Source organism: Prosthecobacter sp. (assembly GCF_044227185.1).
Lineage (GTDB): Bacteria > Verrucomicrobiota > Verrucomicrobiia > Verrucomicrobiales > Verrucomicrobiaceae > Prosthecobacter.
This window is the reverse complement of sequence record NZ_JBGAFO010000010.1, coordinates 115343-171671: the sequence shown is the minus strand read 5'-3', so window position 1 is coordinate 171671 and position 56329 is coordinate 115343. Positions and strand designations below refer to the sequence as shown.

Annotated in this window: 52 protein-coding genes and 1 tRNA gene (2 of these 53 cut by a window edge); 21 read left to right on the top strand and 32 right to left on the bottom strand. The window is 62.0% G+C overall.

Annotation, left to right across the window (positions count from 1 at the left end):
• Together ACILSQ_RS22450 and mscL are read left to right on the top strand one after the other, a co-directional pair.
• Window positions 1-1852 carry the 3' portion of an acyl-CoA dehydrogenase family protein gene (locus tag ACILSQ_RS22450; protein WP_395745908.1) on the top strand. It extends 5 nt beyond the left edge of the window, so only the last 1852 of its 1857 coding nucleotides appear in the window; the start codon falls outside the window, past its left edge; it ends in the stop codon at window positions 1850-1852.
• Between the two features lie 69 nt (window positions 1853-1921).
• Window positions 1922-2416 (top strand): large conductance mechanosensitive channel protein MscL, encoded by a 495-nt coding sequence (mscL, locus tag ACILSQ_RS22445; RefSeq protein ID WP_395745907.1) that lies wholly within the window; start codon window positions 1922-1924, stop codon window positions 2414-2416.
• Here mscL and dnaB read toward each other — a convergent pair.
• Complete coding sequence (dnaB, locus tag ACILSQ_RS22440; RefSeq protein WP_395745906.1) at window positions 2413-3924, bottom strand: replicative DNA helicase; 1512 nt, start codon at window positions 3922-3924, stop codon at window positions 2413-2415. The two genes, mscL and dnaB, sit on opposite strands and share 4 nt — an antisense overlap.
• 323 nt (window positions 3925-4247) lie before the next feature.
• On the opposite strand from dnaB, the gene ACILSQ_RS22435 reads away from it, so the two are divergent.
• From ACILSQ_RS22435 to ACILSQ_RS22400, 8 genes are all read left to right on the top strand, one after another.
• Complete coding sequence (locus ACILSQ_RS22435; protein WP_395745905.1) at window positions 4248-5900, top strand: tetratricopeptide repeat protein; 1653 nt, start codon at window positions 4248-4250, stop codon at window positions 5898-5900.
• A 70-nt stretch (window positions 5901-5970) separates the two neighbouring features.
• A tRNA-Ala gene (locus ACILSQ_RS22430) sits at window positions 5971-6046 on the top strand.
• 265 nt (window positions 6047-6311) lie between these two features.
• Window positions 6312-7409, top strand: coding sequence for a DNA polymerase III subunit beta (gene dnaN / locus ACILSQ_RS22425; RefSeq protein WP_395745904.1), 1098 nt, complete (start codon window positions 6312-6314; stop codon window positions 7407-7409).
• 29 nt (window positions 7410-7438) lie between these two features.
• The gene (locus ACILSQ_RS22420; protein ID WP_395745903.1) at window positions 7439-7948 is read left to right on the top strand and encodes a hypothetical protein; all 510 of its coding nucleotides are present in this window, start codon (window positions 7439-7441) and stop codon (window positions 7946-7948) included.
• 120 nt (window positions 7949-8068) lie between these two features.
• Window positions 8069-8932 (top strand): prephenate dehydrogenase, encoded by an 864-nt coding sequence (locus ACILSQ_RS22415; RefSeq protein WP_395745902.1) that lies wholly within the window; start codon window positions 8069-8071, stop codon window positions 8930-8932.
• A gap of 5 nt (window positions 8933-8937) precedes the next feature.
• Window positions 8938-10320: a 3-phosphoshikimate 1-carboxyvinyltransferase gene (gene aroA / locus ACILSQ_RS22410; protein WP_395745901.1), complete on the top strand. Its 1383-nt coding sequence runs from the start codon at window positions 8938-8940 to the stop codon at window positions 10318-10320.
• Window positions 10317-10958, top strand: a complete 642-nt coding sequence (gene cmk / locus ACILSQ_RS22405) for a (d)CMP kinase (RefSeq protein ID WP_395745900.1) — start codon at window positions 10317-10319, stop codon at window positions 10956-10958. Before aroA ends, cmk begins: the two co-directional genes overlap by 4 nt.
• A 16-nt stretch (window positions 10959-10974) precedes the next feature.
• Window positions 10975-11586, top strand: coding sequence for a lysophospholipid acyltransferase family protein (locus tag ACILSQ_RS22400; RefSeq protein ID WP_395745899.1), 612 nt, complete (start codon window positions 10975-10977; stop codon window positions 11584-11586).
• A gap of 27 nt (window positions 11587-11613) precedes the next feature.
• Here ACILSQ_RS22400 and ACILSQ_RS22395 read toward each other — a convergent pair whose 3' ends face one another.
• From ACILSQ_RS22395 to ACILSQ_RS22370, 6 genes are all read right to left on the bottom strand, one after another.
• Window positions 11614-12021, bottom strand: coding sequence for a DUF2721 domain-containing protein (locus tag ACILSQ_RS22395; protein WP_395745898.1), 408 nt, complete (start codon window positions 12019-12021; stop codon window positions 11614-11616).
• A gap of 19 nt (window positions 12022-12040) precedes the next feature.
• A complete protein-coding gene (locus ACILSQ_RS22390) occupies window positions 12041-14008 on the bottom strand; it encodes a bifunctional aldolase/short-chain dehydrogenase (RefSeq protein WP_395745897.1) in 1968 nt (655 codons plus the stop codon).
• 63 nt (window positions 14009-14071) lie between these two features.
• Window positions 14072-15250, bottom strand: a complete 1179-nt coding sequence (gene eboE, locus ACILSQ_RS22385) for a metabolite traffic protein EboE (protein ID WP_395745896.1) — start codon at window positions 15248-15250, stop codon at window positions 14072-14074.
• 143 nt (window positions 15251-15393) lie between these two features.
• Window positions 15394-16086, bottom strand: a complete 693-nt coding sequence (locus ACILSQ_RS22380) for a DUF1080 domain-containing protein (RefSeq protein ID WP_395745895.1) — start codon at window positions 16084-16086, stop codon at window positions 15394-15396.
• 98 nt (window positions 16087-16184) lie between these two features.
• A complete protein-coding gene (locus ACILSQ_RS22375) occupies window positions 16185-17660 on the bottom strand; it encodes a sigma-54-dependent transcriptional regulator (RefSeq protein ID WP_395745894.1) in 1476 nt (491 codons plus the stop codon).
• A gap of 62 nt (window positions 17661-17722) precedes the next feature.
• Window positions 17723-18445 carry an isoprenyl transferase gene (locus ACILSQ_RS22370; protein WP_395745893.1) on the bottom strand — a complete coding sequence of 241 codons (723 nt, stop codon included), beginning with the start codon at window positions 18443-18445 and terminating at the stop codon, window positions 17723-17725.
• 126 nt (window positions 18446-18571) lie between these two features.
• On the opposite strand from ACILSQ_RS22370, the gene ACILSQ_RS22365 reads away from it, so the two are divergent.
• Window positions 18572-19825 (top strand): hypothetical protein, encoded by a 1254-nt coding sequence (locus tag ACILSQ_RS22365; protein ID WP_395745892.1) that lies wholly within the window; start codon window positions 18572-18574, stop codon window positions 19823-19825.
• Window positions 19826-19886: 61 nt separating this feature from the next.
• On the opposite strand, the gene tatC is transcribed toward ACILSQ_RS22365, so the two are convergent.
• From tatC to argH, 3 genes are read right to left on the bottom strand one after another with little or no spacing between them, the layout of a single operon-like run.
• Complete coding sequence (tatC, locus tag ACILSQ_RS22360) at window positions 19887-21026, bottom strand: twin-arginine translocase subunit TatC (protein WP_395745891.1); 1140 nt, start codon at window positions 21024-21026, stop codon at window positions 19887-19889.
• A gap of 39 nt (window positions 21027-21065) precedes the next feature.
• Window positions 21066-21668 carry an NUDIX hydrolase gene (locus tag ACILSQ_RS22355; RefSeq protein ID WP_395745890.1) on the bottom strand — a complete coding sequence of 201 codons (603 nt, stop codon included), beginning with the start codon at window positions 21666-21668 and terminating at the stop codon, window positions 21066-21068.
• Between the two features lie 5 nt (window positions 21669-21673).
• Window positions 21674-23044: an argininosuccinate lyase gene (gene argH, locus ACILSQ_RS22350; RefSeq protein WP_395745889.1), complete on the bottom strand. Its 1371-nt coding sequence runs from the start codon at window positions 23042-23044 to the stop codon at window positions 21674-21676.
• A gap of 189 nt (window positions 23045-23233) precedes the next feature.
• On the opposite strand from argH, the gene ACILSQ_RS22345 reads away from it, so the two are divergent.
• The 5 genes from ACILSQ_RS22345 to ACILSQ_RS22325 all read left to right on the top strand — a co-directional run bounded on the left by ACILSQ_RS22345 (window position 23234) and on the right by ACILSQ_RS22325 (window position 26857).
• The gene (locus ACILSQ_RS22345; protein WP_395745888.1) at window positions 23234-23401 is read left to right on the top strand and encodes a hypothetical protein; all 168 of its coding nucleotides are present in this window, start codon (window positions 23234-23236) and stop codon (window positions 23399-23401) included.
• A gap of 118 nt (window positions 23402-23519) precedes the next feature.
• Window positions 23520-23759, top strand: a complete 240-nt coding sequence (locus tag ACILSQ_RS22340) for a ferrous iron transport protein A (protein ID WP_395745887.1) — start codon at window positions 23520-23522, stop codon at window positions 23757-23759.
• Window positions 23756-25840: a ferrous iron transport protein B gene (gene feoB / locus ACILSQ_RS22335; protein WP_395745886.1), complete on the top strand. Its 2085-nt coding sequence runs from the start codon at window positions 23756-23758 to the stop codon at window positions 25838-25840. Before ACILSQ_RS22340 ends, feoB begins: the two co-directional genes overlap by 4 nt.
• A 15-nt stretch (window positions 25841-25855) precedes the next feature.
• The gene (locus ACILSQ_RS22330) at window positions 25856-25984 is read left to right on the top strand and encodes a FeoB-associated Cys-rich membrane protein (protein WP_395745885.1); all 129 of its coding nucleotides are present in this window, start codon (window positions 25856-25858) and stop codon (window positions 25982-25984) included.
• Window positions 25985-26005: 21 nt separating this feature from the next.
• Window positions 26006-26857, top strand: coding sequence for a nitrilase-related carbon-nitrogen hydrolase (locus ACILSQ_RS22325; RefSeq protein WP_395745884.1), 852 nt, complete (start codon window positions 26006-26008; stop codon window positions 26855-26857).
• Window positions 26858-26880: 23 nt separating this feature from the next.
• Here ACILSQ_RS22325 and ACILSQ_RS22320 read toward each other — a convergent pair whose 3' ends face one another.
• On the bottom strand, window positions 26881-27678 hold the full coding sequence (locus ACILSQ_RS22320) for a L,D-transpeptidase family protein (RefSeq protein WP_395745883.1): 798 nt from the start codon (window positions 27676-27678) through the stop codon (window positions 26881-26883).
• Between the two features lie 219 nt (window positions 27679-27897).
• Here ACILSQ_RS22320 and ACILSQ_RS22315 point away from each other — a divergent pair, with 219 nt between their 5' ends.
• Together ACILSQ_RS22315 and ACILSQ_RS22310 are read left to right on the top strand one after the other, a co-directional pair.
• Window positions 27898-28383, top strand: coding sequence for a GNAT family N-acetyltransferase (locus ACILSQ_RS22315; protein WP_395745882.1), 486 nt, complete (start codon window positions 27898-27900; stop codon window positions 28381-28383).
• Window positions 28384-28512: 129 nt separating this feature from the next.
• Window positions 28513-30084, top strand: coding sequence for a DEAD/DEAH box helicase (locus ACILSQ_RS22310; RefSeq protein ID WP_395745881.1), 1572 nt, complete (start codon window positions 28513-28515; stop codon window positions 30082-30084).
• Here the strand turns inward: ACILSQ_RS22310 and ACILSQ_RS22305 are convergent.
• A complete protein-coding gene (locus ACILSQ_RS22305) occupies window positions 30053-30859 on the bottom strand; it encodes a glycosyltransferase family 2 protein (RefSeq protein WP_395745880.1) in 807 nt (268 codons plus the stop codon). The genes ACILSQ_RS22310 and ACILSQ_RS22305 overlap by 32 nt on opposite strands.
• Before the next feature lie 134 nt (window positions 30860-30993).
• Here ACILSQ_RS22305 and ACILSQ_RS22300 point away from each other — a divergent pair, with 134 nt between their 5' ends.
• Entirely contained in the window at window positions 30994-31230 is a 237-nt protein-coding gene (locus ACILSQ_RS22300; RefSeq protein ID WP_395745879.1) for a hypothetical protein, read from the top strand.
• 18 nt (window positions 31231-31248) lie between these two features.
• Window positions 31249-31383: a hypothetical protein gene (locus tag ACILSQ_RS22295; RefSeq protein WP_395745878.1), complete on the top strand. Its 135-nt coding sequence runs from the start codon at window positions 31249-31251 to the stop codon at window positions 31381-31383.
• A 63-nt stretch (window positions 31384-31446) separates the two neighbouring features.
• On the opposite strand, the gene ACILSQ_RS22290 is transcribed toward ACILSQ_RS22295, so the two are convergent.
• From ACILSQ_RS22290 to ACILSQ_RS22195, 20 genes are all read right to left on the bottom strand, one after another.
• Window positions 31447-32112 (bottom strand): response regulator, encoded by a 666-nt coding sequence (locus ACILSQ_RS22290; protein WP_395745877.1) that lies wholly within the window; start codon window positions 32110-32112, stop codon window positions 31447-31449.
• Between the two features lie 130 nt (window positions 32113-32242).
• Entirely contained in the window at window positions 32243-33409 is a 1167-nt protein-coding gene (locus tag ACILSQ_RS22285) for an acyltransferase family protein (protein ID WP_395745876.1), read from the bottom strand.
• The gene (locus ACILSQ_RS22280; protein WP_395745875.1) at window positions 33399-34787 is read right to left on the bottom strand and encodes a glycosyltransferase family 4 protein; all 1389 of its coding nucleotides are present in this window, start codon (window positions 34785-34787) and stop codon (window positions 33399-33401) included. Before ACILSQ_RS22280 ends, ACILSQ_RS22285 begins: the two co-directional genes overlap by 11 nt.
• Window positions 34788-34880: 93 nt before the next feature.
• A complete protein-coding gene (locus ACILSQ_RS22275; protein ID WP_395745874.1) occupies window positions 34881-36038 on the bottom strand; it encodes a glycosyltransferase family 4 protein in 1158 nt (385 codons plus the stop codon).
• Complete coding sequence (locus ACILSQ_RS22270; protein WP_395745873.1) at window positions 36035-37513, bottom strand: WecB/TagA/CpsF family glycosyltransferase; 1479 nt, start codon at window positions 37511-37513, stop codon at window positions 36035-36037. The genes ACILSQ_RS22275 and ACILSQ_RS22270 overlap by 4 nt, the downstream gene beginning before the upstream one ends.
• Window positions 37500-38765, bottom strand: coding sequence for a glycosyltransferase (locus tag ACILSQ_RS22265; protein WP_395745872.1), 1266 nt, complete (start codon window positions 38763-38765; stop codon window positions 37500-37502). Before ACILSQ_RS22265 ends, ACILSQ_RS22270 begins: the two co-directional genes overlap by 14 nt.
• Before the next feature lie 38 nt (window positions 38766-38803).
• Window positions 38804-39868, bottom strand: a complete 1065-nt coding sequence (locus ACILSQ_RS22260) for a hypothetical protein (RefSeq protein ID WP_395745871.1) — start codon at window positions 39866-39868, stop codon at window positions 38804-38806.
• Entirely contained in the window at window positions 39865-41088 is a 1224-nt protein-coding gene (locus tag ACILSQ_RS22255) for a glycosyltransferase family 4 protein (protein ID WP_395745870.1), read from the bottom strand. Before ACILSQ_RS22255 ends, ACILSQ_RS22260 begins: the two co-directional genes overlap by 4 nt.
• Window positions 41085-41960 (bottom strand): glycosyltransferase family 2 protein, encoded by an 876-nt coding sequence (locus ACILSQ_RS22250; RefSeq protein WP_395745869.1) that lies wholly within the window; start codon window positions 41958-41960, stop codon window positions 41085-41087. The genes ACILSQ_RS22255 and ACILSQ_RS22250 overlap by 4 nt, the downstream gene beginning before the upstream one ends.
• Window positions 41957-43255 (bottom strand): glycosyltransferase family 4 protein, encoded by a 1299-nt coding sequence (locus ACILSQ_RS22245; protein WP_395745868.1) that lies wholly within the window; start codon window positions 43253-43255, stop codon window positions 41957-41959. Before ACILSQ_RS22245 ends, ACILSQ_RS22250 begins: the two co-directional genes overlap by 4 nt.
• 6 nt (window positions 43256-43261) lie before the next feature.
• The gene (locus ACILSQ_RS22240) at window positions 43262-44830 is read right to left on the bottom strand and encodes a lipopolysaccharide biosynthesis protein (RefSeq protein WP_395745867.1); all 1569 of its coding nucleotides are present in this window, start codon (window positions 44828-44830) and stop codon (window positions 43262-43264) included.
• Window positions 44831-44929: 99 nt separating this feature from the next.
• The gene (locus ACILSQ_RS22235) at window positions 44930-46123 is read right to left on the bottom strand and encodes an alkaline phosphatase family protein (RefSeq protein WP_395745866.1); all 1194 of its coding nucleotides are present in this window, start codon (window positions 46121-46123) and stop codon (window positions 44930-44932) included.
• A complete protein-coding gene (locus ACILSQ_RS22230) occupies window positions 46120-46527 on the bottom strand; it encodes a response regulator (protein WP_395745865.1) in 408 nt (135 codons plus the stop codon). The genes ACILSQ_RS22235 and ACILSQ_RS22230 overlap by 4 nt, the downstream gene beginning before the upstream one ends.
• Window positions 46514-48286, bottom strand: coding sequence for a SpoIIE family protein phosphatase (locus ACILSQ_RS22225; RefSeq protein ID WP_395745864.1), 1773 nt, complete (start codon window positions 48284-48286; stop codon window positions 46514-46516). The genes ACILSQ_RS22230 and ACILSQ_RS22225 overlap by 14 nt, the downstream gene beginning before the upstream one ends.
• A gap of 6 nt (window positions 48287-48292) precedes the next feature.
• On the bottom strand, window positions 48293-48586 hold the full coding sequence (locus tag ACILSQ_RS22220) for an STAS domain-containing protein (RefSeq protein ID WP_395745863.1): 294 nt from the start codon (window positions 48584-48586) through the stop codon (window positions 48293-48295).
• Window positions 48583-49896, bottom strand: coding sequence for a sugar transferase (locus ACILSQ_RS22215; RefSeq protein ID WP_395745862.1), 1314 nt, complete (start codon window positions 49894-49896; stop codon window positions 48583-48585). The genes ACILSQ_RS22220 and ACILSQ_RS22215 overlap by 4 nt, the downstream gene beginning before the upstream one ends.
• A 2-nt stretch (window positions 49897-49898) precedes the next feature.
• Window positions 49899-50654: a sugar transferase gene (locus tag ACILSQ_RS22210; protein WP_395745861.1), complete on the bottom strand. Its 756-nt coding sequence runs from the start codon at window positions 50652-50654 to the stop codon at window positions 49899-49901.
• Entirely contained in the window at window positions 50654-51907 is a 1254-nt protein-coding gene (locus ACILSQ_RS22205) for a glycosyltransferase family 4 protein (RefSeq protein ID WP_395745860.1), read from the bottom strand. The genes ACILSQ_RS22210 and ACILSQ_RS22205 overlap by 1 nt, the downstream gene beginning before the upstream one ends.
• Complete coding sequence (locus ACILSQ_RS22200) at window positions 51904-54891, bottom strand: ATP-binding protein (protein WP_395745859.1); 2988 nt, start codon at window positions 54889-54891, stop codon at window positions 51904-51906. Before ACILSQ_RS22200 ends, ACILSQ_RS22205 begins: the two co-directional genes overlap by 4 nt.
• Entirely contained in the window at window positions 54888-55103 is a 216-nt protein-coding gene (locus ACILSQ_RS22195) for a hypothetical protein (RefSeq protein ID WP_395745858.1), read from the bottom strand. The genes ACILSQ_RS22200 and ACILSQ_RS22195 overlap by 4 nt, the downstream gene beginning before the upstream one ends.
• 138 nt (window positions 55104-55241) lie before the next feature.
• On the opposite strand from ACILSQ_RS22195, the gene ACILSQ_RS22190 reads away from it, so the two are divergent.
• A protein-coding gene (locus tag ACILSQ_RS22190; protein ID WP_395745857.1) for a YifB family Mg chelatase-like AAA ATPase crosses the window boundary here: on the top strand, window positions 55242-56329 show its 5' portion. 448 nt of this gene lie beyond the right edge of the window; 1088 of the gene's 1536 nt are visible here — the first part of the coding sequence; its start codon is at window positions 55242-55244; its stop codon lies beyond the right edge, outside the window.

The window sequence follows — 56329 nt, the reverse complement described above, 5'->3', positions numbered from 1 at the left end:
AACGACTCTGGAAGAATCCAACACTGAAGCAAAGACGCTCATAGACACCTCCCGCATGAACGCGGGACAACGCGCCGCCCTCGAAATGGCGGAAGCCGCCCGTGATGAACGGCGCAACACCGGACTGGCCGCCGGCATCTTTTTCGGCGAGCCCGACTTCAACAAGCTGCTGCCGTTTCCCAAGCAGAGCGTGGAGGACCGTGACCAAGGCGACGCCTTCCTGCACCGCCTGGAGGCGGTGCTCGACAAGCACGCAGATCCTGACGAGATCGACGCCACCGGCGAGATCCCGGACGTGCTACTGAACGAGCTGGCACGGATCGGCGCCTTCGGCATCAAGATCCCCGTCAGATACGGCGGCCTGGGCCTCTCGCAGACGAACTACTCGCGCGCGGCCATGCTGCTGGGCAGCCGCTGCGGCAATCTGGCCGCGCTGCTGTCCGCGCATCAGTCCATCGGCGCGCCGCAGCCGCTGATCCTGTTTGGCACCGAAGAGCAGAAGGCCAAATACCTGCCGCGCTGCGCCAAGGGCGAGATCAGCGCCTTTGCCCTGACGGAAAACGAAGTGGGCTCCGACCCGGCGCGGATGAAGACCGAGGCCAGGCTGGATGCGGACGGAGAGCACTACATCCTCAATGGTGAAAAGCTCTGGTGCACCAACGGCACCAAGGCCGGCATGATCGTGGTGATGGCGAAAACGCCCACGCAGGCAAAGCCCAATGCCACGACCGCCTTCATTGTGGAAACAAACTGGCCGGGCGTGGAGATCATGCACCGCTGCCGCTTCATGGGGCTGAAGGCGCTCTACAACGGAGTCATTCATTTCGACAACGTGCGTGTGCCCGCGGCCAATGTGCTGGGCGGCGTGGGGCGCGGCCTGAAGGTGGCGCTGACGACTTTGAACACGGGCCGCATCACGCTGCCCGCCGCGTGCACCGGGCTGGCGCAGCGCTGCCTGGACATCAGCCGCCGCTGGGCGCGTTCGCGTGAGCAGTGGGGGCAGCCGATCGGCCGCCATGCCGCCATCGCGGACAAGCTCAGCCGCATGGCCGCGGACACCTTCGCCATGGAAAGCATCGTGCGCTATGTCTCGGCCATGGTGGACCGTGACAAGCATGCCGACGTCCGCCTCGAAGCGGCCATCGGCAAGCTGTGGGGCAGCGAAAAATCCTGGCGCATCATGGACGACACGATGCAGATGCGCGGCGGCCGCGGCTTTGAAACCGCCGCCTCGCTGAAAGCCCGCGGAGATGCGGCCGAACCCGTGGAGCGCCTGTTCCGCGACGCCCGCATCAACACCATCTTTGAGGGCAGCAGCGAGATCATGCGGCTGTTCATTGCGCGGGAGGCTCTGGAGCCGCACCTCAATCTCGGAGCCGAGGCGGTGAACCCGACCCTGCCGTGGAAGGTGCGCGCCAAGGCCGCCTTCCGCGCCGCGCGCTTCTATGCCACCTGGTATCCGCTGAAATGGCTGCCTCTGGGGGCGGGAGACGCGAAGGATCTGATGCATCCCTCACTGCAGGGCGAGCTGGATGCCGTGGCCCGGCTGAGCCGCGTGCTGGCGCGGAGGCTGTTTTTTGCGATGGCGATGAACGGCCCGAAGCTGGAAAAACGGCAGGTCGTGCTCGGTCACTTTGTGGACGTGGGCGCGGAGCTGTTTGTCTGGGGCTGCGCGCTGGCCCATGCCCAGAGCCGGGTGAACGACTCCTCCATGCCGGAGGCGGAAATCGACAAGCTGGTGCGGCTGGTGCGCTTCTTTGGCAGGATGACGCGCGAGCGCGTCGCCACGAGCTTCCGCCGTCTCAAGGAGAACATGGATGGCGAGAGCTGGCGGGTCGCCCAGGAAGTGTGAACCCGCATTTTACGCTGGCCTGGAAGAGGCTGATGGAGTTAGTGGGGGCAGGTTCAACACACCGCTCCCATGAAGCTTCATCTCCCCACCAGCATGCTCAAAGAATTCAAGGCCTTCATCCTTAAAGGCAACGTGGTCGATCTCTCCACCGGTGTCATCATCGGCGCCGCATTCACCGGAATCGTCACCGCTTTCACCAAGGGCATCGTGGAGCCGCTGCTGGCGCTGTTTGGCGGGGGACCGAGCCCGAAACTGACGATCCCGATCAGGCATGTGACCCTGGAGGTGGCAAAGATGGGTGCTGACGGCAAGCCGGTGATGGAAAATGACAAGGCGGTGATGGAGACGATACACAAAGTCATCGAACTCGACATTGGCGGCATCATAGGTGCGATCGTCAGTTTCCTCATCACGGCGGCCGTGGTGTTTTTTGTGATCGTCAAACCGATCAACAAACTGATGGCGATGACGATGAAGAAAGAAGCCGAGGCGCCGCCCGCTCCGCTGCCGCCGGATGTCGTGCTGCTCACGGAAATCCGCGATCTGCTGAAAAGCAAAAGTTAAGGCGACTCAGGCTCTTCGAAACGTTCAACGAAGCGCATGGCGTGGTCGATGAAGCGGAGGAGCACGTCGTCGGTGGGGCCGTTGCGGTTTTTGGCGAGGATGAGCATGGCCTCCCCCTTCTTCTTTTCCTCGGCCTCCTCGTCCTCGACCTCCATCTTCGCGCCGGCGTAGTCGGAGCGGGTGAGCAGGCCCACCATGTCCGCATCCTGCTCGATGGAGCCGGACTCACGCAGGTCAGAAAGCACGGGACGCTGGCCTTTGCGGGACTCCACCGCACGGTTGAGCTGGGCCAGGACGATGACGGGAACGTTCAGCTCCTTGGCCAGGCCCTTGATGCCCGCGGAGATTTCGGCGATCTCGATCTGACGGTTGTCCTTGGCGCGCCGGCTCTGGGAGGTGACGAGCTGAAGATAATCGATCATGATCATCTGGATGCCGTGCTGCTTTTTGAGGCGGCGTGATTTGGCGCGCATCTCCATGATGTCGAGGCCGGGCGTTTCATCGATGAAGATCTGCGCCTTCTGCAGATCACGCGTGGCCTTGGCCAGGGCATCCTGCTGGGCGCGGGAGAGCAGGCCGCGTGAGAGATCCTGCATGCTCAGGCGGGCACGGGAGACGAGGAGACGGCGCACCAGCATGGTGGCGCTCATTTCCAGGCTGAAGACGGCGCAGGGCGTGTTGCAGTCCACCGCGATGTGCTCGACGATGTTCATCGCGAAGGAGGTTTTACCCATCGAAGGACGGGCGGCGATGACGAACATTTCACCGCCCTGCAGGCCGGAGCTCATGCTGTCGAGCTTGCTGTATCCCGTGGAAAGCCCGCGGAGCTGGCCGGGGTGCTCCAGCATGTACTGAATGCTGTCGATGGCATCCATGACGTGCGTGGAGAGAGACTTGATGCCCTCCTTGGCCCCGACGGACTCACGCACCGCGAGGATGCGCTGCTCGGCGTGGTCGATGAGCGTGTCGATGTTCTCATCCATCTGGTCTTTGCCATGCTCATACGAGTGATGGATGTTGAGCGAGCTGGCGTGGATGAGCTCGCGCAGGATGTGCTTGTCCAGAACGATCTTCTTATAGTACGGGAAGTGCGAAGGGATCGGGACGAAAGCAAAGAGTTCGGAGATCGCAGCGGCGCCGCCGACTTTGTCGAGCAGGTTTTGCTCACGCAATGCGTGGGTGAGAGTGACGGGATCGACGGGCAGGTTTTTGTCGTAAAACTCCAGCAGCTTTTCGTAGATGGTGCGGTTCGCGTCGTGATAAAAGGCGAGGGCGGGGAGATTGACGCGGCAATCGCTGAGGCGCTCGACGGGGTCCTGCAGCAGGCAGGAAAGAACGCCTTTTTCCGCCTCGTCGCTGAAAGGCAGCGCACGGTTAAACGAGGCAAGCAATTCCTCAGCGGAGGGGATTTCGTTGCGTTTTTTGAAATTCTCCCGGCTTTGCGCGGGTGCGGCGCCGCCATTTTGCGGTGGAGCTGAGGGGGCGCTGGGAGTGGAAGTTTCGGCCATGGAGGGCGTTCAAAATGGCGGGGCGAGGAAATGCGTCAATGCCTCACTGAACCATGATTTGGGCCGCTTTTCGTATTTTTCAGGAGGGGCCGGGCGATTCGAGTTAACGCCGAATTGTTTGAAATTTGTGTGGGAGAATTTGGGGAGGTTAACAAAAATCTTTCAGCAAAAGCTTGATTTATATGGGGTTTCTCCTGAAAAATGAACGCTTCCGGAACTGCCGGGTCAAAACGCCCCTCCCACAAACAACCAATATGTTACTTACAGCCCTTAAACTGAAACTCGCGGCTCTTGTCGCGGTCGCTGGCATCGATACTGCCGACATGCCTGATGCGTCTAAAGAATTCGTTGACGTTCTGACGGCGCTCAAAGCTGACACCGACAAAGTCAAGCAGGACCCAGGAGCTGGTCCGGATGTCAACAAGTCCTTCAATGAAGCTGTCGCCAAAGTGCGCGAACTTGCGCAGAAGGATGACAAGGACGCCATCTATGCGCTGGCCCACTGGGGAGTGCTGAGCGGAGCGAACATCAATGAAGTCGCCGCTCTCTTCCGCAAGGCCGCCGACAAAGGCCAGGTCATGGCCAAGTCCGAACTCGCCCAGGTGCTGATGCAGGCTGGCGCGCAGAACGCGGATGCGGTGAAGGAGGCGATCAAGCTGATCAAGGAAGCTGAAGCCGCCGGCAACAAGGTCTCCCGCCGCATGCTGGCCCAGCTCCATCTGCAGGGTGTCACTGAAGGTGACAAAGGACAGGTGATTGTGGAAAAGAGCCCGATGAAAGCCAAGGAGCTTCTGGAAAAAGGTGAAAAGGCAGGCGACGGCGAAGCCACGCTGGGCCTGGCGCAGCTTTATTCCGCAGGCGTGGAAGGCATCCCGCAGGATCAGCAGAAGGCGCTCGATTATCTGATCGAAGCCGGCAAGCAGGGCAGCGCAGTGGCCCTCAGCACCTATGGCGCCCGTCTTTTGAACGGTGACCCGGACACCAAGGAAAGCCCGAAGCTGGTGAAGAAAGACGTGCCCGCCGCGCTGAAGATGTTCCAGGAAGCCGCTGACAAGGGCCTTGCCGCCGCGAACCGCATTCTCGGCCAGATCTATGAAAACGGCGTGGGCCCTAACGGCGCCGACGTGAAGCAGGACGTGACCAAGGCTTTTGAGTACTACACCAAGGCCGCCAACGGCAACGACCCGCAGGCGCTTTTCCGCCTCGGCAACGCCTTCGAAACCGGCATCATCAAGGACCCCAAGAAGCCCCGTGACGACAAGGAGAACATCCTGATCCAGCCGAATCCGAAGAGCGCCCTCGACCTCTACCGTCTGGCCGCCCAGAACAACCTCGCCGAAGCCTTCTACAACGTCGGCGTGTACTATGAAACCGGCACCGTGGTGGACAAAGACCCCGCCAAGGCATTCACCTTCCTGATGAAGGCCGCCACGGCCAACATCGCGCAGGCCATGAACCGCGTCGCGGGTCTCTATGCCAACGGCACCGGCGTGGCGCAGGACCTTGTGGCTGCCGCCGGCTGGTACCAGCGCGCTGCTGACATGGGCTTTGCCCCTGCGCAGATCGCTCTCGGCATCCTCTATGAACAGGGTGCGGGAGTGCGTCAGAGCCGCATGGTGGCCTCCAGCCTCTACGCCGATGCCGCCCAGCAGGGCGTCGCCCTGGCGATGCTGCGTCTGGCCAACCTGTATGCGGTGGGCGTGACCCCCGGCCAGCCGGAACTTCCCCGTGCCTGGGCCTATGCCATGCAGGCCGATGAAGTGGCCAAGAAGAGCGGCAACAAGGCTGACATCGACGTGACCGCCAACGTGCTCAAGCAGCTGGAAGGCAAGATGAGCGACGCGGACAAGGCGGAAGCGAAAAAGATCTTCGACAAGATGCCGAAGCCCCAGGCTGGCGGCGCACCGGCCGCAGCACCTGCTCCTGAAGCGGCTCCTGCAGCCCCGAAAGGTGGCGACGGAAAGAAGAAGAAATAGCACTTGTCAAAGCAGAGCTCTTTGCTAGTCTCCGGCTCCCCAAAACCAGGGGAGCCGGTTTTTTATTTCCGGGGCATTAGCTCAGTTGGTAGAGCGCCTGCATGGCATGCAGGAGGTCAGCGGTTCGAACCCGCTATGCTCCACCAAACCCCGTGCAGCATCAGCGGACAAAGGTTTGGTCAAGCAAGGCGTCTTTAGGAAAGTGAAGGCGTACGCCACCTCCGCGGCAGTGTCCTCAACAGGCAAATTGAGTGACAAACCGGGCCCAATTAAGGCTCTCACGCGGAAAATGCCGCGTGGCACGAAAGTGAATGAACGCAGATTGCAGTTAGACACCCGGATTTTTCCGCTCAATATCCTTGCCGTTTCATCGGGGTTTGTTAACAAATCGCCCCCAAGCCGGCATTTTATATGAAGTTCACCATCAGCAAGGAATCCTTTCTGGACGCCATCAACCAGGTTCAGCATGTGGTCAGTTCGCGCACCACGCTCGCCATCCTCTCCAATGTGCTGCTCAAGGCCAAGGACGGAAGGCTGGAACTCACCACCACCGACCTGGATGTGGGCGTGACGTGCTCGGTCCCCGCCGAGGTGGACGAGCCCGGCGCGACCACGCTGCCGGCGCGCCGCCTGGCCACCATCGTCCGCGAACTGCCTGCGGAGGAGATCGAAGTGAAGGTCGATGAAAAGAACGTGGCCTCCATCCGCAGCGGCCCCAGCTTCTTCAAGGTGCTGGGCCTCACCAGCGAGGAGTTCCCGGCGCTGCCGCGGTTTGACGATGCGCGTGAGTTCCGCATCGAGCAGCAGGTGCTGCGCGACTGCCTGCGCAAGACCAGCTACGCCATCTCCACGGACGAAACCCGCTATGTGCTCAACGGCATCCTCTTTGCCTTCAAGGACAATGCGCTGACCATGGTGGCCACCGACGGCCGCCGTCTGGCCATGGTGGAGCAGGAACTGGAGTTCCCGCAGAGCCAGGAGATCGACATCATTGTGCCCACGAAGGCGGTGAACGAGCTCTCCCGCCTGCTGGGAGATTCGGGCGAGGTCTCCATCCGCGTGACGGGTTCACAGGTTGGGTTTGACCTGGGGGACAGCCTGCTGGTCAGCAAGCTCATCGACGGCAACTACCCGAACTACCGCCAGGTGATTCCCGGGGAGTCGAAGGAGCGCATTCCTCTGGAGCGCGAGGCCTTCCTCCGCGCCATCTCGCGTGTCTCGCTCCTGGTCACTGAGAAGTCGAACTCCATCAAGTTTATCTTCAGCCCTGGCAGCGTGGAGATCGTGGCCACTTCGCCGGATGTGGGAGAGGCGCGTGAAACGGTGGCCATCAATTACAAGGGCGCGTCGATCACCATTGCCTTCAATCCGGAGTTTGCGATGGCGCCGCTGCGCAATCTGAGCGCCGACGAGGTGCACCTGCATCTCATTGATGAAATCAGCCCCGGGGTGCTGCGCAGCGGCACGAATTTCCTCTATGTGCTGATGCCCATGCGCGTGAATGCCTGATTTCCGCCGATATTTCAATCAAACACGCCATGAAACGACTCCTGCAGGCATCCTTGCTGATCGCGACCGCCACCGGCTTTACAGCATGCACCGGCCCCAACCCACCACCACCAGGTGGCGGGCGTGGACGCGGACGTTCTCTGGATGTCCCGCCCCGGTACGGCGTGCCCCAGGAGCAGACCCAATATTTTGACGGTGTGGACCTGAGCAAACCCGACGCCAATGCGGCGGCGGTGCAGCCCCCCAACCCCAACGCGCCGACCACGGGGGACAATGTCACAGCGCCGCCGACGACCGACAACCCGACGGCGCCGCCGCCAGTGACGGTGACGCCTCCGAATAACACGTCGGCTCCCGCCCCCGCCCCGACTCCTGCGCCCGCCCCTGCCGAGATCCCGTACGCCACGCGCATTCCTGGCAAGCCTGGCTTTGTCAAGAGCCCGTTTGATCCGAATGGACAGGCCATTGATGTGCGGGACTTCCAGTCGGGCCAAAAGGCCAAGTGCCCCTACACCGGCAAAATCTTCCGCGTGCCCTGATCATCTGCTCCGCCAGTGCGCTCTCATCTCATGCTGATGGGGCGTACGGGGCGTCGAGTCTCCCTGGTTTTCTGAACCGAATCTGGCGGCCTTTTGGATCAGCCTAGTTTTCACCCTTTCGTGTCCGTCGAACGTTCCATCGCCATCTTCAGCCCGGGTCTGCTTGGCGGGTCATTGGTCAAAACGATCCAGCAGCGCATGCCCGGTGTGGAGGTCCGCGTGTGGGCCAGGCGTGCCGAGGCTGTGGAGGAAGTCAGGCGTGTGCTGCCTGGAGTCATCGCCAGCACGGATGTCGCCCCGGCGATGCAGGGTGTTTCGCTGGCGGTGCTGTGCATGCCCATCCAGCACATGGCGGACATCGCACGGCAGATCGCCGCCTGCGAACTGGATGAGGATTTGATCGTGACTGACGTCGGCAGTGTCAAGGGGGCGGTGGTGGAGGAGCTGGAGGCCATTTTCATGCCCACCCGGGCGGCTTTTCTTGGCAGCCATCCCATGGCTGGCTCGCAGCACACGGGGCTGGTGCATGCGCGCGGGGATTTGTTTCATCAGGCCGCCTGCATCGTAACCCCGACCGCTCACACGAAACCGCAGCATCTCGCCAGACTGCGCACCTTCTGGGTCAAACTCGGCTGCCGCCTCCAGGAAATGACGCCCCAGCAGCACGACCACTGTGTGGCGCGCATTTCGCACCTGCCACATTCCATGGCGGTGGTCACGGCTCTCGCCGCGCTCAGGCAGGATACGCGGGTGCTGGACAGCTCTGCGGGGGGCTTTCGCGACACCACCCGGGTGGCCGGCGGAGACCCTGACATGTGGGCGGGCATCCTCATGCAAAACCGCACGGAGGTCATGGCGGCCCTGGAAGATGCCTCTGCAACGCTGCGAGAGCTCCTTGAAATGCTCCACAGCATGGACGAAGAAGCTCTCCGCCGTTTTCTCGCCCAGGCCAAAGCCCTGCGCGACCTCCTTCCGGCGGTCTGAAGATCATGGCCAGCCTCAAGTCGAAGAAACTCAAAAGCATTCCCGCCGAAATCACCGTCCCCGGTGACAAAAGCATCTCCCACCGTTCCGCGATGTTTGCCGGACTCGCGAAGGGCACCACCATCATTGATGGTTTCCTGCCCAGCGAGGACTGCCTCTGCACCGTGCATGCCATGCAGGCCCTGGGTGCCACGATGGAGCCGCTGGAGGAGGTGGAGGGCGTGGGCCTCGTCAAGCTGGCCATCACCGGCAACGGCATGAAGCTGAAGGCGCCGGAAAAGCCCGTGGACTGCGGGAACTCCGGCACCACCATCCGTCTGCTTTCCGGAATCCTGGCCGGGCAGGACTTCAAGACCGAGCTCTTCGGCGATGCATCCCTTTCCAAGCGTCCGATGAAGCGTGTGGCCGATCCGCTGGGCCAGATGGGCGCGATGATCACCGGCCAGGGGGAGAAGGTCTGCGCCCCGCTCACGATCCGCGGGGCTCCTTTGAAATCCATCTACTACAAGCTCCCAGTCGCCAGTGCGCAGGTGAAAAGCGCCATCCTGCTGGCCGGGCTCTATGCCTCCGGCAAGACGACGGTGGTGGAGCCGGTGGCCACGCGCAACCACACGGAGCGTCTCTTCACCCACTTTGGCATCAAATGGCTGCGCGAAGACGACTGCGTCAGCGTCTATGGCGGGCAGGAACCGAAGGCTAATGACATCATGGTCCCGGGGGACATTTCCAGCGCCGCCTTCTGGATGGTGGCCGCCGCCGCCACACCGGGAGCCCAGATCACCATCAAAAACGTGGGCCTCAATCCCACCCGCACGGGGATCATCAATGTCCTCCTGCGCATGGGGGCGCTGGTCACCAATTCCGAAACGCACTCCGAAGGTGAGCCTCGTGGCAACATCACGGTCCGCGGTGGCGATTTGAACGCGACCGTGATTGGCGGGGCGGAAATCCCCAATGTCATCGACGAACTGCCCATCCTGGCGGTCGCGGCCGCACTGGCCCGGGGCAAGACGCTGATCCGCGACGCTTCGGAGCTGCGCGTGAAGGAGACGGACCGCATCGCCGCCGTGGCCTCCAATCTGCGCCTCATGGGCGTGACCGTCACCGAGCATCCGGACGGCATGGAGATCGAAGGCGGAGCCAAAATGCAGGGAGCCACGCTGCCCTGCTATGGAGACCATCGCATCGCCATGGCCTTCCTTGTCGCGGGCATGTTTGCGGAGGGCGTCACCACGCTGGAGGGCACCGAGTGCATCTCCACTTCCTACCCGGGGTTTGAGCGTCATCTCGACCTCTTCCTGAACGGCGACGACGGCGCCCGTCCGATTCCCGTCATGTCCACCGTTCCTCAGCCGCTGGTGGATAAAATGAATCGCGCCAAGTCATGAGTGCGGTGCATTCAGTGATCACGATTGATGGCCCTGCAGCCTCGGGCAAAAGCAGCATCGCGCGTCTGGTCGCGCAGCGGCTGGGCCGCACGTATGTGAACACCGGAAACATGTACCGCGCCATGACCTGGGCGGTGCTGCAGGCCGGGGTGAATGCGCAGGATGCAGACGCAGTCCGCGCTGCCGCGGCGGGAATTGTCATCGAGTCTCCCGTGGTCGATGGCAAAACGCAGGTGCGCATTGGTGGAAAGACGCCGACGGACGCCGAACTCAACAGCGATCCCGTCAACCGGGCGGTGTCATTCATCGCCAGCGTCGCGGAGGTGCGCGACCGTCTCGTCTCCGAACAGCGCGCGCTGGCCGCCATAGGCCCGCTTGTCATGGAAGGGCGGGACATTGGTTCGGTGGTGTTTCCGGACAGCCCGCACAAGATCTACATTGATGCCAGCGAGGAGGTGCGCGCCAGCCGGCGCGGCGCGCAGGGGCTTTCGGATCAGATCGCCGAGCGCGACCGCATTGACAAACAGCGGAAAAACAGCCCGCTGGTGATTCCTGCGGGCGCCACGGTCATCGACAACTCCCACATCACGCTTGATCAGGCCGTTGATCAGGTGATCGCGGCGCTTAAGCTGGGTTAATCTCGCGAATGGAAAAATGAACTTCTCCTACCGGCTCGGTCATATCTTCTTCCGCGAGTTTTTTCGCGGGCTGTTTGATTACCGCGTGATCGGTGCGGAAAAGCTCCATTTTCCGGGGCCGGCCATCATCGCCTGCAATCACGTCAGCTTCCTGGATCCTCCCATGGTGAGCATTCTCTTTGATGAGATGATCTGCTCATTTGCCCGCAAGTCGTTGTTTGAGCATCCGATTCTCGGCATGATCCTACGAAGCTGGAAAGTGCAGGGGGTGGACCGCGACAAGCCGGATGCGGCCTCGCTCAAGGCCACCATCCGCCTGCTGCGCGAGGGCAGAAAAGTCCTCATGTTTCCCGAAGGTACCCGCAGCTACGATGGCATGCCGCAGGCGGCCGAAGCCGGGGTGGGGCTCTTCGTGGCCAAGAGCAAGACCCCGGTGCTGCCGATACGCCTGTTTGGCACCTACGAGGCCTATCCGCGTGGCGCCAAAACGCTGCGCCCGGCCAAGATCACCGCTGTCGTGGGCGATCTCTGGCAGCCGGATCTGAGCAGCTACACTGAAACAGGCAAGGACCTCTACCAGGCCCTGGCTGACGAGGTCATGCGCCGCATCACCGAACTGCGGATGTAATGCGCGGCCACGCCGCCCTGGGCAGGCCTATTCCTCCCGGCATTTCACGTCGCGCAGATGTACATCCAGCGCAGCGCCTGACATCTGGATTTCCACCAGGGAGAGCGCCAGCGAGCCGAGCATCAGCAGCAGGCTCACACCAAAGGTGATCTGTCCGCCCCATTGCCGCCCGAAAAACAGCAGCGTCATGCTGACCACACAAAACATCAGGCTCAGCACACCCAGCGTCTGCATGTGCTTGATGATCTGAATGCGTTTTTGCAGGCTGCGAATCTGCGGCAGAAGCATCGGCTCCTGGGTGGTCCGCCAGTTTGCATGCAGCCCCCGCACCACCGCCGCCAGTCCGAGAAAACGGTTGGTGAAAGCCAGCATCAGCAGCGAGATCGCCGGGAAGAGCAGGGAAGGGGTGGAGAGAGGGAGGTCTGGCAGTGTCATGGCTCGCCTCTTTCAAAGATCAGATCACCCGGTCATTTCCTCCATCCACCGGGATCTGCGCACCGGTGACTTTGGCGAAGAGCGGGGAGGCCATGGCGGCGACCATGTTGCCGATGTCCTTGGATTTGATCTCCACCTTCATCAGGTTCTTGGTCTTGTATTCCTCAACGGTCATGCCGTAGCGGGTGGCGCTCTTTTGCAGGGCTTCGGGGGTCCAGAGCTTGGTGTCGAAGACGGCGTCAGGATGCACGATGTTCACGCGCACTTTGTGCGGTGCGAGTTCGAGTGCGGCCACACGGCAGAGCTGGGTGAGGGCGGCCTTGGAGCAGGAGTAGGCGCTGGCGCCCGGGCCGGGGGCTTTGAAGTTGCGGCTGCCGACGAAGATGATGCTGGCATCGATGCCCTGCTTCACATACGGGATGACCTTGTTCATCAGCTTCTGATGGCTGGTGAGGTTGATCATGATCGTGCGGTCCCAGTCCGTCTGCGCCATGGCATCCAGATTGTCGTTCTTGGGGAAAATGCCCGCGTTGCTGACGACGATGTCGATGCCGCCGTACTCACGCACGGTGAAATCGATGGCGTCCTGCACGGGCTGATCTTCCGTGAGGTTCACCACGATGCCGACGGCCCCGATCTTCTTCATGATGTCGGGAATCTCCTTGTCGATGTCCAGGCCGACCACCTGCGCGCCCTGCTCGGCGAGCGATTCCGCGATGGCGAAGCCGATGCCTGCCGCGCAGCCGGTGACGAGGGCGACCTTGCCCTGATGCACCTTGCGGGCGGGGCCTTTGCGCAGCTTGGCCTGCTCCAGGTCCCAGTATTCGATTTCGAAGATGTCCTTTTCCGGCAGCGGCTCCCAGCCACCGACGGATTCGCCGAGCTGCACGGTTGCCGCGGTGGATTCAGCGATGTCGGCCACGATCTTGGCGTCCTTCAGAGTGTCGCCAAAGCTCACGACACCCTGGCTGGGCCAGATGACGAAGCGCGGGGCGGGATCCAGCATGGTCTGGCCGCTGGCATGACGCTGGAAATAGGCGGCGTATTCATCCGCATACTGCTGCACGCTGGCGTCGGGATCTTCACCGATGAAGGCGGGAGCGCGCTTGGTGCGGATGCTGTGGTCAGGCGTCAGCGGGCCACGCGTGCCGAAAGCCGACACATTGGCGAGATTGGCATAACCCACGGCTTCAGGCGAAGCATTGAGGCGCGCGATCTGTGGATAGCCGCGGCTTTTGGAGACGGCCTTGCGCAGTTTTGCGAGCGCCATGAGATCTTCTGTGGCAGAGGCGGTGGCGGCTTTGGCCCCTTTTTTGGCGAGGTAGTCTTCCGCCACCGTCACCAGCTCGATGTGCTTTTCGTAGCTCGCTTTCGCATCATCAGCAAAGGTGAACAAGCCGTGCTTCATGAGCACGATGCCCTCGATGCCTTCTTTGCGGAGGTCGGTCTTCTGCAACACCTCATGCACCTGTCTGGCAAGAACGAAGCCCGGCATCACATAGGGCAGGACCAGCACGCGTTTGCCGAAAAGTTCCTTCGTGCGCGCTTCACCGTCTTTCGCACAGGTAAGTGCGGAGATGGCGTTGGCGTGGCTGTGGTCCACAAATTTGAAGGGCAGGATGGCGTGCAGGATCGCCTCGATGCTTGCGGCAGGTGCGTTCGGATTCGTCATCGCCGCGCGCTGCTGCAGCACCATGTCTTCGTCGCTCATGGTGGCGAGCTTGGACATCTTGATCAGGGCCTCCATGCGGACCGGGGAAAAGCCGGCACGCTCAATGGTGGCCAGGTCCCAGCCGCTGCCTTTGACGTAGCAGAGATCGACCGGATCACCGAAATAATCCTTCTCCGTCACCTTCACCGAGGTATTGCCGCCGCCGTGCAGAACGAGCGCCGGATTCCGGCCTAGCAGGCGTGAGGTATAGACGCGTTGTCCGAGAGGATCGGTGCCGAAAGTGGCGGCTTCTTGGTCGTTCCAGAGAGATTGCATGTGGGGAAATGGGGAACCCCAGCCTTCCGAGGGATGCGTGCCGGTGCAAGGAAATTTTCCCCCTCAAGCGGGGGCCAGGGCACGGTTCCGCATCTCTCCGAGCGTCCAGTCATACTCCCGCACCAGCTGATCCACCACATCGCCGCTGCGCATTTCCTGTGGCAGGACCTCCCAGGTGTAGGTTTCCATCTCGATGTGCTGGCATTTGGCGGGGTTTTGGGCCAGCCAATCCATGGCGCCGATCAAATGATCCCGCGTGCTGTCAAAGCCGCCGCCGGGCTGGGCGTGGATGGGGATGTGGAAATGCACCCGCCATTCGTCGCCGAGGGCGGTGGGGCTGGCCTTGGCAAACTCCAGGGCGTCAGGCAGATCCTTGAAGCGGCGCAGCGGCTCGTCCTTGCCATAGCTGGCGATGACCTGGTGGAAATACACGGGCTCGTCAAATGCGCGCAGCTTCTCGACATTTTCGAGCGTGGGCTGGAGCTTGAGTGCGGAGCTGAAGTGCAGCTTGCTGAGACGAATGCCGGCCCCGGTAATGCGCTCCAGCGCCTTGGCGGCGTCTTCAAATTCGATGGCCAGGTGGCAGGTGTCGTAATTCAGGCCTACGAACTTGAAAAAGTCGCGGTCCTGAGGATTGCGGTCGAGATAGAGACCGAAAAACTTGAGAGTCTCGCCGCTGGTCTCGAACAGGCCGAGCGGCTCGGGCTCCAGGCCAAGGTGCAGATCGTGGCCGCTTTTCGTGGCGACTTTTTCAATGTGCTCGCGGCAGAGGCGCAGGTTGTTGAAGATCGCCAGCATCTCATCCGCCCCGACACCGAAGGTTTTGTGAGAACCGGGCAGCGTGCTCACGCTGCCGCTCACGCCCGGGGGCAGCAGCTGTGCCAGAATGTCGAAGAGGAGGTTCGTGTAGGCCAGGCGCTCCGGCGTGCTCCAGTCCGGCTTGAAGACGTGCTCCTTCACCCGTGTGCCGTGGAAGGAACCGTAGGGGAAGCCGTTGATGGTGAAGACGTAGCAGCCGTTCGCCTCCAGCCAGGCCTTGAACTCGTCGATCTTTCCCGGTGCACTTAATTCCACCGCAGCCTGCTGGCTGAGGCGGAGACCGATGCCGTAGGGCCTGCCGCCGCTCACGCGGTCCTTCACGCGCAGGGTGTAGTTCTTGAGGCCGTTCCAGGTTTCCTCCCACGTTTCGCCGCGGTGGATGTTGGTGCAGTAGCCGAGATGGATGCCGTGGTTGAGAAGCATGATGCTAGGTGCTCAGAACCGCGCCCGCCGTCAAATGAATCGTCAGGCAAGTTGGCGGGAGGGGGCGCGGCTCTCCGGCCACATAAAATAAAAACGGGCGTCCGGTGAAGACGCCCGTTTTCGTTTAAAATCTGTTCTTCACATCAAGGAATCACCTTCACGGAGATGTCCTTGTAATACGTGGTGCTCTTCGGGTCGTGGCCCTGGATGGCAAAGGTGCCTTCGGTGAGCTTGCGGCCGGGCATGTTTTTGAGCTCCTTGGCGGGATCCCAGCCTTCCGGCTCGGTGTAATCGACGGTGACCTTGCCGTTGACGGAAAGGGTGATGTGCTTCCCCTCCACCTTGATGAGATAGTCAAACCATTCGCCATCGGTGCTTGGGGCAGCGGCGACCTTGATGTGCTTGCCGCCTTCGGGTTCCTTCTGGCCTTCCGCCAGGGCGAGGATGTTGACGACACCGTAGAGGCTGCCGGTTTTCTTGGGGTCGGTGTGGGTGCTGTTCACCTGGCACTCGTAGCCTTTGTCGGGCCAGCCTTTGTCCTGGTACTGGGTGTGGAAGTACACGCCGCTGTTGGAGCCGGGGGTGGTCTTGATCTTGAGCTTCAGTTCGAAGTTTTGGAACTTGGCGTCGCCGTTGGGGCCCATGTAGAACAGGTGGGCGCGGCCGCCGCTGACCTTGAGCTCGCCGTTTTCGACGGTGAAAACACCGGGAACTTCTTCATTGGACTTCCAGCCGGTGAGGTCCTTGCCGTTGAACAGGGAGGTCCAGCCGTCTTCGGCCTGGGCCGAGGTGAATGCGAGCGCCGCGAGGGCGGTGAGTGTCAGTTGTTTGAGCATAGAGGGAGCAGGTTAACGGGGTGTCTGTGGAGTGTCTAACGGGCAAGACCGAAATGGTTTGGGTGCACGAAAATCATGCGGTGAATCGTCCAAAGGGCTTAGCTGGCCTTCTTGGTCTTTTTCACGGCAGGAGCGGCGCTGAGCGGAGGTTCGATCGCTGCCTTTTTAAGGGCGGGGGCGCTCAGGTGGCTCTGCAGGTCGGTGCTGCTGACGCCGAGGAATTTGGCGGTGCGGTCCGCATCTTCTCCGAAATGGCGGTAGGCCAGGCGGGAAAGCTCGCGCTCCACCCAGGGAAGCAGCTCGATGTCAGGAGTTCTTTCCGCCACGCTGACGAGCATGCTGAGGGCATCGCGCATGCGGGTGACGGTGCTGGAGGGGTCCATGTGGCGCGCGCCCTTGCTTCCGAGCGGGATGTCGGAGGGCAGCAGCACGTCGGAATTGCAGAGGGCGCAGGCGCGCTGGATGGTGTTTTCCAGCTCGCGCACATTGCCCGGCCAGTCATAGGCGTCCAGCATGTCCAGCGCGTCATCGGTGAAGCGCATCTGCGGGCCACGGCGGCGGGCGGACAGGCGGTGCAGGAAGAACTCCGCCAGCAGGCGCACGTCCTCGCGGCGCTCACGCAGCGGCGGAATGTGGATGCGCACCACATTGAGGCGGTAGAAAAGGTCCTCGCGGAAATTTCCCTTCGCCACCTCCTCTTCGAGGTTCTTGTTCGTGGCGGCGAGCACGCGCACGTCTGTCTTGAGCGTCTGATTGCTGCCCACGCGGGAGTACTGACCTTCCTGCAGCACGCGCAGCAGCTTGCTCTGCACGGCCAGGGGCATGTCGCCGATTTCATCCAGGAAAAGCGTGCCGCCATCACACTGCTCAAAGCGGCCCACGCGCTGGTTCACCGCGCCGGTGAAGGAGCCTTTCTCGTGACCGAAGATTTCGCTTTCCAGCAGGTTGTCCGGAATGGCCGTGACATTGATGGCCACAAACTCCTTCTGCGCCCGCGGGCTGAACTTGTGAATGGCTCCGGCGACGAGTTCCTTGCCGCAGCCGCTTTCTCCGGTGATCATCACAGGCGCGTCAGAGCGGGAGACGCGGCCGATGAGCTTGAACACCTCCTGCATGGGGGCGGAGCGGCCGATGATGGTCTCCTGGATGGATTCGGTGGGGACATCGGCGGTTTGAGCACGGGTGACCTTGCGGGCCTCGATGGAGGTGAGGGCGCTTTCGACGACGGTGCGCAGCTCGTAGGGCAGGCGCTCCTTGCCCAGCACATCGTAGGCGCCGAGGCGCATGGCCTCGATGACGTGGCTGGTGGTGGCGGTGCCGCTGAAGAGGATCACCATCGAGTGTGGATCCGTCTGGCGGAGGCGCTTGAGCAGCTCGATGCCCGTGGTGCCGTTCAGGCGCACTTCGGAGAGCAGCAGGTCGGCGCGCTTTTTGACGTAGGAGGCCAGGGCGTCTTCCGCCCGCTCAAAGGTGCTGATGGAAACGCCCGGGGCCTTCAGATGGGCGGCGGCCCACGCAAGGAAGTCGGCATCTGGATCCACGATGATCAGGTGGGTATCCGGGTTGTCTGGCATTAGGCGTCTGGGTGGGGTTGGGAATGCGTTATCGCCGCAATTGGGGGTGAGGTCAACATTCGTCATACGCCGCCGAAGCGGCGGTGGCGCTGGTGAAAGGCGCGGATGGCGGTTTTCAGGTCTTCCTTGGAGAAGTCCGGCCAGAGCTTCTGGGTGATGTAAAACTCCGTATAGCTGACCTGCCAGAGCAGAAAATTCGAAAGCCGCATTTCTCCAGAGGTGCGGATCAGCAGGTCAGGATCTGGATAGTAGCGGGTGTAGAGATGCTTGCCAAACATCTCAACATCAATCATCGCCTTGTCCAGGTGCCCGCCCTCGATGCTCCGCAGCAGGCTTTTCACCCCGTCGATGATTTCCTCGCGGCCGCCGTAGCTGAGCGCCAGAATCAGCGTGAGGCCGGTGTTTTGCGCGGTGGTTTCGATGCAGCGGTGCAGCTCGTTCTGGCAGGACTGGGGCAGGTCATGCAGGCGGCCGATGGCCTGGAGGCGGACGTTTTGCTCCATCATGAGGGGCAGCTCGCCGCGCAGAAAGATCTCCAGCAGCTTCATCAGCGCCTCCACCTCGCGCTTCGGGCGCTTCCAGTTTTCGGAGGAAAAGGCGTAAAGGGTGAGAAATTCCACGCCGATCTCGCTGCAGCACTCCACCACGCGGCGCACCGTTTCCGCGCCGGCGCGGTGGCCCTCCGTGCGCGGCAGGCCGCGCTCTTTTGCCCAGCGGCCGTTGCCGTCCATGATCATGGCGATATGGCGGGGAATGGGCTTCAAATCATCGTTGGCGCGACTCATGCGAAGGGAAAATCTACCGCATGCAGCACTCTGCGCCAGAAAGTTCTCTCACTTCCCCCCAGTTGGTGCGGATTGCTGAATCCGCTCGCGCAAGATGCTGCCGATGCGTTAAGTTTTTTGCGCACGATGAGCGTCCCTACCACCGCCAGCTTGATCTGCCCGGCCTGCGGCCAGGCATTTCTCTCCATGCAGCAAAGCATGGAGGGCATGGTGCAGTGCCCGCATTGTGCGCACAATGCGCTGCGCGGTTATTTCGGCACCCAGGCCCAGGTGGCGGGTGTCACGCTGGTGCGCCGTCGTGTTTCCCAGACGCCGCCTCTGCAGGGCACGTCAGCTCCGGCGTCCGAGGCGCCACCGCTGCAGGATGCGCATGCTTTTTCCCAGCCGACGTCCTGGCCGGGGGCTCAGCCACAGCCCGTCCAGACGCCTGCGGCCTCCATGGCGCGCCCGGTGCTGCAGCCTTCCCAGGCCCTCCTGCCCACCGGCGCTCCACCGCCGCCGCAGGAACCATTCGTGACGCCCCCGCACCTGCGGACTTCTCCCTGGCGCAATGCGTTCATCATGCTGGCATTCACGGTGGTATGCGGCGGCGCGCTCTGGCTGTGGAGGGACAGCATCCATGCGCCGGCGGTCAAACCGGGGCACGCGGCGCCTCTTCCTGCCAAGGTGGAGGTGGAAAAAATTCAGGTGGCAGCGCCGGTAAAGTCCACCGCGCCTGTGGTGCCGCTGCCGGACATGGCGGCCGCGCTGGCTGAGGCAAAGGCCCTTGCCACCGAGCTGTTTGCCGCGGAGACGCCGGAGCGTCGGGCTGCCTGCATCCTTGACGGCGAAAAATACAGCGCCGAAATCGAGGAGCTGCTGGGGACGGCGGCCGCCCAAAAAAACGAGCTGCGTCTGCTCGCGCCCATTTCCGGCCTGCCTTTAACGTTGCCCGGTGGAAAGCCGGTGCCGTTGTTCAAGCTGGCCACGTCACGCAACACCAAAGGTGCGCTAGTACGTCTGGAGCCCGGGGCAGACGGACGGCGCCGCATCTTCTGGCCGCTTTTTTATGAGACGCATGAGGCGAAGCTGTCCGCTTTCGTGAAGCAGGCGGACGCCGCGCCCGCGTGGTTTTACGTCGGTGTGCGGCCCAGCCACGGCATGGATCTCGCGGCGGATCTGCGGACCAAGTACCTCACCTTCGATGTTCAGATCTCGCCTGTGAGCGATCCTCATTTTGTCGCCTGCATCGAGCGGGACACGCCCCTGGGTCGCTTCCTGGATCGTGAAACGGAATGGGGGACGTCCTATCTCGCACGTCTGCTGGTGCGCAAACTCGACATCCAGGCCGAGGCGCCCTGCCTGCTGGTGATCGACTGCGAAGGTTCCCCTGAACGCTGAAAAGCCACAAGCAGCAGTCTGCCTGTGGCCTCTCAGGTGGATCCAGTGATCCCGCCCGGCGTTACGAGTCCTTGGGCGGTTCGTTGGAGCGCTTCTCGTCCTCACGGGCGAGTTCTTCCAGCGTCATTTCGCGGGTCGGCTGGTCGGCCGGATCTTCTTCGGGCATCTTCGAGCTCTGGTCCTCACCCAGGTCTTCCACGTCGTCTTTCTCGACCTCCGCTGGTGGCGCGGAAGGCTTGGCGGCAGGAGCCTGGTAGTCGTCCTTGTCCTCGTCTTCGTCATCACCGGAAGACCACGGATTGTAGTTTTCGTTGTCCCAGTCATCGTTGGCAGACTCCTCCAGTTCCTTCGCGTCCTTGTCGATGTCAGCGTAGTATTCCGGATAAGCTGCGCGGTCCTTCTTCTCCATGAAGTAGGCAAGCCAGATGCAGGTTTCGTAGAGTACATAGAGGGGACCTGCCAGCACCAGCATGGTGAAGGGGTCGGGCGTGGGAGTCACCACGGCGGCGAAAATCGCGATGGCCACGATCGCATAGGAGCGCGTGGTGCTCATCAGCTTGTAATTGAGGAAATCCAGCTTCACCAGCACCATCACGATCACCGGCAGCTCAAAGGCGACGCCGAAGAGAAGAATGAAGCGCGTGGCAAACTTCACGTAGGCGTCCAGACGCCAGCCATTGGTCATGCCCAGGCCCTCATTGAAAGAGTAGAAGAACTCCAGAGCTTTGGGGAGGACGACAAAAAAGGCGAAGCAGGAACCAAGCAGAAACAGTCCAGCACCAATGCCGATCGCCGGGAAAATGGCCTTTTTCTCCGCGGGCTTCAATCCTGGCAGGACGAACTGCAGCAGGAAAAACAGCAGCAGCGGAAACGCGAAGATCACGGCTGCAATGAGCGAGAGGTTCATCACCATCAGGAAGCCCTCTTGAGGAGACAGAATCTGCAGCATGTTCTTGAGGTCCTGCTCCGTCTTGATGACACCGGTGGCCCAGAGCGGATGCTTGATGATTTCGAACAGCCTGTCGTAAAAACAGAAGGTGACGAGCGTGGCGGCCAGCAGCGTCATGGCCATGCGCACGATCATTTTGCGAAGGTCCTCGAGGTGATCGAGAAACGGTTTTTCTTCATCGCCCTTGCCGCCGAGGTTCATGGCGACTTTTTCGCGAACTTTGAAAACTTTTTGGAGAAGGCCGGACCACATGGGAATGAGAGGGGGAAGAGGGTTGCGGATGCACAGGACTTACGGCAGTCCTTGGGCCGCGATCCGCGCGTAGAGTGCCAGCGTCAGGGCGTTGGTGATCGCATTGGCAGCAATCATCCCCCGCAGTTCTCCCGCGCTCACAAACCGCACGTCGCTGATGTGTTCGCTTCCATCCGGTTCCGGACGGCTGACGACACACACGGGCTTCGCCGTGAAGAGATAAACGATCTCGTCGGTAAAACCTTGCGAAGGAAAATACCAGCCCAGCGGCTGGAGGGCGCCGAGATCCGGGTGCAGGGCGCAGCCGCACTCCTCACGCAGTTCATTGTGAATGGTTTGGATGATGGACTCGCGCGTCACGGCGGTGTCGATCTGGCCGGCGGGAAACTCCCACATCGTCTGCATCACCGGCAGCCGCTCCTGGTGCACCATCACCAGACGGCCGTCCTCCAGCACCGGGGCGATGGCCACGGCGGCCTTGCGCTTCACGACCATCCACGGCACTTCGGCGGGCCGGTTCGGGGTGGTGAAAAAGGCTTTCTCGACACCGACGTGCGGATTGGCAAACAGCACCTCGCTGCGGGTTTTCTGCCAGCCGGGTTCAGCCCCCGGGGTATAAAGTTCGAAGTCCGGAATCTCCATGCCTGTCACTCAGGGGTCAAAGCTTTGCGCCAGCGGGCGAGCTGGGACTTTACGTTTTGAGGAGAGGGCGCGCCGATGCCCTTGCGTGCCGTCATCGCAGTTTCCAGATTCAGGCATGCGGTGACGTCCGCCACAAATGCCGGTGAGAAGCGCTGGAACTCCTCCAGCTTCATGTCTCCAAACGCGCGCTGCTGCTCGATCGAGTAGGCCACGAGTTTCCCGATCACCTCATGTGCCTGCCGGAACGGCACGCCGTGATTGACGAGGTAGTCCGCCAGGTCCGTGGCCAGCAGCATGGGGTCTGCCGCGGCGGCGGTCGTCCTGGCGCGGTTCACATCCATGCCCGTGATCATTTCCGTGAAGACCTGCAGCGCGATGTCGATGGTGTCGATGGAGTCAAACAGCGGCTCCTTGTCCTCCTGCAGATCGCGGTTGTAGGTCATAGGCAGCCCCTTGAGCAGGGTGAGGATGCTCATGAGATTGCCGATCAGCCGCGCGGACTTGCCGCGGGTGAGCTCGGCCACGTCGGGGTTCTTTTTCTGCGGCATCAACGACGAGCCCGTGGTGTGGGCGTCGCTCAGGGTTACAAAGCCGAACTCCGCGCTGGCCCACAGGATGACATCCTCACTCAGGCGGGAAAGGTGCACGCCCAGCAGCGAAATCGCGAAAAGCAGTTCGGCCACGAAATCGCGGTCGCTGACCGCATCCATGGAGTTTTGCGTCACGCCGGTAAACCCGAGCTGCTGCGCCACAAACTCGCGGTCGATGATGATGGTGCTTCCCGCCAGCGCGCCTGAGCCCAGGGGCATCACGTTGAGGCGTTTGCGGCAGTCCATCAGGCGGTCAAAGTCACGCGCCAGCATCTCCACGTAGGCCAGCAGATGATGGGCGAAAAGCACCGGCTGCCCGCGCTGCAGGTGGGTGTAGCCCGGCATGACGGTCTCGCCGCCACGCTCCGCACATTCCACGAGGGCCGCCTGCATGGCGGAGATGAGGTCGAGCACGCGGTTGATGGACGAGCGGCAGTAGAGCCGCACATCCGTGGCCACCTGGTCATTCCGGCTGCGCGCGGTGTGCAGTTTGGCCCCCGCCGGGCCGATGCGCCGGGTGAGCTCGGATTCGATGTTCATATGGACGTCTTCCAGCGACTCCTTGAACTCAAAATTTCCAGACTCGATCTCCTCGCGGATCGCCAGGAGGCCGGCTTCGATCTGCTGCTGCTCCTCGGCGGTCAAAATGCCCGCTTTGAGCAGGCCCTTGGAGTGAGCGATCGAACCCGCGATGTCATGGGGGTAGAGCCGCCAGTCAAACGACACGGATTCTCCATAGCGCTGCACGAGAGCGCTGGTTTCCTGAGCAAAACGTCCTTTCCACATAATTTCGGGGGCGCGCAGACTAGCGGCTTTCAGAGTGGGTGCAACCCCTGGTAAGATCTCACGATTTCCCAGGAGAAGGGTTTATTGCTTACGTGAAGCCAAATTTGAGTTAAATGGAACCCTGTGGAGAGAATACCTCACGGAAAAATGGAATTCGTTTCAGCAAGCCTATCTAACATGACTGACCTCATGAAGCAGATCCACGCCCGCAAAGTGGAGCGAAGAAAGCAGCTTGCCGCACTGCCGGTGGGGGAAAAGCTGCGCATGCTGGAGGAAATGCTGGCGTCCGCAGGGGCTGTCAGCGCCAGTTGTCCGCCCAAGCTGGCAAACCCGATTCGCCGCCCCAGGCCGGTTTAAAAGACAACCGCCCCAGCGCAAAATCCGCCCAAACTACGCATTTGCCAGAATCCCAGTTCTTGTTAATCTGGTATCGAGTTCTGCGACAGAGTCTCAGTTGCAGGACCGTATTCCTTTCATGCACGCCGCCACTCTTGCTGACCTTCCCATTGGTACTGAAGCCATCGTCCAGGCCATGCCCACCGGTCGTTCGGGCCTCACCCGGCTGCGTGAGATGGGCATTGTGCCCGGCACTCGCGTCCGTGTGACCCGTCGTGCGCCCCTGGGCGAACCCATTGAGATCTGCGTGCGCGGCTCCCATCTTTCCATGCGCAATCATGAGGCGGCTTTCATCGCCATCTCCCCCGCAGCCGCATGAGCCAGGCCACGTCTGACCCGCCCCTCATCGCCATCGTGGGAAACCCGAATTCCGGGAAAACCACGCTCTTCAACCTGCTCACCGGGCTGAAGCAGAAAGTGGCCAACTACCCGGGGGTGACCGTGGAAAAGAAAATCGGGGAGTGCTACAGCCAGCATGGCAAAAAGCTGCGGCTGATCGACCTGCCCGGGGCCTACAGCCTCAATGCCCGCTCGCCGGATGAAGCCGTGCTGCGGGACGTTTTGCTGGGGCGCAGGCCGGAAACACCCCGTCCGGACCGAGTGGTCTGCGTGGTGGATGCCGCCAATCTGGAGCGCAACCTCTACCTGGTCAGCCAGGTGCTTGAGCTGGGACTGCCCACGATTCTGGTGCTGAACATGATGGACGTGGCCACGCAACGGGAGTGGCGCATTGATGCGGCCAGACTGTCCGAGATCCTAGGGGTGCCGGTGGTGCAAACCCAGGCTGTGAGCGGGAAGGGGCTGATCGAGCTCAAGCTGGCCCTCAGCCGGGAGGACATTCCGCCACCGACCTGGCAGAGCGCAAAACTTCCCGACGGCGTGCGCGCCGCCCTGGAGCAGAGCCGCGGCCCCCTGTGCCAGACCGGGGCCATTCACAGCCGTGCTTCGCTGCTGGAGCCCTTGTACCTGCTTTCCGACCACGATCCCACGCATTACGGCATCGCAGACACTCAGATAGGCCGCATTCAGGAGCTGCGCGCCCAGATGGAAGCCAGCTTTCCCGGCTGGGAGGACGAGCTCGTGGCCGAGCGCTACCGCAGCATTGAGGAACTGTGCAGCCAGGTCTTGAAGCGGCCGGACCAGGAGATCGAGACCATCACCACCAAAATTGACCGCGTCCTGCTGCATCCGGTGCTTGGATTCGTGAACCTGCTGCTGGTGCTCGGGCTGCTGTTCTTCCTCATTTTCAAGGTGGCGGAAGGCCCCATGGGATGGATTGAGGCGGGATTCAAGCTGCTGGGAGCGAGAGTGCAGGGACTGATGGCCGGGGGCGACCTGCGCGATCTCATCGTTGACGGGATCGTGCCTGGGGTCGGCGGGGTGGTGATCTTTCTGCCGCAGATTTTGATCCTGTTCTTCTTCATCGGCATCATGGAGGACACGGGCTACATGTCGCGTCTCGCGTTCATCATGGACTGGGCCATGAGCAAGGTGGGCCTCAACGGCAAATCCTTCCTGCCTTTCCTCAGCTCCTATGCCTGTGCCATTCCGGGCGTCATGGCGGCACGAACGATCGACAGCCCCAAGGACCGCCTGATCACCATCCTCATCGCACCGCTGGCCTCCTGCTCGGCGCGGCTGCCGGTCTATCTGCTGCTGGTGGGAGTGTTGTTTCCCTCTGGAAAGGTGGGTGCGCTGACGCAGGCGGCCATCATGCTGGGGCTGTATGCGCTCGGCACCTTTGGGGCCTTTTTCTTCGCCTGGGTGTTCAACAAATGTGTGATGAAGGGGGCGGCGAGCCCGATGATTTTGGAAATGCCCTCCTACAAGATGCCGGCGCTCAAGAGCATCCTCCTGCAGGTGTGGCAGCGCGCGCGGATGTTCCTGGTGCGCGCCGGGACGATCATCATGGGCATTTCCATTTTGATCTGGGCGGCTTCGACCTATCCGAAAAGCGCCACGGAGGACAAGGCGGTGCAGCTTGAAAACAGCTTTGCAGGCCGTGCCGGGAAGCTCATCGAGCCCGCCATCGCTCCTCTCGGCTATGACTGGAAGATCGGCATCGGCCTCATCGGCAGCTTTGCGGCGCGCGAGGTCTTCAACTCCACGATGGGCGTGGTGTATGCGGTGGAAAGCGGGGACAAAGATGATCTGACGCCGCTGCGGGACAAACTGGCGGGAGAGCGCCGTCCGGACGGCCGCCTGGTTTACACGCCCCTCGTTTGCATCAGCCTGCTCGTCTTCTACGTGTTTGCCATGCAGTGCGTGAGTACCATCGCCATCGTGAAACGCGAGACCGGCAGTTGGAAATGGGCGCTTTTTCAGCTCGGCTACATGACCGGAACGGCGTATGTACTGAGTCTGCTGATCTTCCAGATCGGCAGCGCGCTAGGCTACTAACCCCTCCGCAACCCCATGAACGCAGACTGGCAGTCCATCGCAGCGATCGCGGTCGTGCTCGTCACGATTACGCTCTTCATCGTCCGCTCCGCCAAGCGCCGGAGGAAACCGGGCTGCGGCGGCGGTTGCGGCTGCGGGAAATGAGGCCCAGAGTGAGGCACTGCCATGATCTCCATTGATCTCTGCACCTTTGATTCCAAAGCTGCCGCCAAATCGCCGGCGGCCTATGCCGCGGTGGTGGTGGACTGTGTGGAGTCCTCATGGGACAACGGGGCGGATCTGGTGGTGCTGCCGGAATTCAGCTGGGTGGGGCTGGTCCCCCTGGTGGAACCCAGGACTCTGCAGCGGGCGGCCGAGGTGTTTTGGAGCGAGGTGCTGCCGGCGCTGAAGTCGCTCTTGATGCGGCCCGGCAAGGCGGTCGTCCTCGGCACGGTGCCGTTCTGGGATGCCGAGCGCCAGGAATTGCGCAACCGGGCCCTGATTCTGGTGGAGGACCGTATTTTGCATCAGGACAAGCTGCACCTGACGCCCTGGGAGGCGGAGTTTTCGCCGGGCACGGAACTGCGGCTCTGGGAGTTTGCGGGCCTGCGCTTTGCCGTGGTGATCTGCCTCGACATCGAAATTCCCGAAATCAGCACGCGACTGCGCGGGGCGGGTGTGGATGTGATCCTCGTTCCCAGCGCCACGGAGACGATTCTGGGGGTGGAACGGGTGGGACGCTGCGCCTCGGCCCGCGCGGTGGAGCTGGGCTGCGTGGTGGGCGTCTGCCATCTCACGGGGAAGACAGAGGTCGAGCTGATCGATGTGAATGTGGGCAGGACCGGCGTTTACTGGCCTTCACAGATGGCTTTCCGCGATGCTCCCAGGTGGAGTGAGACTGACGTGGTGGAGAACGGCATTCACAAGCAGCGTCTGGTGCTTGATCCCAAGCTTTTGCAGGCCATGCGCCGGATGCCGCTGGAGACAAACCCGTCGCTGCTGAAAAAAATGCCTTCTTTCGAGCTGGTGCGCGACTGAGCAGTGTGCCTCGCAACGCGGGATCAGGCTCTTCCCTTGGTCTTATGCGATGTGTGTCCCGCCACCTTGGTGTAGGACTTTGATTTGGAGGAGCGGGACTTTTGGACGGGCTTTTCACTGTCGGCCGCAGACCTGGCTCTTCCACGCGCAGCGTTTTCCTCGGCCCGCTTTTTCTCGCCCTCCGAAGGCACGATGCGCGCCACCTCGATCGGCTGCGCTGAAAGAGTGGCCGGTGCATTGAGGGCAGGGGAGCCGTCCGCATCCTCTGCGGCTGAGGCGGCCCTTTCTTTCTCACCCGTGGGCAGGGAGCCCTTGGTGATGACGACTTTCGCGCCCACGTTCACGGTGTTAAACAGATCCACCACGTCCTTCATCCCCATGCGCACACAGCCATAGCTGGCCGGTGTACCCAGGCGGTTTTCCTCCGGGGTGCCGTGGATGTAGATGAAACGGTTGAAGGCATTTTTGTTGCTGGTCTCCATGCCCCGCAGCCAGAGAATGCGCGAAACAATGGGGTCACGCCCCGGAGCGTTGGGCTTGAGCACTTCGCCGTTCCAGCGGCGGCTTTTCAGGACCGCACCCGCAGGCAGGCCCTGGCCGATTTTGGCGATGACTTCATGCTGGCCCAGGGGCGTGCGGTTGCTGCCCTTCTGATCGCCCAGACCGAACTTCGAGGTGGAAATGACGTACTGCTTGGTCAGCTTGCCCTCGCTGTAGATGCCGAGCTTCTGGTCTTTGACGCTGACCACCACATCACCTTTTGGGGTGGAGGTGCATTGGCTGAACAGTCCAGCAAGAACCACGCCTCCCACGGCCTTCATCAGGCAGCGAGGAGAAAGTGATTTTTTAGAAGTCCGGCTAAAAAGCAGCATGGGCCAGAAGAATGATATAAGCTAAGATGTTCGCAACTCTGAATTATTACCGTGATCAACGTCGTCAACTGGTGAGCTGTTTCGCAAGACCCGTGCCATTTGAACGATTGATGCTTGTCTAGAGACGCTCCTTATCATTCTTTTATTCAGTATTCAACCCCCGCAAACATGGACGACCAGCCCCCTCTCCTCATCCGCCCCTTTCAGGACAAGGATCTCTCACAATTGAGACAGATCACGGTGGCCTCCTTTGGCAGCGTCGCCCTGGAGCAAATGCTGGAGCACAAATTTGGCCTCTGGAATGACCGCGACTGGAAGGTGCGCAAGGCCAGCCACATTGATGATGATGTGACGCTCTGTCCCGAGGGCTGCTTTGTGGCGGAGCGGGGCGGGGAGATTCTCGGCTACATCACGACCCGGCTGGACCGTCTGAACGCGCGGGGCCGCATCCCGAACATCGCCGTGGTGGAAAGCGCCCGCGGGCTGGGCCTGGGGAGGCGGCTGATCCAGCACGCGCTGGACTACATGCGCGGGGAGGGGATGAAGCTCGCCCAGATTGAAACCATGGCCTCCAATGCCATCGGCCAGCACCTGTATCCGAGCTGTGGTTTTGAGGAGGTGGCCCGGCAGGTGCATTACGCCATGAAGCTCTGAGAACGCCCCTCAGGATGGATGCGGGTTTGCATTGTCCCCCAAACTGGCCGATAGAGCCCGCCTCCTACTCCAGAAACGCTTGTGACCACCCCACGCAGAACCGAACACGCCCCGAAAAAACCCTCCCTTTTGAGCCGCCTCAAGGACGGCCTGAAACGCGTCATTGGCAGGGGCAAGAAGAAGCCGGCAGCCCACGCCCCCAAAGAACACGCCAAGGAAGGGCATGCGAAAGATCATCATCCGGCCACCATCCACGCGCATAAACGCCCGCATGAGGACAAGCCGCGCGAGCACGCCCCGAGGCCGCCACGTGAGGGAAGGCCTCCCCGTGAACGTGGCGAACGTGGTGAACGCTCCGAGCGTGATGGCCGCCGCGGCCCCTCGCGTGGCCGTGACCGCGATGACCGGCGTCCGCCCCGTGGTCCGCGTGAGGACAAGCCCGTGCGTCAAAACCACGCGCCGGTTCCCCCGCCCCCGCCGCCCCCTGTGCCCGAGGGGCCGTATCCCGAAGCCTTTGAAGTGCTCGGTCTTTCTCCGGCGGTGCTCGCTGCGATTCGGGAAACGGGCTACACCAAGCCCACGACCATTCAGGAAAAATCCATCCCGATTATTCTCACCGGCAAGGATGTGGTGGGCGCCTCACAGACCGGCACGGGCAAGACCGCGGCCTTTGCCCTGCCCACGCTCACCCGCATGGGGGCTCCTGGAAAATTCCGTGTCCTCGTCCTCGAGCCTGTCCGTGAACTGGCGGCGCAGGTGGTGGAGCAGTTTGAAAAATACGGCAAGCACACCGGCCTGCGTGTCCTCCTCGTCCACGGCGGCGTGGGCTATGACAAACAGCGCAAAGGTCTGCAGGAAGGCGTCGATATCGTCGTCGCCACTCCGGGCCGTCTCCTCGATTTCATGCAGGAAGGCGTGGCCGACCTGCGCGATGTGGAGGTGCTGATCCTCGATGAAGTGGACCGCATGCTCGACATGGGCTTCCTGCCCGACGTGCGCCGCATCGTGGAAAAGACGCCGACCGCGCGTCAGACGCTGTTCTTTTCGGCCACCATGCCGCCGCAGATCAAGAGCCTGGCGGATTTCGCGCTCAAAGATCCTGAAAGCGTGGAGGTGGGCATCCGCTTCTCCGCGGCGGAGACCGTCAGCCACTACATGTATCCGGTGGCCGGCGACCAGCGCATGGAGCTCCTGCTTGCCATCCTGAAGCAGACCCATTTCGAGAGCGTCATGATCTTCACCCGCACCAAGGTGCAGGCCGACCAGATCTACTCCGAGCTCAGCCAGCTCAACGAATACAAGGTGGCTGTGATGCACTCGGACATCGGCCAGCGTGACCGCGAGCGCGCCCTGCAGGGCTTCCGCAACGGGGAGTTTGAAATCATCGTGGCCACCGACCTGGCCGCGCGTGGTCTGGACGTCAGCGGCGTGACGCACGTCATCAACTACATGGTTCCCGAGCATTCGGAAGACTACGTGCACCGAATCGGCCGAACCGGCCGCGCGCAGAAGGAGGGCGATGCCTTCACACTCTTCGCCGCGGACGAGCTCATGAACGTGGCCTCCATCGAGCGCCTCATCGGCCAGAAGATCGAGCGGCGCAAGCTCGAGGGATTCAACTACAAGTACACCACCGCTCTCGACGACGAGGACCGCGCCCGCGCCATCCTCACCGGACGGAAAAAGAAGAAGCGGCGGTAAAGCGCATCGCCGCCCAGGCCTTCAGCCGGTCGTAGTGCAGGGCCGGCGGCGCGCTGTCCGGCCTGCACATGAAGACCGCCGTCAGCATCTGCTGCATGCTGCGCAGCGCGCCGAGCCAGGCGACGCGCAGCTTGTAACGGCGGGCGAACTGAAACACGAGCTGTGCAAATTCAAACGTGCGGTCGTGGCCGCTGCGCTCGTAGCCGAAGCGCAGGTGCAGACGTTTGCAGATGCCGCCGCGCTTCAACTGCTCAATAGCCCAGGCGTAGTCTTCCGCCGTGACCAGGCTTTCATCAAAGGGTGCGGTGGTCCAGGCTTTGCGCCGGAGCATGCCCATGCTGTTGCTGTAGATGGAGCCAAACTTAAGCCCCTTGGCCCACAGTTCATCCCAGGTGATGGCGTCGCTGTAAAAGGGATCATCGTCCCATCTGGCGCTGACACAGGCTACGCGCGGGTCGGTGAATGCGCCAAGCATGCGCTCCACCGCGTCGTCGTCCTCCAGCGTCGTGTGCGAGCTCAGCACCAGCACCAGATCCGTGTGCAGATGCCTGAGGCCATGGTTCAGTACGCGCGCGTGATGGTAGGGCCCGTTCCATGCAATCACCCGGCCTCCCGTTTTCGAAATCAGCCTGGCTGAATCATCGGTGCTGCCGGTGTCCACTCCCAGGATGAACAGCGGCCGGATCGTCTGAGCCTGCAGGCGTTGCAGCACGTGCGGCAGCGTGGCGGCGGAGTTTTTAAAGCGGATGAGGACACCGATGGTGGGACGGCTCATAGAAAAGGACGTGATGAGCCCAAAAACTAAGCGTGCATGGCCGGACTGGCTCCCCCCGCAATCGGGGGCGGTGAGAGGAGGGGCTGGCTTCGCGCCGCGCATGGCAGGGGGCTTTGTTTGGACTGATGGGGTTCATGCCCTCGCTGCAGCCAGGAAGGTCCACGCTGATGGTCGGCAGCATTGAAAGGTACCGCGGCCATACCAAAGGGTATGAAGCTTCTTTGATTGAGGTGTTTGCCGTCGCTCTCATCATCGCTGTGGCGCGCAGCCCGCGGGATCCGGCGCTGCCGCCGCGCAAAGGGCTGCCTCCAGGCACCTGGTGCTATGCGGCGTGGGCGTTCACAGGCCTCCTCTCCCTTGCCAATGCCTAGGATGGCTCGCTGGCCTGGATGGCCTTTTCACGCTTTGGCAAAGGCACGCTGATCTTTGTGGCCGCGGCCATGTGCCTGCGCGATGAAAAAGAAATGCGCGCCGCATCGGCGGGCCGGCCGCCAGCCTGGTGGCGCAGGCCTGGATCTGCATGAAGATGCGCTCCCTCGACGGCGGCTTTCAGATCAAGGGCTGGTTTGAGCGCGTGTCCTGATCGATCAGAACGCCAGCGCCGGCCCCTGCTGATTGCGCACGTATTTGAGCACCGCTTCGGTGCGGGAGCGCACCTTGAGCTTCTGATAGATGGTTTTCAAATAATCCCGCACCGTTTCATAGCTGATGCCCATCTCGTAGGCGGCCTCCTTGGCGCTCAAGCCTTTCACAAACAATCCCAGGAGTTCGTTCTCACGCTGCGTGATGCCAGGGATACGCGGCTTTGCCGCCGCCTTGGTCTGGAATGCTGAGATCACCAGGCGCGAAATGGCGGGGCTCATCGGACCGCCGCCGAGCGCGGCGGCGCGCACGGCTTCGAGCAGATGCTCGGGAGGCGCAGTTTTCAGCACGTAGCCGCATGCGCCGGCCTTGAGGGCGCCGAAGACCTGCTGCGGGGTATCGTCACAGGTCAGCATCACAAAGGCCGTGGCGGGCATGTGAGATTCAAGGATGTTGAGACATTCGATGCCCGTCCTCCCCGGCAGTTTCATGTCCAGCAGAACCACGTCCGGGCGTGTTTCCAGGATGGATGCCACGGCCTGTTCGGTGTTGTTGAACACATTCAAAAGTTCAAAGCCGCGCTCTGGCACGAGGATTTTTTTCAGGAGTGCCTGAAAGTGCGGATCATCCTCGACGCAAGCGACGCGAATGGATGGATGTGAAAGGTTCATGACTGTTGATGATCAAAAAGAGCGCTGGAAGCGCTGCACACAGTACGTTCCGAATGAAAGTCACAGACCGCAAGCGGGGTCGTTTTGAAACGGACTTTTCGCGCGAGAATGAATCGAGTTTTAGGATTCGCTAAGCACGATTCAACAGCAATGCGCCCGATTGCTTAGGCTCTGCCGGCGCAGTGCCGCTGCCGAGACGGCGTCTCAGACGCAGGAAGGGTTTTTCCACCCATTGATGGAGGATCCAGGAGGCGCCAAGCGTGAGCGCAAAAGCGGCCAGTCCCCGCAGCAGCATGAGTTGGAGGTGGCTCAGGCCCGCGGGTGCGGGCAGCCAGTGTTTCACCACTTCCAGCAGCAGGGAATGTGTGAGGTAAAACGCATATGAAAGCACGCCGAGCCGGCTGACCCAGCGCCAGTTCAGGAAACGCAGCGGCAGCGTATCTGGGTGGCGGATGACGGTGATAAACACCGGCATCAGAGCAAGCCCTTGCAGCGTGTAGCGCCAGGTCTCCCGGAACGCGGTGCCGCGGATCACAAACGTGGCCAGAAGCAGCATGAGGCAGGAAGGAAGAATCAGCCACAGCCAGTGGCTGCGACGAATGCGTGTGCCATCCAAAGCGGGGTTTCCCCACACGGCCAGGGCGCAGCCGAAGAGCAGCCCGTCAAGCCGTGTGTCCGTGCCGTGGCAGGTGCGGGGATGATGAGCGGAGCCCGGCTGCAGATCGATCGCAGACAGGGAATGCACCAGCAGCATGCGCCAGATAAGCACAGCCGCGCACAGCACCATCAGCAGGACAAACTGGTGCCGGCGCCGCGGCAGCATGCGCCGCATGGCGAGATAGAAAAAGGGGAAGAGCAGGTAGAAATGCTCCTCCACCGCCAGGGACCAGAGAACTTCCGTGCCTGGAGGCTGAATGCCGCCGCCGATCTCCCAATAGTTCGCGGCAAAAAGGGCCTGGGCCGTCAATGCCTGCCCGTGAAAACCTCCGCTCAGAACACCGCATGCCGTGAGCAGGGCGATGAGGCCCAGCACCAGATAAAATGGCGGGAGGATGCGCAGCGTGCGCCGCAGGAAGAACTGGCGGAGATCGGCGCTGCCATGCCGTTCGCATTCCATCCGAAGCAGGGTGGTGATGAGATAGCCGCTGAGAAAAAAGAACACCGTGACCCCGAACAAACCGGGAACCACGTGGGACAGGCCGGCATGACTGAGAAACACGATCACGATGGCCACGGCGCGCAAGCCATCCAGTGATGCGATGTGGAAGGCGCCCGGGCTCGAAGCATTAGCAGGCATGACCGGGAATGAGCACGGGGTGGGATATGTCCTGAGTCTCGATTTCGGAATCATCTGCATCCGCAAAGCCCATGGGCGTCCCCCAGTTTGGCTTGCTGGAGCGCTGGCCGAGCACCCAGCGATACACCTCATGAATTTGTGCCGCCTTGGCTTCCCAGGAATAGTACATGCATACGTGCGCCTGCGCGGCCTCCCCGGCGGCGTGGAGCTGTGCGGGGTCTTTGCGCAACTGGATCAAGAGCTGACGCAGGCGGCTCACGATGTCCTGACGCGTGGTCATGGGCAGAACAAAGCCCGTGCCCGGTGGCACCAGCTCCGGCGGTCCGCCGTGGTCCAGCACCACGGCCGGGATGCCCAGCGCCATGGCTTCCAGCACCACTCCGCCACCGAATTCGCGGATGCTCGGGAACACGAACAAATGACTGTCACGCAGGCGGGCGCCGAGCTGTGCATGCGGAACCCAGCCGTCCATCGACACACCGGAGCTGATGTTTTCGCCCTCCACCAGGGCCTGCAGCCGCTCGCGTTCCGGGCCGTCGCCAATGATGTCCAGATGCAGCGCGCCGCTGCGGACGAGGGGGGCTGCGGCGGCAATGAGCATGTCCACGCCCTTCAGCGCCACCAGACGGCCGACAAAGGAGATGCGCAGCGGCTTGAACGGATCCGCCACGGCTTTGGGAGTCAGAGGAAATTTTTCCAGATCGACGGCATTTTCCGGCATGAAGACGCAGCGGCCGCGCAGATGCGCAGGCACCTCGCGCAGCGTGGTGCGCGAGGCAGTGAGAATGGCGTGCGCGGATTCGCGCGTGCGCTTCAGGCCTGGAGAGAAGCGAACCAGCGCGCGCAGCCTGCCTGCGCTGTCGCGCTCCTGCTGGCGCAGATCCTCAAAACCTTTGGGCCAGGGCACGCCGCCGTTCAAGGGTCCTAGGACAAGGGGCACACCGATCTTTTTCAACCGGGGCGCGATCCAGCTCGAGGTGGTGGGGGAGAGCGGCAGCAGCCGGTGCACCAGGTCAAACTCACCTGCTCGCAGCCTGGGGTCGAAGGCCTGCCAAAGCTTGCGCTCGAAGAAAGGGTACACGAGATTGGAAAGCACCGCATACAGGCTCCAGCTAAAACTGCCCTTGCGGCTGAACTTCGTCGCGAGGCTCCAGGACAGGTGCTGCAGGCGGCGGTTGTTGATGGCGGTGAAATCTTCGCCTTCCACCATGCCGGCACGGAGAAAGTCATCGCGGTTGCGCCACTCGGTGACGATGTGCGCGTCCGTCTGTGCAGAGATGGCCTTTGCGCAGGACCAGCCCACGAGCGCCGCGCTGGTGAGCGTTGGATTGGCCGCCTCGGCGATGATGAGAGGACGAATGCGGCGGGGAGATGACATCATTGGGAAGTGGCGGAGCCGATGGTGACCTGCCTGTGCTGGAGAAAATCAGAGGTGATGAGCCCGAGAACCTTGATTTCGCGCATCGCCCGCTCACCCCCCCCAACTGCGGGAACCTGTGAACGGTCTTTCATAGACCTCCATGACGCGCCTGGCATTGTCATCCCAGTTGAAGCGGGCGGCGTTCTCCAGTCCGGCATGAATCAGCGAGTCCCTTTGGTCAGGGTGCGTGGAGACCTCCTGCATCGCCTGGGCTATGTCGTTCACATCTTCAGGATTGATGATCCGTGCCGCAGTGCCGACGACCTCGCCAAGCGCCCCGCGCTTGGAGCTGATGACAGGGCAGCCGCAGGCCATGGCCTCGATGGGCGGAAGGCCGAAGCCTTCAAACAGGGAGGGATAAACCATGGCCGAAGCGGCACGGTACAGGTCGGGCAGCGCGGCATCCTCCACAAATCCGAGAAAGCGGATGTCGCGGCTGTGGCGTGAGTCGCGGGCTGCGGCGTGCACATGCTCGGCGCCGTGCCAGTCGCTTCCCGCCAGCACGAGCTGCCAGGGGGAGCCGGTGCTGGTTTTGAACTGGTCAAAGGCCTCGATCAAACGCGTGTGATTTTTGGCAGGATGCTCCAGCCGCGACACATACAGGAAAAACGGTTCATTCAACTGCCAGCGCTGCGCCACCATGGCGCGGGCGGCGGCGTGGTCGCCGGGATTGAAGCGTGCGTGATCAATGCCATTGAGAATGACGTTTTGCTTCTGCACCGGCACGCCAAAATAACGCTCGACGTCACGCGCCGTGCTGGTGCTCACGGCGATGATGCCGTTCTGCCTGCGGGCCAGATGCTTTACAATGACACGCCCATAGAACATGCGGGCCAGGTCATACTTCTTCTTCAGGTGAAACGGCGCCAGGTCGTGGATCGTGGAGACGAGATTGCACTGGGCGGAGCGCACCATGCGGCGGTAGCTGGGCACGTGCAGCACGTCGATCTGCTGCTTGTCCAGCCAGCGGGGCAGCACCTGCTGGTGCCACCAGATGTTTCGCACGGCAGGCCGCCAGCGTTCATCCACGGGAACGATTTCCATCCGTCCCCGTGCGAATTCAAAGAGTGGCAGGTCCTGCGCCAGGGCCAGGATGTGAAATTTGACCACGTCTGCATAAGGCATCAGCGCGCGGGTCAGGGCCAGTACATACTGCGCCACGCCGGTTTTGCCCCGTTGGATGACGCTGGTGGAGATTGCTATTTTCATGCTGCGAGAAGGTATTCCATTTGTTCGTGACGAAGAGATTCATGCACCACCGGGCTGGCATTCGCGAAGCGCAGGTAGATGTGCCGGCTGGTGGCGTGGTCTTTCAGGCGGGCCATCAGCCCCAGGCCGCCGCTGTCCATCACCTGAACTTTATGCAGGTCGATCACCACGGGATTGCGTGCGTCCGCGGCATTCTGAATGACGCCCAGCGCACCGCGCCACAAGCTCTCCACACTGCTGGTGGTGACGGCGCCGCTCCAGTCAAGCCGCAGCGGCGTGGCCTTGGTGCCGAATGCTGAGGCCGGAAGGCCGGCGTTCAGGATTTTGTTCAGCGCCTCCTCGCGGCTGTCCGCCTGCGTGAAGATCGAGCTGAGGCGGGTCATCTGCAGCAGCTTGTGCACGGCAGGGGAGGTGGCCACCAGCACGAGATGTTTGCCTGAGTGACGGCAGCGCTTCTGCATGCGCATCAGCAGGCCCAGCCCTGTGCTGTCGATGAACTGGGCACCGGCGCAGTCGATGATGATGCCCTCCTGCTGTCCTTCGAGGCTGTCCATCCAGACCTGCTCGATGGCGCGCACCTCCGCGGCGTCCAGACGATCCGGGCAGAAGAGCTCCGCCACGCTGGAAAGCCTGACGTCAGATGTTTTGGCTGGTGTGGCTGCGCGTGGCATGGCCGGCTCCGTGTGTTTGCTGCCGCGCGTGAGCCACCACTGTTTCACAATCGTAAATCCAAAGACCACGAAGTCGGTGGCGTAGCGTTTGAACAGCCGTCGTGGCTCCTGCAGCAGCCGGTACAGCCATTCGAGGCCGGTCTTTTGCATCCAGAGAGGCGCGCGCAGCATGTGGCCGGCGAGAAAGTCGATGGTCGCCCCCACGCCGATCGTCACCGGTGCGGCCGCGCGCTGATAGTTCATGGCGATCCACTTTTCCTGCTTCGGGCAGCCAAAAGAAACAAACAGAAGGTCCGGATCGGTGGAGTGGATCTCGGCGCAGATCGCCGCGTGATTCATTTCATGCAGTGGCTGGAAGGGTGGCGAGAGCATGCCCGCTATCCGGAGCTTCGGATGGCGCTCCTGCACCTTCTGCACGGCTTTCTCCGCCACCTCCTTTTTTCCGCCCAGGAAGAAAACGCTCCAGTTCTTCTCTTCAGCAATGGCCAGGAGCTTCGGCACCAGATCGGAGCCTGCGACGCGTTCCGGCAAGGCATTGCCGAGCAAGCGTGAGGCCCATACCAGCGGCATGCCATCGCAGACCACGAGATGGGCATCCAGCAAAATGCGCCGGAGGTCCTCGTCGTACACGGCCAGCGCCGTGAAATCCACATTCGCCGTGGCGATGTAATGAGGCCTTCGCGAGGCGACCATCCCTGAGATCGCCGCCAGCGCCTGATCCGTCGTCACATTGTCGAATGGTACGCCGAGGATGGACAATGACGGGCCGCTTCGCGGTGGGGATGCTGCATCAGTTATGTTCATGGGAGTTCCTGGCCGGCTGAAAATGCTGCGAATAGTAGCGGCTAAGCTGCCGTCCCAGGCCGGGCCAGCCAAAGCGTCCGCGGCAGGTCTGCATGCCTCGTTCCTCAATTCTCTGGCGCAATGTTTCGTCGTGAAGCATGCGCTCGGTGTAGTGTGCAAACATCTCCGGCGTGTCTGCGAGCAGGATGTCCGTGCCGTGAGTCAGGTTCAGGCCCTGCGCGCCGATGGTGGTGCTGATCACGGGGGTGCCCATCGCCATGCTTTCCGGAATCTTGAGCCGGGTGCCGCCGCCGATGCGCAGCGGCACGATCTGCGCCCAGGCGCGGCGGTACCAGGGCCGCACATCCGGTACGCCTCCGGTGACGGTGACATCCGGCAGAGCGCCATACGCTTTCACTTCATCAACTGGTGACGTGCCCACGATCAGCACCTTCAAATCCGGCACCCGCCGCTTCAGTCGTGCGTGAATCTCCTCAAAGTACCAGCGCAGGGCGTCCACGTTTGGCATATAGTCCATGGCACCGCAGTATAGAACCGTTGGCGCGCTGTCACGGCGGGCTGGCGCGGCGTCAGGGCTGAAATAGTCGAGATCGACTCCGTTCGTGATCACCGCCACGGGCACCTTCCTGCTCACTTCCGAGCGGATGAAGCGCTCGTCATCGGGTCCGCACACCACCTGCACGGCGCTCCGGCGTGCGACCTGATGTTCGAACCGGCGGAGCTTCCACACCTGTTCGCGATACAACAGCGACGATTTAAGCTCCTTGGGCATGCGGGCGTACTGCTCCTCCTGAAACTGCAGATCCACCCGGCTGCGGTCCACACTCAGCGGTATCTCCAGATGGCTCTTGAGAAAATACTGCGCCATGACGATGTCGCACACATGCACCATGTCGTACTCGTTTTGATCGAGCATGGCGCCGATGGTGTCCGCGAGCTGCGGCAGCCACCAGTGACGGATTGTGGTGGGCAGTGCATGCAGCAGCCGGTTGGGAACCAGCCGCGGCCACGGTGGATGCACGAAGGGCACAAAGACAACTTTGCGGCAGAAGGTTTCGAAGACGCTGCGGTGCTCCACGCGCTCACCTTTTTCCGAAAGCGCGATCAAATCGATGGTGTGGTCCCTGGCCAGCTCACGCAGCAGATGAAACACCCGTTGATAGGTGCCGCGGTCGATCGGGTAGGGGATGTAGGGGTAAACGACCAGGATGTGCATGAGCAGGATGAACTTCCCGTACCAAACCAGGATCATGACCAAATGCATCGCCCGCAAGTGGGGGGAAATGGAGGCTAGTTAAAGCGGCTCCACAGCGCCATGTACTGCTGGATCGCGGAGGCGGATGCGTCGCGTTGCGTCCAGAGCATTGTCACCATTTCATGCAGCAGATGCTCGCGCGGGTAGCGAGTCAGGGGTGAGGGAATCCCGCGCGTGCGGAGGCGGAGAAGGACGTTCTTCCACACAGGTACTTCCGGACACTTGTTGGTCCTGCTGGAGAGATAATCGACAGGCGTTGACAGTTTCATTTCCAGACGCCGGCTTTCGAGCTGGAGGAAGATCTTCAGGGCCAGTTGTGACAGCTCCGAGTGCTCCTTGACCAGTTCGTCCCGTGTTTGCGTCGAGCGCTGCGGATGAAGCTTGAACTCCACACCAGCGGCATGGTGGGACAGGATTCCAGCGTCCACGCCGGGCAGTGTCTGCAGCCTGCGGTGACGTTCCAGGCAGCTCCAGTGATAGCGGCCGTTCATGGCCAGGATCACATCTCCCAGGGCAAGCCGGACCTTGGCCAGATTTCGCCCCACAAAGTCGGCGTCCTCGATGCCGAAATCTTTCCGGCCCAGCCGATCATTGGCAAACAGCAGGCCGGAGCAGCGGTTGAAAAGGAGCCGCGTGGCCTCATGCAATGGGATGGAGGTGGCATCGCGATGATGATCGCATCCAGTAAAAAGCTCCTCTCCGCCGATCAGCCAGCGGTGTCCCATCACCAGATCGTAGTAGAACATGCTGACCGGGCTGCGGCGTAGACGCGCGATGGAGAGAATTTTGAACTCCACATCCAGCCCGACCACATGGGAAAGAGACTCTCCCAGTCCGTGCAGTGCCGTCTTGAAACGGCGGTCGTTGATGAGCGTGCTGCCACGAATGAACACGAAAAACTCCAGGTCATTGTAGGGCAGGTCCCGGCCGTTTTCCCGCAGGACGCCGCCTTCACCGCGCCCATAGCCACCCGCCAGCACCAGACCCTCGAGTCTGGCCGCGGGAATGATGCGTTCAACGCCGGCACGCACGTGAGTGCACGTCATGGCCAGGTGCTGCTCCAGGATTTCGCTGCCGTCGATGGTGAAGCGTGTGCTCATGCAGGCAGGGATTCACGCAGGTATTGTTCGATCTGATCCACGATGGGGGCCATGGCGAAGCGCTGATGTACTTCCGCATGGCCGGTTTGGGCGATGCTCGCGCGCAGGTGGTGTTCGCTTTGCAGCAGCAAAATCCGCTCCGCGAGCTGGGTTGCCGCTCCGGCATCATAAGTGACGGCGTTTTCACCGTGGCGGAACAGTTCGCGGCTGCCGCCCGTCATCGTGCCGATGACAGGCAGGCCGCAGGCCATGGCCTCCAGCGGTGTGAGGGCAAACGGCTCCTCCCATTCTGAGGTGAACAGCAGGACATCGTGAGCACGGTAGACCGACGGCATTTCATCGGGCATGGCGCTGTGCCAGGTCACTGGCAGGAGGTTTCCGGCGGCGAAGTTCTTCAGCATCGTCACGTAGGCATCATCGCCCTTCCCGAAGACATGCAGTTCGCCGGCAAAGGAGCTTTTGATCAGCAGCAGCGCACGCAGGGCTGTCAGGATGCCCTTGTCCTCCGCCAGACGGCCCACCCACAGCCAGTTCTTTGGCGGGCGGTTCACCGGTGGTCCCTGGAAGCGCTGCGTGTCCACCGGGCAGTGAATGACGCCGCCATGCATGACATCATAGCCCTGCTGCGCCGTCAGCTCACGAAGACGGGCGCTGGTGAAATAGAGCCGCTGAAAGCGGATGTCGGAAACGGGGTTCGTGGGCGCGATGGCATCGCATCGTTTCCGTACGCCGTACAGAGTCCACAGCGCCCGCTGCATGCGCGATCCGATGGATCCCTTGCTGCGGTTCCACCAGTCCAGCCACACGTCTCCAGTGAGACTGCGCAGGATCCAGTGGTCGCTGACATCATAGACAGCTGGCACTCCGCTTCGCTGCAGAGTCAGGCAGAGGGACTTTGACAGCCCGCCCATGCACCAGACGTGAACGACATCAGGCTTTAGCACGGCGAGAGCCCGGCTCAGTGTTTCGTTATTGTGCAGTTCCAGTCGCTTGAGCGCCCTCAGTCCCAGCCAGGGATGGCCGTAGTAGCCATGGATGCGCAGGCTTCGCTCCACATGCGGCTCCTCTGCCGGCGCAGCCCCCTTCGATCCGTGATTGGAGGTGAGCACATGCACGTCATGGCCGCGCTTCCGCAGGGCCTCGGTGACCGCTGCGCAGCGCAGCTCATAGCCGCCCACGTAGCAAGGCGGATAAAGATTGGTCAGAACGAGGATTTTCATGCGGGCACCTCCTGCTGCTCCCGCCATCCCTGACGAAATCCCGCAAGCCTCCCCCGGCGCTGCTGCAGGCGGATGCGCATGGCATGCCATACTTCGCGGAGGCGGCCATGCCTCGCGCACCAGCGCAGATCATGGCGCACATCGTTGACCCAGCCGAGCAAAACGGTCTGCGGCCAGTTGAACACACCCGGCCGCTGGCTCCAGGTTTTGCCGAGCGCACGGGCGTCGCCAAACGAACGCTTCCAGCTTTGCTGGGGTGTGTAGTTGTGGCTGTGCATCACCACGGACTCCTTGACGTAGGGCACCTCGTATCCCTGGGTGCGGCACCAGCGCGTGTACTCGTCGTCCTCGGCATACTGCAGGTCTTCGCGAAAGCCGCGCAGCTCCCATGCCTCCCTCCGCAGTCCGCTGCTCACCATGCTGAAAAAATGATCCCAGCGGGCAGATTCACGTTCAGGCCCAAAGCAGCGGTCGTAATCGCAGGCAAACACCGCCTGGCAGTCAGGGCGGGGAATCTGCCGGCCAAAACACGCGGCGACACGGGAGTCCGCCAGTGTCTCCGCCAGCGGCCTCAACCAATGATTGTTTTGCGGTGTTGCGTCGGCGTTGAGAAAGATCACGCGTTCGGCGCGGGCGAGCCGCATTCCGTGGTTCATCACACGGCTGGGATTGTATTCCTGCGGTGTGATCTGCACGAAGTGCGCAGGTTTGGCCGCGCGAATCAGTTCCTGCGAACCATCGCTGGAGCCGCTGTCGATGACGATCAGCTCCCGGTTTTCCCAGTTTTGTCCGGCCAGCGCCGGCAGGGTTTCCTTCAGCGCCCAGGCTTCATTGAAGGACCGCATGACGATGCTGACGAGAGGATCGCTCATGACAGTTTGGCGGCGAGTTGGACTCCCTGGCGGGGCAGCGTCTTTTTAGAGCCTTTGATTTTTTTTGCTTCGACCAGTTCCTCGTAAACCCGTGCCACGCGCCCCGCGACGGTGGGGACGTCGAACTCAGCGCGTACATGCTCCCGTGCCTCCGCGCTCAGGTAACGATGCAGCTGGTTGCTGATCATGAGCGTGTCGATCCCGGAGTGAAAATCGGAGGTTTTATCCAGATCATAGAGCAGGCCCGTCTGACCGTGATCAATCAGCGAGGCAGCGCCGGATGTGCGGGAGGAAAGCACGGGCGTGCCTGCGGCCCAGGCTTCGAGAATGACGATGCCAAACGGTTCCGCAGTGGAGCTCAGCACAAACAGGCGTGCGGATTGAATGAGACCGATCAGTTCCGCACTCCCCGCGGCGAGGCCGCCGGTGAGCAGCACATCATTGCCCAGGCCCAGGCGGTTGATCTCGCGATGCAGCTCTTCGACCACAGACTGAGTCGTTCCCGCGCCTGCGAGCACAAGCATCGCACGCGGGTGACGCCGTTTGATCGCCGGAAACTGCCGCACCAGCCAGGGCAGGTTCTTGGCGGGATCAAGCCGCGCGACTTTGACGATGAGATCGCGTTCCGCGATCTGCGGAAAGGCCTTGAGCGCGGCGGCACGGCAGTCCACGGCGTACTGGGCCGCAGGCACCGAGTGGGGCTGCACGATGATGCGCTGCCCGGGATATTTTTCCTGCAGCAGGGCCGCTTCACGCGGGTTGCAGGTGAAGATGGCGTCCGTGTTCTGCAGCACGCGCCGGCTGCGCACCAGCGCGCCGAGAATCTTTCCCCATTCAAAGCCGCCTTTGAGCGGAGCGGTGAGCTTTGCATTCACTTCGTCTGGAATGTCCAGCGCCCCGCCATGCAGGGTGATCACATGAGGCACGCCGCGGGTCCGGGCTGCCATCAGGCTGATGCCCGCCAGACGATTGAGCGCGTGTGTGTGCATCACATCCGACCTGCTGGCGCGAAGCTGCCAGAACAGCTCAAATGAAAACAAATTGCCACCCCATGAAACGAGTTCCTCCCGCTGTGCAGGGGAAATGCCGGACACGGGAACAAAGGCACGATAGCGCTTCACCTCGGCGCCGGCATCCCGCAGCGGATCGTTTTCACCGGGCGCGGCGTTTCCTGGAGCATGTACCATGGACGAAACACTATGCTGCCGGAGTCCCTGAACCAGCCGTTGCACGGCAGTCTCGGTGCCACCCCATTGAGCTGGATCATACTTGCGGAGAATGTGGGATGCTTGCATGAGAGGTCACGCGGCCTGAAGCGCGGGTGGATTTTTTTTGAAGGGGGACGGAAGGCGGGAGCGAAGGGTCCGCCGTTCTGAGGCAGCCAGGGAGCCGTACCACAGGCAGAGCAGGGCGGTCAGACCGCCTGCGCTTCCCATCAGCAGAATGCGCAGCCAGGTGTTCTCGATCTGCAAACCCGGAAACAGCAGTGGCGCGCCCAGCACGAGAGCCGCCGGAATGCACGCAGTCCAGGCCGGCAGCACCGTCTCACGGAAGAGCTGCCACGGGCCCAGCCTGACGTCCCGTGCCACCCAGGGCCAGAGCAGGAACCAACCGAAGAAGAGCGAGGGAATGAGCGAGCCCACGGCGACACTGACCACATTTTGAAACAGCAGCGCGAGACTGATGCTCAGCACCAGGTTCGCCGCCGCCTCCCCCAGACCCATCCACATCAGGCGCCGCTCGTGGCCGGTCATCATGTAGATGCGTTTGCTCACGCTGTGGGTCAGCGCCGAACTGTAAAACCACAGCAGCAGCACCTGCGCCACCTGCCACGTTTCAGCGGCGATGTGTTTGTCTCCGGTGAGCACCCGCAGCAGCGGCTCCAGCTCAAAGGCGCACAGCACATACAGCGGCGTGGCGATGATGGCGCTCCAGCGTGTCCCGCGCTGCAGCAGATCCCGCAGGGCGGAGTGCTCGCCGCTGGCCTGCAGATGCGCCGCGGCCGGAGAGAGCGTGTCCTGCAGTTGTTTGGTGAACTGCGCAAAGACCTCGGCCACTTTGGCGCCTGCCTGATAGACGGCCACCGCACCGATCGAAAGCGTGGCGCCGAGCACCAGCTGGTCGGTTTTCCCCAGCACAATGTTGGTGGCCGTGGTGATGTACGCAAAAATGGAGAAGCCCATCGTTTCCCGCATGATGGACTTTGAAAACAGGTGAGGGCGCAGCTTCACTTCAGGCATGTGCCGAAGTGCGAAAAAGGCCGAGACAAGATCCGGAGCCAGCGCAAAGAACAGCGCGGTGAGCATGATGGCCAGCAGGCTCCATCCCGCATAAACCGCCCACGCGATGACTGCGAGACGCATCAGCATGGCGGCAGTGGTGATGTTGTTGGCCGTGCTGATGCGCTGCTGCCCGCGCAAAATCTCCGGGAAGATGCCCAGGGGAAATGCCAGGGCGATGGCGGCGAAGAAGGCGATCAGGACGATGCGGAACTCGGCGTGACGGGCCGGTGAAACTCCGAAGGCCCGCACGATGTCATCGGCTCCCAGAGCGACTGTGGCCGCCATGAGCACCGCCACTCCAAGATAGAAGAACAGGATCGTGCTCAGCACCTGGCTCAGCTTGTGCCACTCACGTGTGACGGACAGCTCGGCCACCCGCTTTTGTGCGGCAAACCCAAAACCAAAGTCCAGCAGAATGCCGTAGCCAAAAACACTCCAGAGCAAGGACCAAAATCCGAAGGATTCCTGCGGCAGCGCCTGGTATAAAAGCCGGAAAGTGACCAGACCGACGATGATGCCGACGAAGGTGCGCAGGTAGTTCGAGAGAGCGTTGCTCCAGATGTGTTGCTTGACGGAGTCGTAGGTCATCGCGAGTGCCAAAACCTCGCGGTGAGCCCCTCTCTGAACAATCCCCGCAGATGCGGGGTTGACCCGAGAGGCAAGGGAAGTGTCAGGTGCGCCAGGGTTTCACGCAGCCAGGGCGTGGAGGGCGGAGGCGGAGAGGTCCACCTCGGGGCGTTCCAGCGCGGCCTCCATCAGGCGGTGAATGTGAGGGATGTGGGTGATGTCCTTTGGCACGGAGGATGAGTTGCTGAAGAGCGTGGCGTAGCTCTGCGGATCATGCGGGTGGTATCCATGCATGGCACGGATGGGGCGCTCTCCCATGTGGCTGGGCACGATCAGCACACCTTCCTGTACCAGGAAAATGAGCTCGCCATACCGGCCGTCTGCAAAATGGGCGCGGAAACGCCGGAGTTCCTCCTCCGGCATGATACGGCCTTCTGGAACATCTTCGAGCGCTTTGGAGACTTTCTGGCGTGCCGCGTCATTGAAGAACCAGAAGCGCGCCATCGTGCTGTCATACACGACGTTGTAATCAGCGCCGATGCGAAGGCCGAGCGCCTCAATCTTGCTGCGCAGATCAAGATGCCGGTCGCAGTTGGCCATGCCATGATCGCTGAAGACATGGAGATTGACCGTGCGGTAGTGTTTTTGCGCCGTCGTCATCGTCTGGGTGATCCAGGCTTCATACTCTGCGAGCTTCGTGTCGATCTCCGGTGATTGGTTGCCCACCCGGTGCAGCAGGCCGTCAAGCCCCGCCCAGTATTGAAACGCGAAATCGATGCGTTCGCCTTCGATGTCAGCGATCAGACGGTCGCGGTTGGTTTCCTCGCTCAAATCCGGCTCGGTGACGAAGTAGGGCACGCCTTTCTCCACCAGAAGATCAAACACATTGGGGCCGCGGTTCATTCCACGCGGCTGCAGCGGGCTCTTTTTCTCCGTGAAGTCAAACAGATGAATGAGGTGAAAGGGGATGTTGTAGAGGTCAAAGTAGCCTTTGAAGCCCAGCGTCGATTTGACGACTTTGGTCAGGTAACGGCGCACAATGCGGCGGCTGGTCAGGGCCTTGGGCAGCCAGCGCAGCCAGCTCAGGCTGCGAAAGGGGGAGTTCTGCGGATCATGAATGAAGTAGCACCAGTTGTGGTGCTCGTCCGGCCAGCGGCCGCTGAGAATGCTCGGCACGCAGGTGCTGCTGTAGCCGAAAACGCTCTCAAGTTTCCGCCGGTGCGGCGCCAGCGCGCTGAGAAACTGCGGGCGGTCCTTGATGATCTCCCACCCGCAGGCATCGATCATGATGAAAAGGTCCAGGCGTTGCTTCATGCGAAGGCGGGTTCAGGCTCCAAAGGCGCGGCATTTGAGATCAAGCGTTCCACCTCGCGCCGGAGCAGGGCAGGACTGAAGGGCTTGGAGACAAACATCGTGGCGCTTTCAAATCCCTGATACTGGCCCACGGCAAGCTGGCCGCGGGAGCTGAGAATGATGACCGGAATGTCACGCGTGGCAGGGTCCGCCTTCAGTTCCTGCAGGGCGGCCTTGCCATCCATCACCGGCATGATGTGGTCCAGCAGGATGATGCAGGGCTGCCGGCTGCGGGCCAGCTTCACCGCCTCCAGGCCGTCTCCGGCCAGCAGGATGGGATGACCGAGCGGCTTCATGCTGAGTTCCGCCACCCGGCGCATGTGGGGTTCGTCATCCACGACGAGAATGGGGCTATCCTTTGGCATGGGAGAGGGAGTTTTGAGTGTTGGCGGAAAGCGTGCGCGCACCGCGTGTGATGACCATGAAAGTGGCGTCGTCCTGCTGGCTCGCGGCGTCCACCGCGCTGCGGTGCAGACGGTGCAGGCTGTCGCGTGACGCTCCCGCATCCTCCGCGGCGGAGGCGGTGCGGCGCAGCCAGGTGTGGAGCTCGTCACGGCTCAGAATGCCGCCGCCCGAGACCACGTCACTCAGGCCGTCCGTATGGAGAAGCACATGCGTGTAAGCGCTGAGATTCACCGCATAGTCCTGATACTGCGCGCCTGGGGTGACACCAAGGGGTGGACCGTCCGCGCTGACTTCCTGAATCTGCCGTCCGTCGCTGAGCAGCAGCGGCGCATGGCCCGCCCCGCAGACGTTCAGCCCCAGCCCGTCGGCGGTGATGTGCACGAGCTGCGCCGTGATGAACATGTCCGCCCGGTCGAGTTCGGAAAACATCGCCTGGTTCAGCCGCTGCATCAGGCGGGAAGGTCTTGAGGCCAGTTCGAGATGCGAATGCAGCAGGCTGTGAAAGGCAGTGGCAAACAATGCGGCGGGCACCCCTTTGCCCATGACATCCGCCACCACAAAGAGCAGGCCGCCGTCTGGCAGCAGAATGCCATCCAGATAATCTCCTCCCACTTCTCCCACCGTGGCCAGATGTGCGGCGCAGTGGATGAAGGGGGTCTGCGGCAGTTCCGCCGGCAGCAGCGAGCGCTGAATGTCCGCCGCGATCTGCAGCTCACGTTTCATCAGGCGTGCCTGGTTCGCTTCATCGCGCCGGTGCAGTCCATGCAGCAGCGCGCCAAGAAAATCACCCAGGCTGCGCACCACGTTCAGCTCGCGTGCGGAAGGCTCCCAGCACGGTTTGAAAACACCCACCGTCAGCACACCCGCGAGATCTCCGCCGCTTTCCAGCGGGTGCGCCAGTCCGCTGATGTGCTCTCCGGCTTTCCGCAGCGGATCTGCGGCGGCAAAGGTGGTGCCGCCGTCAAACCACTGATCCTGACGTGTGACGGCGGCGCGGGTCTCGATGGCGTCCGCCACACGGAAATCCAGCAGCGGCTCCCAGGCGATGGCGGCGGGCACTCCTCCCAGAAGGGGAAGCCTGGCCGCCTCCGCCGCCGTCATGCGCAGCACCAGAAAATCGGCGCCCGCCAGCTCACGCAGCTCGTCGAGCCAGCGCGACGCCAGAGCCACCGGCTCCACGTCGTTGCCAGCATCGGCGATGAGCCGGAAAATGTTGGCCAGCGTTTCGTAGCAGGAGGCCACCTCGGCCGTCATGAGTTCCAGCGTGGCCTCGGTGTCCTCCGTGGCCTGCGGCGGTGATTTGCGCCGCGCGCTCAGGCAGAGCACGTTTTGCCCCTGTCCGCGCAGGTAGGAGGCGTGGTCGGTGAGTGAACTGATGATGAAAAGCCCGCGCCCATGTTCGGACTCGTCGTCTTCAGGCAGCTCCACCTTCTCGGGCCAGTCAAAGCCGCTGGTGTGGTCCGTGATGCGCACCGCGATGTCATCCTCAGACAGCGCCGCTTCGATGCGGACGTTCTGGCGTGCCTGTTCAGGGGTGGCGTAGAGAACGGCGTTGTTGGCTGCTTCCGCCAGCACCAGCTCCCATGTCTGGCATTCGTCCTCCTGGATCCGCCGGTCCGCCAGCCACTGCATGACAGAGCGCACGGCATCGCGCGCGTCATCCAGCGTGGCTGGGAAATCGAGCCGGAAGCCGTCGAACTGCTGCTGTGGGAGCGCCATGAACGATCAATCGTGGATAATTTCGAAAACGCGATGAAGTCTTGTCAGTTCGATCAGCTGGCAGACGGCGGACGAAGGATTGAGCAGCTTCAGGCTGGCGCCGCGGGCACGCAGGCTTTTGTTCAGTGTCAGCAGCACTCCGAGGCCGGAGCTGTCGATGAAGCGCGTGGCGGACAGGTCAATGCACGCTTCTTCATGCTCGGCTTTGATTTCGTGCTCCAGTCGGTCGCGCCAGAGCCTCGCGGTGGAGGCGCAGAGTTCGGCAGGGGCGGTGATCTGGGCGGACGCGGCAAGTGTCATGGATTGTGTGCAGGTTTGAGTTGGCTGTTGGCAGGGGTGCCATGCTCCTTCCGGGGCAGCGGCATTAAAAAGCGCGGCAGGCAGTACATCAGGATGCGGAGGTTCAGCCGCAGGCTGCGATGAATGGCGTAGCACGCGCTGTGGGCGGTGTCGTTGTCACTGCTGTCCATGCCGTCGTTCATGATGTCGGCGTAGGAGAAGATGCCCGCGGGAGCATCGAACCACATGCGTTCAAATTCGTTGGTCAGCAGCGCGGCGCGTGCCTGCGGGAGCGGGCGGTTGCCCACCAGGTGCATGTCGCCACGCCACACGGACCACAGCTCCGGCCAGCGTGCAAACAAACCGGGGCCGGAAACGAGTGAATAGAGCCGTGTGCTGGGACTGTAGCGGTCCTGCTTGGTCGGCGGCGGCAGCACCACCTGCCGGCTTTCAAACGCCGGCCGCCATCTCACCAGCCATGTCCACAGGGCGAAGATCAGCGCCAGCGGCGCCGTGAGCACCATCAGCAGAAGTCCGGCGATGCGGGTGAACCAGCCGTTGCGCACCCCGCCAAAAGGCTGATGCGTGAGATTGGTGAGCAGGAAGTCGTCTGTCACCTCCAGAAACGTGCCCTTGTTCCAGTTCTCGATGCCGCCTCCCCACGCAAAGGAGTTCTGCACGTTCGTCAGGGCGCCGACGTAGGTGCTCGGCCCCACCCAGCTTTCACTGACGATGGCATGGCGGTCAATGTAGGCGGCCTCCTCGATGACGGTGCCTGCCAGAATTTGCGCATTGTCTCCCACGATGACCTGGGGGCCGATCCACACGGGGCCTTCAATTTGGGCCGTGGCGGCGATGCGCGCCCGCGTGCTGACGTGCACCTCGGGGGCGATTTCCCGCATGGTCAGATGGGACTCGGGAGGCGTCACACGCAGATTGTTCAGCATGATGTCGAACAAGGCGGCGGAGCTTTCCCACAGCGGCTTGTGCGGCAGCGAGGGCAGCGTGTCCAGCGTGATGATGTTCGGCGCCCTTCCAGCGGAGTCTTTGCCCGTGAAGCGCAGACGCGTTTCCTCAATGCTGGGCTCCCGCTTGACCGAGAGCACCGTGATCGAGAGCCCCCAGCGCCCGCCCTGATCCACCGCGTGGCGGATTTCATGCGGACGGTCCGCGGCCAGGATGGTCGCGTGCTTCACGCCTGCGGCGGCCAGATGTTCCAGCCAGAGATCCAGCAGGGTGCGGCCCAGCACGGGCCAGAGAGCCAGAGGGCGGATGCGGCGGGCGAAGCCGGCGCATTTGCGGTGGTCCGGGCAGATGATGAAAACGTCCATGGTTACATGCCTTTGCCCAGCACGATGGCTGGAATGGTTTTGAGCAGAATCCACAGGTCCCGCAGGAAGGAGTGGCTTTCGATGCAGCGCACATCCAGGGAGACCTGCTCGCCGAAGTCGATGCTGTTGCGGCCGCCGGTCTCCCAGAAGCGGCCTTCGCGTTCGCCCACCTGCCACAGGCAGGTGACGCCCGGCTTGGCGTGCAGGCGTCTGCGGTCGGCGCTGGAGTAGAGCGCCGCCTCCCGCGGCAGGCACGGGCGCGGGCCCACGATGGACATGTCTCCCCGCAGCACGTTGAAGAACTGCGGCAGTTCATCAATGGAGGCCTTGCGAATGAAACGGCCGATGGGCGTGATGCGCGGGTCGTTCTTCATCTTGAAGGTCACGCCCTGAGACATTTCGTTCTGCGCCAGAAGCTGGCTCAGCTTCGCTTCGGCATCCACACACATGGAGCGGAATTTCAGCATTTCGAAGTCCCGGCCGTTGAACCCGATGCGCCGCTGTTTGAAAAAGACCGGCCCGCCGTCTCTGCGGATCAGCAGCGCAATGACAGTCATCAGGGGCGCGGCCAGGACCAGCGCGATGATGCTGATGAGGATGTCAAACAGCCGTTTGACCGCGTGCGTGCCATTGACGACGGCCAGCCACAGGCAGCGCTTGAAGCGCATGGCAAAGCGCATTCTCAGGCGCCCGAGACGGCTCTGGGCCTTGAGGATGCGCCGCACTTGAGGCTCGTCGGGAACGGACGTTTTTTTCATCACGCAGAAACTGTAACAACGGGCTTGGCCCTGTAACCCCCCTCAAGTGGGGGAATGTGGCGTGCGCGGCGGCCGCATTCGCCGATGGCTCGCTCAAACATCGTCTCCAGACCGGCAATGTAGCCGGGGAAATCATACTGCGCGCTCACCAGCCGGAAGCCGTTCTCACCCATTTGTTTCGCCTTGGCTTTGTTTTGCAGCAGCTCATCCAAAGCGGAGGCAAAGGCCTGGCGGTTCATCCAGGGCACAAGACGGCCGTTATAACCGTCCTTGAGCCAGTCCTTGATCCCGCCGGCGTCAAATGCCACGACCGGCAGCGCATAGCGCATGACTTCCAGACCAATGGTGGCGATGGGCTCCGGCCACACACTGCTCAGCGCGACGACGCTGCACTCTCGGTAGTAGGCCTTCAGTTCCTCCTGGGGGATGAAGCCCTTGAAATGCACCCGGTCTGCCAGGCCCAGTTTCCGGCTCAGCTCTTCGCAGTGCGCCTTGTGGTTGCCATCTCCCAGAATGATGCATTCAAATTTTGACTTCACTCGTGCCAGCGACTCGAGCAAGACATCCACGCCTTTCCCGCGGATGATCTGGCCGGCGTAGAGGATGAGATTTCTGTCGCTGAAGCTGCTGCGCAGCTTGGGGTCGCCCATGCGCGGCACCGGCGCGTGAATCTCGATGCGCCTGGCGTCAAAGCCATTGTGCAGCAGTTCGTCCCGCATGTATTCAGTCACCACCACCATGCGGTGAAAGCGGCGGTTCAGGGCGATCTCCCGCTTTTTGGCACGGTAGCTCACCCACTTGAGAGGAAAACCGCCGCTGTTGTTTTTGACCAGACAGGCGCCGCAGCCAAACACGCAGTAGAGGGAGGCGGCACGCGTGCAGATTTTGCGGGAGAAGTAGTGATACTTGTAGCTGCGCATGCAGTAGATGTCGTGATCGTGCACCATGCGCACGAGCGGACGCCCGCTGTCCACCAGGGCCTGAATCACCTCAAGGTCGGCCATTTTATGCACATACACCGCATCTGGCTGGAAGGCGGCCAGTGCGGCGCGGGTCTGCGCGGCGCTGTCGCCGGCCAGTGGGAAACGCTCTGTGAACGCACGGCTCCAGCCTTCTTCGTTTTTGCCGGTGCCCGGGCCGTGCAGCATGCCGGTCTGGTGACCGCGCGCGGCCAGCTCCTGGGCGGTGATGAAGGCGTTTGCCTCGGCGCCTGCCAGGGCGCCAAACCGTTCGTGAACGTAGAGAATTTTCATGAGGTGAGCGTCGGGGTTCGGAGATGATTCAGTTCCTGGCGCAGGGAGGGCTCGGCCGTCGCAAAGCCATGCCGGATCTGCGCCACCAGTGAGGGCTGTTCCGCGCGGCTGCTGCTCTCCGCCAGATGTTCGAGATCCCGGCAGAGGGAGTGAATGTGAGTGAGGCCAAAAAGGGAGCTGCTGCCTTTCAGGGAATGAGCGGTGCGCCGCAGCGCCGGCTGGTCCTGCCCCGCCGCCAGTTTCTCCAGGTCCGTGATGCGCTCCGGCGTGTCCTTGAGCCAGTTCTCGATCAGCTCCGCGGTGTCTTCGGCGCTCAGTTCGTCCGCCAGCATTTTCACAGCCTCTTTGGCGCTGCACGCGTCTTCATCTCTCCAGCCGCTGATGCTCTCCGGCTCTTTGTGTGGTTCCAGCACCTGGATCCGCGCCAGAGCCTCCGTCAGTGCCTTGGCCCGCAGCGGCTTGGACACGTAGTCATCCATGCCGGCTTCAAAGCAGCGCTCGCGTTCGCCATCCATCACGTTCGCCGTCATGGCAATGATGCGGCAGTGCGGCCGCCGCCAGTGTGTGCTGGCTTCGATTTCACGGATGGCCCGTGTCGCCTCATGCCCGTCCATGTGCGGCATGTGGCAGTCCATCAAGATGGCGTCGTAGGCGCGCGCGGCAAACTGGTCCACGGCCTGCTCCCCGTCACGGGCCACATCGGCGGTGAAGCCATGCTTTTCGAGCATCATGATGGCCATGCGCAGATTGACCTCGTTGTCCTCCACCACCAGCAGCCTGGGTTTGTGGGTGCACACGGGCTGCTGGGCCTGCTCGCCGGCCTGCGCCTGCCGTTCATTTTCCTCCTTCTCTTCGGCCGCGGACACTTCGCGAACGGGCAGTTTAAACCAGAAACGCGAGCCCAGCCCCGGCGTGCTGACCACTCCGATGGAGCCTCCCATCAGTTCCACCAGCCGTTTGCTGATGGCGAGTCCCAGACCCGTGCCGCCAAACCGGCGCGTGGTGGAGCTGTCCACCTGGGAGAAGGCCAGGAACAGTTTCCGCTGCTGCTCCTCGTTCATGCCGATGCCCGTGTCGATCACGCTGATCTCGATCTGCGCTGGTTCGCCTTCAGGCGTGGCCACCCGGCGCGCCTGGATGCAGATGCTGCCCTGGTCGGTGAATTTGATCCCGTTGCCCACCAGGTTCATCAAGATCTGACGCAGTCGTCCAGGGTCTCCCTTCAATGCGAGAGGCACCTCCGGGTCGATCTCCACCTTCAATTCCACACGGCGTGAAATGGCCTTGTGCTGCAGCAGCGCCACCACGCCGTCGATGATCGAATCCAGACGGAAGGTTTCCTCCACGAGATCCAGCCTGCGCGCCTCGATTTTGGAAAAATCCAAAATGTCCTCGATGATGGTCATGAGGGCTTCGCCGCTCTGGCGCACCGCCTCCACCATCTCATGCTGTTTCGTATCCAGCTGCGTGTCCAGCAGCAGGGAGGACATGCCGATGATGCCGTTCATCGGCGTGCGGATTTCGTGGCTCATGGTGGCCAGAAATTCGCTCTTCGCACGGTTGGCGCTCTCGGCGGCCTCCTTGGCGCTCACCAGGTTCTGCTCCACACATTTGCGCACGATGAACTGGCCGAGTTGATTGCCAATGCCGGCAAAGGCTTCCAGCAGCGACTCCTCCGGGGCGTGGGCATCACTGCTGAACAGCTCCAGCACACCGAGAACGTCTCCCTGAGCCACGATGGGGAATGCAATGGCGCCATGCAGATGGCATTTCCTGGCCACGGCCGAGCGCGGGCATTCCGCATGCTCCGCCACGTCGCGAATCCACTGTGGCTGTCCGCTGTTCAAGACGATGCCTGGCAGCCCCTGGCCCGGTTTAAACGTCGATGCCCGGCAGAGCTCCACAAAGGGGGCGATGTCCTTGAGCGGTGAGTGCCAGATTTCCGCCAGGTGGAGGTCCTGCTGCTCAGAGTCCAGCATCCACAGGGATCCCGCGATCCAGCCGAGCTGGTTGCAGATGAGCTGGATCACCTTTGCCGCCGCCTGACGCATGCTGTCTGCTTCGGCCAGCGTGCGGCTGGTGGAAAACTGCAGGGCCCGGCGCTGGTCGTCTTGCCGCCGCTGGGTCACGTCACTCTCGATGGACATGAAGTTCACCACTTCGCCCGCCTCATTCCGGATTGGCTGGATTTCGATGGATGACCAGTATTTGCGGCCGGAACGGTGGTAGTTGAGCATCTCCACGCGAAATCCGCGCTGCTGCTGCAGGCACTGGTTCATGAAGCTGTCAGCGCCCGGATCCGCTTCAGGACAGCGCAAAAATTCTCCCGGCTGCCGGCCCATGACCTCATCGGCCAGCCAGCCGGTCATTCGCGTGAAACCTTCGTTCACCCATTCAATGCGTCCCGCCGCATCCGTGACAATCACCGCGTTGTCGGTTCTCGCCGCGACGAGCGCGAGCTTGCGGGACTGCCCCTCCTGCTCGCGCAGCCGCAGGCGCTGCTCGGTGAGCTGCGCTGCCAGCCGTTGTAGATCTGCCGTGACCTTCCGCTGCATCTGCAGCACCTGCAGCAGGTCCAGCGTCTGATCATGCACAGCAAAGTCGTGCGGCGTCAGCCCCAGTTGATGCGCCTGGTCCGGCTCCGTCAGCCAGGGAGAGGCCAGCATGATGCCGCGTCGCGGGCGGTCCAGCAGCAGCATCTGGCCGCGCAGCATCACGCTCTGCCGCAGGTCTTCGAGCAGGAACAAACGGTCCGGATTGGCGCGCGCGTGCGCATCGCAGAATTCTCCCTCCGGACTTTGTGCACGGAAGACATCCTGCAGCCGGGCGCCCGGTTTCGCCCTGGGGCAGATCTTGAGAAGGGAGGCGCCGGCTTCCGTGATGATGTCGTTCGCATCCCACGCAAAATAGAACGGAAACACCCGCACAAAATCCCGCAGGCTGACGTGCCCGTAGTCCAGAGTGCTGGAGCCTTCCCCGTTCATGCCGCCAGGGACGTCCAGCGTGCTTCAAAGGCCTTCCATTCAGCCCAGAGGGCTTTCGGATCAGGCAGACTCACGGGCGGCGGCTCCCCGTCATGGCGCTGCTGTTCCGGTGCCGCATCCGGCACAAAAGCCGCGACGTTGTCCACTTGCAAATCAGGTCCGCGCCTGACGGCGGGAAGGTCTTCAGCAGCTTTGTTGAGAAGGCGGTACATGCGGGGAAAATAAGGGTTCCCAAACATCGCTTCCCGCGTCGTAACGTCATTCCCCGCAGATGTGGGGACAGCCTCCATGCATCCCTGCTTAAATCGACTGCTTGCTCTCGGCATGAACTTCTGAATAATCCGCGTCGAATGATCGCCAGAACCTACTCAGCCACTCTCGTCGGCGTTGATGCCATGGAGGTGGAGATTGAATCGTATGACAGCGGGGGCACACCCAAGATGTTCATTGTGGGGCTGCCGGATGCCTCGGTGAAGGAGAGCCGGGAGCGTGTGACTGCGGCCATCTCCTCCTCCGGTTTCATGATGAATGACGGAGTCACCACCGTGAATCTGGCGCCGGCCGATCTGAAAAAAGAGGGGCCCGGTTTTGACCTGCCCATTGCCATTTCATTGATCGCCCATCGGTCCCGCATTCCCATGGGCATGCTCCCCGAGACGGCCATGATCGGAGAGCTGGCCCTCAATGGCGAACTGCGTCCTGTGCGCGGCCTGCTCGCCGTGGCTCTCGAAGCACGGCGCAAAGGCCGCAAGCGGCTGCTGGTGCCGAAACGCGCCGCACTCGAGGCCAGCGTCGTCGCCGGCATTGAAATCGTGGGTGTGCAAAACCTGCGCGAGGCCGTGGACTATCTCAAAGGTGATCTGGAGCTCGCTCCTGAGCCCTGCCGTGCCGCGGAGCTCTTTGCCGCCGTCTCGCATTACGACATCGATTTCAATGACGTGAAAGGGCAGGCCGATGCCATCCGCGCCATCGAGATCGCCGTCAGCGGCGGGCATGGCCTCCTGATGATCGGCCCGCCTGGCACCGGCAAGTCGATGATCGCCAAACGCATCCCCACCATCATGCCCCGCATGAGTGAGGAGGAGGCCATCGAGACCACCAAGATCCACAGCGCCGCTGGATTGCTCAGCGAGACCAGCGCCTTCGTCGCCACCCGTCCGTTTCGCTCGCCGCACCACACCATCAGTGATGCCGGCCTGCTCGGCGGCGGCACCAATCCCGGGCCGGGTGAAGTCTCGCTCGCCCACAACGGCGTGCTCTTTCTCGATGAACTCCCCGAGTTCCGCCGCAGCACGCTCGAAGTCCTGCGCCAGCCCCTTGAAGACGGCAAGGTCACCATCTCCCGCGCCGCTGGTTCCGTCACTTTCCCGGCCAAATTCATGCTGGTGGCCGCCATGAACCCATGCCCTTGCGGTTATTACGGCGATTTGAAACGCGA

Coding starts and splice junctions, on each gene's coding strand:
- mscL (WP_395745907.1), top strand. CDS start 1,922: ATGAAGCTTCATCTCCCCACCAGCATGCTCAAAGAATTCAAGGCCTTC.
- dnaB (WP_395745906.1), bottom strand. CDS start 3,924: ATGGCCGAAACTTCCACTCCCAGCGCCCCCTCAGCTCCACCGCAAAAT.
- ACILSQ_RS22435 (WP_395745905.1), top strand. CDS start 4,248: ATGCCTGATGCGTCTAAAGAATTCGTTGACGTTCTGACGGCGCTCAAA.
- dnaN (WP_395745904.1), top strand. CDS start 6,312: ATGAAGTTCACCATCAGCAAGGAATCCTTTCTGGACGCCATCAACCAG.
- ACILSQ_RS22420 (WP_395745903.1), top strand. CDS start 7,439: ATGAAACGACTCCTGCAGGCATCCTTGCTGATCGCGACCGCCACCGGC.
- aroA (WP_395745901.1), top strand. CDS start 8,938: ATGGCCAGCCTCAAGTCGAAGAAACTCAAAAGCATTCCCGCCGAAATC.
- cmk (WP_395745900.1), top strand. CDS start 10,317: ATGAGTGCGGTGCATTCAGTGATCACGATTGATGGCCCTGCAGCCTCG.
- ACILSQ_RS22400 (WP_395745899.1), top strand. CDS start 10,975: ATGAACTTCTCCTACCGGCTCGGTCATATCTTCTTCCGCGAGTTTTTT.
- ACILSQ_RS22395 (WP_395745898.1), bottom strand. CDS start 12,021: ATGACACTGCCAGACCTCCCTCTCTCCACCCCTTCCCTGCTCTTCCCG.
- ACILSQ_RS22390 (WP_395745897.1), bottom strand. CDS start 14,008: ATGCAATCTCTCTGGAACGACCAAGAAGCCGCCACTTTCGGCACCGAT.
- eboE (WP_395745896.1), bottom strand. CDS start 15,250: ATGCTTCTCAACCACGGCATCCATCTCGGCTACTGCACCAACATCCAC.
- ACILSQ_RS22380 (WP_395745895.1), bottom strand. CDS start 16,086: ATGCTCAAACAACTGACACTCACCGCCCTCGCGGCGCTCGCATTCACC.
- ACILSQ_RS22375 (WP_395745894.1), bottom strand. CDS start 17,660: ATGCCAGACAACCCGGATACCCACCTGATCATCGTGGATCCAGATGCC.
- ACILSQ_RS22370 (WP_395745893.1), bottom strand. CDS start 18,445: ATGAGTCGCGCCAACGATGATTTGAAGCCCATTCCCCGCCATATCGCC.
- ACILSQ_RS22365 (WP_395745892.1), top strand. CDS start 18,572: ATGAGCGTCCCTACCACCGCCAGCTTGATCTGCCCGGCCTGCGGCCAG.
- tatC (WP_395745891.1), bottom strand. CDS start 21,026: ATGTGGTCCGGCCTTCTCCAAAAAGTTTTCAAAGTTCGCGAAAAAGTC.
- ACILSQ_RS22355 (WP_395745890.1), bottom strand. CDS start 21,668: ATGGAGATTCCGGACTTCGAACTTTATACCCCGGGGGCTGAACCCGGC.
- argH (WP_395745889.1), bottom strand. CDS start 23,044: ATGTGGAAAGGACGTTTTGCTCAGGAAACCAGCGCTCTCGTGCAGCGC.
- ACILSQ_RS22345 (WP_395745888.1), top strand. CDS start 23,234: ATGAAGCAGATCCACGCCCGCAAAGTGGAGCGAAGAAAGCAGCTTGCC.
- ACILSQ_RS22340 (WP_395745887.1), top strand. CDS start 23,520: ATGCACGCCGCCACTCTTGCTGACCTTCCCATTGGTACTGAAGCCATC.
- feoB (WP_395745886.1), top strand. CDS start 23,756: ATGAGCCAGGCCACGTCTGACCCGCCCCTCATCGCCATCGTGGGAAAC.
- ACILSQ_RS22330 (WP_395745885.1), top strand. CDS start 25,856: ATGAACGCAGACTGGCAGTCCATCGCAGCGATCGCGGTCGTGCTCGTC.
- ACILSQ_RS22325 (WP_395745884.1), top strand. CDS start 26,006: ATGATCTCCATTGATCTCTGCACCTTTGATTCCAAAGCTGCCGCCAAA.
- ACILSQ_RS22320 (WP_395745883.1), bottom strand. CDS start 27,678: ATGAAGGCCGTGGGAGGCGTGGTTCTTGCTGGACTGTTCAGCCAATGC.
- ACILSQ_RS22315 (WP_395745882.1), top strand. CDS start 27,898: ATGGACGACCAGCCCCCTCTCCTCATCCGCCCCTTTCAGGACAAGGAT.
- ACILSQ_RS22305 (WP_395745880.1), bottom strand. CDS start 30,859: ATGAGCCGTCCCACCATCGGTGTCCTCATCCGCTTTAAAAACTCCGCC.
- ACILSQ_RS22300 (WP_395745879.1), top strand. CDS start 30,994: ATGCCCTCGCTGCAGCCAGGAAGGTCCACGCTGATGGTCGGCAGCATT.
- ACILSQ_RS22295 (WP_395745878.1), top strand. CDS start 31,249: ATGGCCTTTTCACGCTTTGGCAAAGGCACGCTGATCTTTGTGGCCGCG.
- ACILSQ_RS22290 (WP_395745877.1), bottom strand. CDS start 32,112: ATGAACCTTTCACATCCATCCATTCGCGTCGCTTGCGTCGAGGATGAT.
- ACILSQ_RS22285 (WP_395745876.1), bottom strand. CDS start 33,409: ATGCCTGCTAATGCTTCGAGCCCGGGCGCCTTCCACATCGCATCACTG.
- ACILSQ_RS22280 (WP_395745875.1), bottom strand. CDS start 34,787: ATGTCATCTCCCCGCCGCATTCGTCCTCTCATCATCGCCGAGGCGGCC.
- ACILSQ_RS22275 (WP_395745874.1), bottom strand. CDS start 36,038: ATGAAAATAGCAATCTCCACCAGCGTCATCCAACGGGGCAAAACCGGC.
- ACILSQ_RS22270 (WP_395745873.1), bottom strand. CDS start 37,513: ATGAACATAACTGATGCAGCATCCCCACCGCGAAGCGGCCCGTCATTG.
- ACILSQ_RS22265 (WP_395745872.1), bottom strand. CDS start 38,765: ATGATCCTGGTTTGGTACGGGAAGTTCATCCTGCTCATGCACATCCTG.
- ACILSQ_RS22260 (WP_395745871.1), bottom strand. CDS start 39,868: ATGAGCACACGCTTCACCATCGACGGCAGCGAAATCCTGGAGCAGCAC.
- ACILSQ_RS22255 (WP_395745870.1), bottom strand. CDS start 41,088: ATGAAAATCCTCGTTCTGACCAATCTTTATCCGCCTTGCTACGTGGGC.
- ACILSQ_RS22250 (WP_395745869.1), bottom strand. CDS start 41,960: ATGAGCGATCCTCTCGTCAGCATCGTCATGCGGTCCTTCAATGAAGCC.
- ACILSQ_RS22245 (WP_395745868.1), bottom strand. CDS start 43,255: ATGCAAGCATCCCACATTCTCCGCAAGTATGATCCAGCTCAATGGGGT.
- ACILSQ_RS22240 (WP_395745867.1), bottom strand. CDS start 44,830: ATGACCTACGACTCCGTCAAGCAACACATCTGGAGCAACGCTCTCTCG.
- ACILSQ_RS22235 (WP_395745866.1), bottom strand. CDS start 46,123: ATGAAGCAACGCCTGGACCTTTTCATCATGATCGATGCCTGCGGGTGG.
- ACILSQ_RS22230 (WP_395745865.1), bottom strand. CDS start 46,527: ATGCCAAAGGATAGCCCCATTCTCGTCGTGGATGACGAACCCCACATG.
- ACILSQ_RS22225 (WP_395745864.1), bottom strand. CDS start 48,286: ATGGCGCTCCCACAGCAGCAGTTCGACGGCTTCCGGCTCGATTTCCCA.
- ACILSQ_RS22220 (WP_395745863.1), bottom strand. CDS start 48,586: ATGACACTTGCCGCGTCCGCCCAGATCACCGCCCCTGCCGAACTCTGC.
- ACILSQ_RS22215 (WP_395745862.1), bottom strand. CDS start 49,896: ATGGACGTTTTCATCATCTGCCCGGACCACCGCAAATGCGCCGGCTTC.
- ACILSQ_RS22210 (WP_395745861.1), bottom strand. CDS start 50,654: ATGAAAAAAACGTCCGTTCCCGACGAGCCTCAAGTGCGGCGCATCCTC.
- ACILSQ_RS22205 (WP_395745860.1), bottom strand. CDS start 51,907: ATGAAAATTCTCTACGTTCACGAACGGTTTGGCGCCCTGGCAGGCGCC.
- ACILSQ_RS22200 (WP_395745859.1), bottom strand. CDS start 54,891: ATGAACGGGGAAGGCTCCAGCACTCTGGACTACGGGCACGTCAGCCTG.
- ACILSQ_RS22195 (WP_395745858.1), bottom strand. CDS start 55,103: ATGTACCGCCTTCTCAACAAAGCTGCTGAAGACCTTCCCGCCGTCAGG.